This window comes from Neorhizobium descurainiae, from assembly GCF_051400715.1.
In the GTDB taxonomy this organism is placed as follows: domain Bacteria; phylum Pseudomonadota; class Alphaproteobacteria; order Rhizobiales; family Rhizobiaceae; genus Neorhizobium.
In genome coordinates this window covers 1-44,105 of the sequence record NZ_JBLFFK010000034.1, presented here as the reverse complement: position 1 = coordinate 44,105, position 44,105 = coordinate 1, and the positions used below count along the sequence as shown (strand labels likewise).

Sequence of the window (44,105 nt, the reverse complement as noted above, 5' to 3'; positions counted from 1 at the left end):
ATGTCCAAGCCCTCATTCGGGCTCAACATCGTCAATCACGCCGTGATCCGGAAGGTGGGTGCAAAACACCGCTTACTAGGAATCTGCAGAAACAGAGGTAACAACAAGGAGACGGGTCGTGTTGACATGAGAGTCAGTGATCTCGTCAAAACCGCCCAACAGGTTCATCAGTCGCGCGCGTTGCTGGTTGCCACCCCTCCTGTCGTCCTCATCGATCGAAACCTCCCCGGACGGAGGATAAAAGCGGTCGGAGGCGCCGGTCACTACTCCCGTATCGGAAACGATCCGCCAGGGGCATTGAATGTGAAGGGCAAAGGAACCGATAGTTCCTTTGCCAGAGGCATGGGCACGGATGCGGCCGAAATGGAAAACCTTCATATCGGAGGCATCACGCGCGATACTCAGTGACAAACCAACGAGTGCTTGTAGTTTATTTCCAATCAGAAGCTCGGTTGCGGGCTCGATCATTGGTCTTGGGACCTTTCATCCATCATCTCACGGTTGGCTGAAACCCGTCGCTTCCCTGCAAACCACGCCCGCAGTGGATCTTCGCGCTGAGGTGACTGAGGTTGTTCAGCGCTCGAACCGCTCCAGCACTCTCTTCAGTTGTGCATTTTGCAGCCTAAGCTTGCGTGCCAGCTGGTTCCGCAGCAGCCTGATCTTCTTCATCAAGGCGGATTGCATCGTCGGAAACGGCGGGAACGCTTGGAGAGGGTGGCGCAACGGCATCAATCGTTTCCGCTTTCTTGCCCCGCTTGCTGCGCTTTCGGGTTGCACCTTCGCCAGCCTGCAAGGGTTTCGGTGCGCCGTGCTCGACCGTACCTTCCTCATCGGATAAGGCCGGATCAGCCGCCTCCGCAGGCCCGGCGTTTTCGCTATTCACCTTGCCATGGAGATGGGTTGCCTCTGACGCCGCCTCCGATTGTTCGTCAGCGACCGGCTTTTCGTCGATCAGAGGATCGGCAGTGTTGAGTCCGTGGTCGGTAGCCGTTTCAGCCGGTTTGGCGATGGCCAATAGGGCCGGCTTCACATCATCGGACAAGCCGTGTTCTTGGCGCTGCTGACGTCGCGGCGACACCAGCCGGGCAAGAAGTTTCCATGGAGACGCCATTTTATTCGACCTCGTATTCAACCTCGCATGCAGGCAGCGGACAAAAGCGTTGGCGGCAGGATTAACCGCCGCCAATATGTTCGTCTCGATATAGCCTTGAGAATGCGGCCAGCGCTTGACCGGCTGCTGCCGATCAACCGAGGTTGAGCCGCTTTCGCAGATCGGCATTTTCAGCACGGAGCTTTTCCGCCAGCAGCTTGCGCAGTCTTTGGTTTTCCTCTTCCAGCTGGAGAAGATCCGCAAACTCGTCAACTGCCGCCACCGACGGTGCGGTCGCCGCCTGCACGGCCTTGGGAGCCCGTTTGACAGGCGCACGTTTGGCGCTTGTCGCACCTTCGTCAGACTTTGCCTTGCGTCCTCTCTTCGGTTTTCCAGCTACGGCATTCGAAGCCACTGCCGGTTGCGCCGAAACTGCTGCCGAGGCGGCTTCAGGTACCGCCTTCCTGGCGCGAGGTTTGCGCTCCTTCTTGGGGACATCGGGCGCCGCTGCGGCCGGCATCTCAGCATCAGTCATCGTATTGTTTTCGTCGGCCATTCTGGTCTCCTGTAAAGCCGGTACATTTGTCTCCCGCTCCATCGGCAGCGTCAACAACGCCGAGGCCTGTTCTTCGCCGGTGAAAGCCTTCTCGCTGCTGCTGACCTGAGACGTTCCTGTCAAGAACGGCATTGCCTCGTCCTGCAGACTTTGCGCAACGGACTTGAGATCCACGTCTCCCCAGATCGAATTCGGATTGGGATTGAGTTTTCGCCGGCCCGATCTATATTCGACGGCAAAGCTGCGCTGGACTTTTTTCACTATCAAAGGCCTTGGGTGGTGTGCGGTGATGTGTCGGCGACGCTTTCAGCATCGCGACAAGCCCCGCAAATAACCGCAATCGCCACGGCAGTCCATACCTGCGGGATACCCTGTCCGGACGCGGTTCGGATTGCCTCTGTTGACTTCCAAGAACCCCAAGTCCCGACGCGTGTCGACGTCGCATTCCGTCTGCTCCACCTCAGCGCGATTTGCTGGCGGCTGCCCCGTTCCCCGCGCTTCAGATCGCGATGGGGAACGGCAAGGCAGTCGGCAACGAGATCACCATCTACAGTCCGCGCCGTGACGAAGATGGCCGCGAGATGCGCCCGCTGGCGGATTTTTCGCTCCGGCCCCGTTGAGGCCCTCCACGACCCGTGCCAAATAGTTCTGATGACAGACGAACAACCGCCAGCGCCCGATGGTGTGCAGCTTCAGCTTTCTCCAGAGGAAGCCCTTGTCCTCTTTGGTTGCTCTCACGGTGGTGCGAACAAGGTAGCGCTCCTACGCCAGAAGCATCGTGTTTTGAAAGCACTGCTGAAGGGGCGGTGCTACACGGGTTATTAGCCGATCTAGAGACGCAGCTGGTTGCCCCATTCAAGGCAGATTACAGCGATCTGCTAGAGGAAGCTCGCAATCGCCTCCAAGCATCTTGGGACTATCCGACGTTGAGAGGCTAGCTTTTCGAAGCGTCCCGCGCCGTGGCTTCAATCCGTTGTTGGATCGGAGATCAGGCGTATCAGAGCTCCGTCATTTGCCGCGGCGCTGATTGCCGTTGCGATCAGCCGGAGCGGTCCGCGCGCGACAAGCGCCTCTGGCGGCGGGCGTTTTCCGGGGCCTGCATCGATAAAGGCTGAACAATCATGATCTAAGTTCAGCATTGCTATGAATGATGTCGCGACGATTGCTTCACCACAAGCGGCGCATCGGAGAATGTACGAGCCGAAATGGACGACAGATTCTGTTTTTATCCAATCCGCACGACGTGCAGGCGAGCAAATTGTTCATCTGGAATTATACCCGAACGGTCTGGTGGCGAGCTATGAAGCGGCAGCCAAAACGACCGCGATAACGAGCAGCAATGGCCCCATCCACTTGAAGTGACGAACCAACGGTAGCCGGCTTACCGGATTTTTCGACAACGGCAGATAACCAGAGCCCACGGACGTCATCCACAGGCCGGCGCAAAACATGATGAAATTCGTCTATATAGGCCGCGATCATGGCTCTCCTGCTTTCGACGCACTGCGAGAAGTTGGCCCGCCCGTCGATGGCTTCCTGCCGGTGGCAATGGGTATGGGCATCACCGTTTATGTCGGCGGAACACCGTCGCTTTGGGCGTTGTCGGGCTGCTCCAGAGGCTTGACGCGAGTGACACCCCAAAAGCCTTTCAGCAGAATACCGATCAAAACGACAACGCCAAAACTCATCAGCACATTATACAAGGTCATGGGCTCTTCCGCGCTTGCTCTACCCTAGGCAATATCTGCTTGCCTGGTCGCGTATGGCAAGCGGATAGTACGTCGCGAAATTTCGAGCCATCAGCGCCGACGGTGGCGACTTCGGTGGGCTAGGTTCGAGTGACGGAGATCGGCTTGGTTTCCTGAACCACATAACGTTCGTTTTCGTCGAGTTCGTTGGGGTCGACCAAGACAACCGATTGCAGCCCGCCGCTCGATACCTTTACGAATGAGTAGGGATTTGCAGTCTCATCATTTGCCAGCAGTAGCGATGTGTCGAGTCTTGCAGCAAGACGAGAGGCGCTCTCGAGGATGTCTGGATGTTGCAAAGGCTCGGACAGATAGATAGTGATGAGCTGAGAGTAGGGATCGGCGCTTGCCGGCTCGACCACGCAGGTAACCGGAAGAGTGCCAATCTCGCTGATGCTGTGGACGACGGCAACGCTTTCACAGGAAATCGCGAGCATCGCTGCGATTCCACGCTGCAGCCTTTCGTGCTCGATCGGTCTCTCTAAAACCGTGTCAAACCAGATCATTGCCGAGACCTACAATTGCGCTTTCGACGTTTCAACAGCACGTGGCGTCATCGGAACCAGGAAGCCAAGCGTCCTTCGACAGGTGCAGGCTGGGGCGAGAGCCGCTAGACGCACCTTCGCCGGCACGGACGGCGTGGCCCCCCGTCGAGAACGTCCGGTCTCGGGCAGGCGCGTCAACAGCCTCAGTGACCGGAACGAAGGCGAAAGGGGCCTGGTCCTATTGCTGTCATGCTAATGGCAAACCACCCTCCACGATCGCCTTGAAATACGCTACACCGAACGGAATAGCGGCGTCGTTGAAGTCGTAGCCAGAGTCATGCACGGAAGGCCCGTCTCCGTTTCCGATGAGCATGATGTTCCCCGGCCGAGCTTCGAGCATAAACGCGAAGTCTTCTGACCCCATCAGCGGCTCCATCGAGCCATTGGCGTTTTCCGTCCCGACCAATGACCTCGCTACGGTCACGGCGAAAGCCGTTTGACGCGGGTGGTTTACGGTCAGCGGAAACATCCGCTTGTACGCCACCGTTGCTTTCGCCCCGTAAGCCTCGGCAACATGCACCGCGATTTCTGTTACGCGTGTCTCTATAAGATCACGCGTGGCGGGCTCGAAGCTCCTCGTGGTGCCGCCCATCTCGGCGGCCTGCGGAATAACGTTTCCGGCTTGCCGCCCGCCATCCAGCCCACTGTGACGACGGCGCACTGACGCGGATGGACATTGCGGGAGACTATCGTGGAGCGCCAAAAGGATGTTTGCGCCGACAACAAGCGGATCAACGCTGACGTGGAGTGACGCACCATGCGCCCCTTTGCCTTATCTTTATCCGAAAGCCATCGGCAGATGCCGCGAGTGGTCCACTGGCGGTCGTAAACTGTCCGATCGGCAACCCCGGCTCCGTGTGCATGGCGTAAACTTCATCGATCTCGAAGCGCTCCATCAATCCGTCATCGACCATCGCCTTTCCGCCACCGCCACCTTCCTCTGCTGGCTGGAAGATAACCACCGCCTTCCCATCAAAGGCGCGGGTCCGTGCCAGGGAGCGAGCGGCACCTAAAAGCATCGCGGTATGTCCATCATGCCCGTACGCGTGCATCACGCCTTTGGTCGTCGATGCCAGGGCACCCCGGTCTCTTCTTCGATCGGTAGCGCATCCATGTCGGCTCTCAGTCCAATTACCTTCCCGCTGGTCTGCTTTTGGCCGTGAATGATGCCAACGACACCCGTCTTGCCGATGCCCCTGACGATTTCGTCACAGCCGAACTCGGTTAGCTTCGCCGCCACGAAGGCAGCTGTCCTGTGAACCTCGAATTGAAGCTCAGGGTGTGCATGAATGTCGCGCCGCCATTCGACGACATCGGCGTAATCGGTATCGGCCCAGTTCATAAGACACCTCAGCGGCCTGCCGGCGTTGAACCCTAGGTGATAGGGTCTATCGAACGAATAATGTCGAGTATCGGCGCAGTTGCCGTCAAGCCATCGCCAATGTGATGTCTGATTTCAGGGCAAGGCACGGATAGCCGCTACTACCGAGATTGGCGCGCGAAGCGGCCGTCGACCGAATAGGTGGCAAAGGCCTGAGCACTGCATCGATGCCCGACCGAGAGATAGGTGAGCCACTCTTTCGCCTTGAAGAGATCTGAACTGACGGCCCCGACTTAGCTGCCGCCCAGGTCTTGATGGGAGTAGAACCCGAGACCTGTCATTGGACGTCTGGCTGCAGTCGAAGGATTCGAACCAGTCCTCATAAGGACGACCCCCGTCACGAGACGCACTCATCGGCGCGCCCGCCCAATGATTTCGAAGGTGTCGTACAATAATGCCGCCTACGGGAGCTATAGCAAAGTCACAGAGACAGCGGCGTCCGAAGGGCGAACGAAAAGTAGAGCAGCCATCGTTCATCGCAGCATTGCGATTCGGCCCATCCGCTCGACCTTTTCCGCCAGCATCGTGGTTGCGGAATCCGTGCCCAGTTGCAGGCGATATAGGCCAGGAGCCACGGCCCAAACCTGATTTTCGACATCGAAATAAGCGAAGGCACGGGCATCGAGCGTCATAGTCAAACGTCGCGTCTCTCCTGGCGTGAGGCCAATCTTTGCGAGTGCCTTGAGTTCTTTCTCCGGGCGGGCGACGGGCGCGTTTTCCGGCGCGACGTAGAGCTGGACCACCGTCGATCCGGCGCGGGCGCCCATGTTTCGCACATCCAGGCTCACCGTAACTGTTCCATCGGCTTCGAACCGCGTATTGTCGACGGATAGCTCACCCAAGGAGAAATCGGTGTAGCTGAGACCGAAGCCGAACGGGAAGAGCGGTGAGATGCCATGGCGTTCGTAGTGACGATAGCCCACGAATACGCCTTCGCGATATTCGACCCCGCCATCCATGCCAGGATAAACCCGCGGGTCCTGACTGTAGGCTGGATTGTCCGACCACCGTACCGGAAAGGTTTGCGGCAAGCGCCCGCCAGGCTCGGCCTTTCCCAAAAGCACGTCGGCGATGGCATTGCCCGCTTCCTGCCCCGGATACCAGGCCTGGACGATGCCGGCGACTTCATCGATCCAAGGCATTTCGATCGGACCGCCGGTCTGGAGCACGACAACGGTATTGCGGTTGGCGCGGGCGATCGCGCTGACCAGTTCGTTTTGGCGACCGGGCAATTCGATGCCGGGCAGATCGCTGCCCTCCGTGTCCCATTCGCCGTTGCGGCCGACGAACACCAATGCGACATCGGCATTGGCGGCGGTTCCGACAGCCGCGGCAATGGCCGCGTCGCCCAGCGGCAGGCCAATCCCCACGCGGAGGGCTGCGAGGCCGAGAGCCGAATGATCCTTCGTGGCGAATTCGATAATGATCTCGGCCGGCTTGCCGGCATCGAGAGCGACCTCGCCGACAACCTCGTCGCACCCTTCCTCGAAGAAGGTCCGGCCTCTGGTCCAGTTGGTCCAGGCATCAGCGACCAGAGTACCGTTGACATAGACCTTCGAGAGACCCGCCGACGCCACCCCGAGCCGGTAAATGCCGGCTTCTTCCGGCACGAATTGCGCCTTGAGACGCGCCGAGAACCGATCGGATGAGATCTTGCCTTGCGCTATTCTGTCGAGCCAGAAGGCTTCGGCGGCTTCCATGGTTTCAACGTGAACGACATTCCCGGAAAGCGTCCGGTTGGCGAAATACTCGACCTGCAATTTGGCCTGCAGCAACGGTTGGAAACGGGAATTGCCGCAGCCGGGCGCATAGCCGAGCGCGTCTTCTCCGACCGCGGAAACCAGTCCCTCCCACGGGCTGACGCGATAGTGGGGGTTGAGCTGGGATGAGCCGCCACCCATGATCTGCGCCGTCTTGGCATTGGGGCCGATGACGGCGATGCGCTGTCCTGCCGTGAGTGGCAAAACGTTGTCGTTCTTCAGCAGCACCATGCCCTCGGCACCGGCGCGGCGGATCAATGCGCGGTGTTCCGGGCGATCGTTGGCGTGTTCTTCATGCGCACGACGATCGTGGAGCGCGCCGGTGCGTTCCATCACCGAAAGAACGGCGCGCACGCGGGCGCGAATGGTCTCGCGCGAAACCTCGCCGGCCTCGACAGCGGCCACCAGCTTGGCGCCGCGGTCGCGCGGCGGTCCTGGCATTTCGAGGTCCAGCCCTGCATTGACCGTTTCTGCCGTGGAATGCGAGCCGAACCAATCGGACATGACAAGACCGTCGAAGCCCCATTCGCCGCGCAACACATCGCTGATCAGCCAGTTGTGCTCGGAGGCATAGATGCCATTGACCCGGTTATAGGCGGTCATGACGCCCATCGCCCCCGCCTTTTTCACGGCCCATTCAAAGGGGACGAAGTAAACCTCCCGCAGAGTGCGTTCATCGATGATCGAGCTGATGGTGGTACGCTCGATTTCCGATTCGTTGCCGGCGAAGTGCTTTATGGTGGCGGCGATACCTTGGCCTTGCAGACCCACGATATAGGCCGACGCCAGCTCGGCGGTCAGCACCGGATCTTCCGAATAGCATTCGAAATTGCGGCCGTTGGTAACCGAGCGCTGAATGTTGACCGTCGGCGCGAGCAGCATATGCGCGCCCTTGGATTTGGCCTCATGGGCCAGGGCCGCGCCAATCTCTTCGAGCAACTCGACATTCCAGGTGGCGCCAAGGCCGATACCGACAGGAAAGCAGGCCGACTTGACACCGCCGAGGAGACTGCCGCCGCCGCGGGCCCCATTCGGGCCGTCGGTTACGCGCAGCTTGCCGATGTCCAGCCGTTCTATGGCGGGAAGCGACCAGAAGTCCTCGCCCGAAAGCAGAGATACCTGCTCTTTAAGGGTCATGGCGTCGATGAGATCGTCGATCGTTCGGGTCATTTCGTCCATATCCGTCACGCCGCCAGTTCGTTGAGCACCGAAGCGCTATCATGCTCCGGCACATCGCCGATCTCGGCCATCTTGGCATCCAGCTTGGTCAGCATGTGCCTGAAGATTGCCGTGTAGGCAGGATCGTTGGCGACATTGGTCAACTCGTGCGGATCCCTTTCGCAGTCGAAAAGTTCCCATTCCGGCGGTGCCCCGTGGGGGCGTGCTCCAAGCTGGCCGAGATCGTCATTGTACCAGTAGATCAACTTATAGCGCTGGTCGCGCACTCCATAATGCGCCCAGGCTTCATGGATATCATCATTGTGCATCCAGTAACGATGGTAGGTCAGTTGCTGCCAATCGCCAGGTGCCCGGCTCTCGAGTACCGGCCGCATGGAACGGCCCTGCATGTAGCTGGGGATGGGAAGCTCTGCGTAGTCGAGGAAAGTCGGCGCGAAATCTACATTGCAGGCGATGTCCTTGCTGGTCGAGCCGGGTTTGATGGCAACAGGATAACGCACGAGGAACGGCATCTGCAGCGATTCCTCGTACATGAACCGTTTGTCGAACCAGCCATGCTCGCCTAGGAAAAACCCTTGGTCGGAGGTGTAAATGACGATGGTATTCTCTGTCAGGCCCTTCTCGTCGAGATAGTCGAGCAGGCGGCCCACATTTTCGTCGATGGATTGCACCGTGCGCAGATAGCGCTTCATGTAGCGCTGGTACTTAAATTCCGCGAACTTCTGCGGATCGTTGAAGGTGAAGTTCTCGCCGGTTTCAGCGCAGATGACGGTTATGGTTTCGCCGGGCGCCAGATCCGGAACCTTGCGCATCCAGGGAATGAAATCGAGCATCAAGGCCCCCACCTCGGAGGCCGGTCCGGATGGCGTCACCAGCCCGAGATCTTCGTAGTTCATGTCCGAGCGGATGCGCATCTTGGCCGCCGCCGCCGCGGCAGCGCGATTGGAATAGTCGTCGTTGAAGGTCTCGGGCAGCGGTATGTCTTCGTGAGCCCAGAGATGGTTGTATTTTGGATGTGGTTCGAAATTGCGGTGGGGCGCCTTGTGGTGGCACATGAGGAAGAAAGGCTGGTCCCTCGATTCCTCGATGAACTTGAGGCTGAGATCGGTGATGATGTCGGTGGCGTAACCGGGAATGCGCCGCTTGCCGTTCGGGAAGATGAACTTTGGGTCCCAGTAATCCCCCTGCCCCGGCACAACGGCCCAGTCGTCGAAACCGGTCGGGTTGTGTGCAGGCCCCTCACCCATATGCCACTTGCCGACTATGCCGGTGCGGTAACCACCCCGCCTCAGGTGCTTGGCGACATTGGGCAAGCGGTTGTCGATCTCGGTATGGAGCGTGGTGACGCAGTTCACATGGTTGTAGGTTCCGGTGAGGATGGCGGCGCGGCTTGGCGTGCAGATGGAATTGGTGACATAGACGGCGTCATGGCGCATGCCCTCCTTGGCCAGACGGTCAAGGTTGGGCGTGTGGTTGAGGCCGGCGCCATAGGCAGAGATCGCGCGGGCGGCGTGATCGTCGCTCATGATGAAAATGATGTTCGGAAGCATTTTAAGCTCTTGAGATTTAAAGGCAATCAAGCGGGAACCGATGTCCGAAGCCGAGCCTCCAGCGCATCGAGGCGATCCTTGTCGAGATGGGGTACCATTCCGGCAATCTCGAGCAGCGTCTTGTCGTCGAAGATGGACGGAACCTTGCCGTCGCGCAGGGCGGGAAGCGCGCTGGCGACGATCTCGCGTGTGTTATCCTCCGCCAGCAGGGCGTTGACAGGGACCGTCGCAATCACGGCATCCGGCGCAAATTCCGCGACCGTCGGCGCCCGCCTCTGCCCCAGTTCGATCTGGGCCCATTGCCGCTCTACGAGAAGGTGGTCCTCTGTCACCAGATCTTCGGTCGGCAGCCCCAGACGCTCGAATTGGCTGGGCGGCGCCGCGTTTTCGCGCATGAGCCGGACGAGAAGGCGGGCCATGCGCAATTCCAGCGCCGAGTCCCGCAGCGGCGTGGTCTGGCCGGGGTCGGTTTCGAGATCGTAAAGCAGCGTTCCGTAATCGGCCGGGCTGCGCATAGTCCAGCCGGGCATACGCATCACGGGGGCGCCCTTCGTGAAGGAGAAGCCAAGCATCATTTCGGCCTGGACAAGCTCAGACGGCTCGAAGCGCGACCGCATATGGGTGGGCATCAGCGTGTGTTCCATGAGCGGCGTGTTGGCTGGATCGACACAGGCGCGCATATAGACGTAGCGCCCGTCGGTGACGCTGACATGACCGCCGAAATTGCCGAACAGTCCCGCCTCGCGCACTGGACGGTCGTTCGCGACCGTTTCGCGGAGAGGCTGGCCGAGCATATCCTTGGTCGGCTGGAGATCGAAGAAGTCGAGCAGTGTCGGCGCAATGTCGATGGTCTGGACCAGCGCCTGCCGCCGCTCACCGGCGACACGCGTACGCGGGTCCCAGACGAAGAAGGGAGTATGGATGGTTTCGTCATACCACGGCATGACGGATTTGCCCCACCAGCCCCGCTCCCCCAGCATATAGCCGTGGTCGGTGCAGACGATGAGCATCGTATCCTTCCACATGTCGTGCTCATCCATGAGGTCGAGGACACAGCCGAGATTGCGGTCGCACATGGAAAGGAGGGCGAGATAGCGACGCCGGGCATGATCCGCCACGGCCTTGGACTCCGTCACCCGCGCATAGGGCGGCCAGTCGAAATCGGTCGGGCTGTTGCCGGGTTCCCCTTCGGGATAGAGCCGGTGATATTGCTCGTAGCTGAAGAAAGGCTCGTGCGGATCGAAGGTCTCGATCTGGAGCATCCAGTTGTCCGCCCCGGCATTGGTGTTGATGAATTCCAACCCCGCATCAAACGTCCGGGTCTGCGAATGATCGGTCTCATCGGCCAGATAGGACCGGTTGATCCGGTCCTGGTTCCTCATGCGGTGGAAGATGTCGGTCAGCCGTCTGCTGTCATTTTCCGCGACCACACCCTTCCACAGATCGCCTTCCTGGCCGCGGAAAAATTCATGGCTGGAATAACGGGTATGATAGGTGGCCCCGCCATCTTCCCAATAATGCTGGTGATCGGTGACGAGGTGGGTATAGACGCCGTTTCTGGCGAGGATTTCCGGCATGGAGTCGTCGAAGGGCTCGATAGGCCCCCAGGAACGGTGCAGGAAATTGTGCCGCCCGGTATGCAGCTCCCGTCGTGCCGGCATGCAGGGCATGGAACCGGCGTAGCAGCGATCGAAGGTGGCCGTGTGCGCGGCCAGCCGGACGAAATTGGGAGCATGGGTTTGCGTGTCGCCATAAGGCGGCAGCATGCGCCGGTTGAGGCTGTCGAACATGACGATGATGGCGCGCATGAATCAGGCTCCCATGGCCAGAGCGCGGAACGCGGCGCGCCGTTCGGCCTGGCGGACGGGATCCGCGACGGGAGCGGCCAGCAGGAGCCGCCTGGTGTAGTTATGCTGCGGATTGGCGGTGACCTGATCGCAGTCGCCGAATTCGACGATCTCGCCGCCCCGCATCACCGCAACGCGATGAGAAATGTGACGGACGACCGCGAGGTCATGGCTGACGAAGAGATAGGCGACGCCGGTGCGCTGCTGGATCTCGATGAAGAGATCGAGAACACGCGCCTGGGTGGAGAGATCGAGCGCCGACACCGGCTCGTCGCAGACAATGAGATGCGGCGAGAGCGCCAGGGCCCGGGCTATGGCGATGCGCTGTCGCTGTCCGCCGGAAAACTCGCGCGGATAGCGGTAGGCGGCATCGCTCGGCAACGCCACTTGGTCGAGCAGAGTACGTACCTTGGCGGTGGCCTCGGCCTTGCCGGCCTGCCGACGCGCGATGATCGGCTCGGTCAGGATGTCTTCGATGGTCATCGAGGGATTGAGCGAGGTATAGGGATCCTGAAACACCGCCTGAATGGCGGCGGCATTGCCCTTGCGATCACGCGGGGGCACGCCGGCAATATCCTGCCCCTCGAACAGAATGCGTCCCGAACTGACCGGACCAATGCCGAGAATAGCGCGGCCCAAGGTGGTCTTGCCGGACCCGCTCTCCCCGACCAGACCCACCGTTTCACCGGCACGCACGGTCAGGTTGACGTTCTTGAGGATATGAAGCGCTCCGAAATGGGTGTTCACATCGATGCATTCGACGATGACGTCGTCAGTCATGCCGCAACTCCCCTACCGGAACGAGGCTGATAGACACGCGGCGTCACGTCGTCGAGGACGGCATCGAGCAACATTTTGGTGTAGTCGTGCTGAGGCGCTGCGAAGAGCCGCCGGACATCATTGGTCTCCACGACCTTGCCGTCCTTCATGACCGAGACTCGGTGGCAGATATCGGCCACTACCCCGAAATTGTGGGTAACGAGAATTACCGACATGTTGAGCTCCGCCTGGAGATCGCGCAGCAGGTCCAGCACTTCCGCCTGCACCGTCACGTCAAGCGCCGTGGTAGGCTCGTCGGCTATGAGCAGGTCCGGGCTGCAGGAAATGGCGCGGGCGATGAGCACGCGTTGCGCCATGCCGCCAGAGATCTGGTGCGGATAGGCATTGAAGGTGCACGAAGGATTGGGCATGCCGACGCGCGCGAGAAGTTTGAGTGCCCGCTCCTTGGCCTCGGCTTTGGAAATGCCCAGAACGGTGACCATGGGTTCGGCCAGCTGGTAGCCTATTCGGAAGGCCGGATCGAGATTGCTCATCGGCTCCTGCGGCACATAGGCGATGCGCTTGCCGCGCAGCGTACGCATGTCCTCTTCGGGCAGGTTCGCGATATCGCGGCCATCGAACCAGATCGAGCCCGAGAGGATGCGGCCGCCAGTGGAAAGCAGACCCAGCACGGCGAAGGCCGTCTGTGTTTTGCCCGAGCCGCTTTCTCCGACCAGACCAAGCACCTCGCCGCGCCGCAGCGTCAGCGATACGCCCGTGACGACTTCGGTCCAGCCGGACCTGTCGGGATAACCGACGATCAGATCGCGCACATCGAGTAGCACGTCCTTGTCAATCGGTGAGACTCCACTGGCCCGCTTGGCAACCACCTCCGGCAGGCGCGCAACGGCCACCGACCGATTGCCCTGCTGCAGCAGGTCGCGGATGGCGTTGGCAAGGAGCACCAGGGAGGCCACAGTCACCGAAATAGCAAGCCCCGGCCAGAAGATCGCCGTGGGCACCACGAACATGTTGGCGAACGCGTCCTGCAGCATGCCGCCCCAGGTCGGGATGGATGTATCGCCGAGACCCAGGAATTGCAGACCCGATTGGATGACAATCGAGATACCTGCGACGACAGAGATCTGAATGATGACCGGCGCGCGAATGACGAGAAGGATGTGTCGGACGATGATGCGCAGGTCTGAGAGACCCGAGACGCGTGCGGCATCGACATAAAGCTCGTGCTTGACGCCATTCACGAGGTTGCGCGTCAGTCGATAGAATCCCGGCGCCAGCATGACGCCGAAGACCAGCATGGAAATCTCGATGGACGAGCCGAGCGATTGATAGAAGGCGAGCAGGACGATGAGCGCCGGAAGGGACATGAGGCCATCCGAGATCCAGCTCATGACGATCTCGCGCCGGCCGCCGAAATAACCCGCAAAGAGACCCGACGTCACGCCCACAAAGGCAGCTACGGTGACCGTAATGAGTGCACCGATCAAGGTATTGCGTGACCCATAGACGAGACGGCTGAAGATATCGCGCCCCGACCCGTCACCGCCCAGGAGATAGCCGTCTCCCGGAACCGCGTTGACCTTGAAGATCTGCAGATCGTCCGGTGCGAACGGCGCAATCACTGGTGCGAAGATGGCGGTGATGACGACGATGGACAGAAGGATCGTGGCGACGAGCCCGAGCGGATTGGTCAGCACCGAGCGCAGCAGGCCGGAGCGGGCGGCGAGCGACGCCGGGGATTGTTGTTGAGTTGCAGAGGTCATCAGAGCCTCACCTTCGGATTGACCCAGGCATTGGCGAGGTCGATGGCGATATTCACGAACACGACGAGAATGATCATGGTGACCACCACGCCCATAAGCACGGGCACATCCCCGGAAAGCGCCGCCTGGACTGTGACGGAGCCAAGACCCGGAATGGCAAAGACCCGCTCGATGATGGCGGCACCGCCTAGCAGAGCGATGAACTGAACGGAGAGCACGGTAAGAGCCGCCGGCATGGCATTACGCAGCGCATGGCGGAACAGCACCGACGACGGCCTGATGCCACCGGCCCTCAGGGTGCGGACATAATCCTGGCGCAGCGCATCGATCATGGCGCCTCTCACCTGCTGGGAGGCGGAGGCGATGCCGGAGAGCACAAGCGCCGAGACCGGCAAGGTGAGCGCGGCCGCCCAGCCGATGGGCGAGGTCAAAAAGTCCACATAGCCCGTGGCCGGAAACCAGCGGAGATTGAGCGCAAAAACCACCACGAGGATGAGACCGAGCCAGAAATTCGGCAAAGAGAAACCGATGACGCTGAGAACCTGGATCACCCGATCCGCCCAGCCGCCTTTGACGGCGGCGGTAATCCCGAGGAGCGAGGAGATGATGCCGATCGTGAACACGGCCACGGTCACCATGGACAAGGTCACCGTCAGACGCCCCGACACGATCCGGGAGACGCTCTCTCCCATGGTCCAGGATTGGCCCAGATCTCCTATGAGCGCATTGGCGACCCAGCCGCCGTATTGTTCGTAAAGCGGCCGGTCGATTCCCAGCTTGGCCTCGAGAGCCGCGATCTGTGCGTCGGTGGCGTTCTCCCCCAGGATGTTCTGGGCCACGTTGTCGGCTCCGCCGAATACCATCACGAATGTCAGCGTCGTAACCAGCACAAGGAGAACAAGACTCGAGAGGATGCGCTTTGAAACATACCTCAGCATCGCGATCCGCCCCCCTTCCGGGGGTGATGCATCACCCGTCCTGGCGGATGCGGCCTTTGGGCAAATCTCATCATCTGTCTCCTCCTCACGTCCCTGCCCCGCGGATTTCTTTCGGGCTTCTTTTGAGTGAATTGATAACAGTTGAACCGATGCACCGATAATGCAAAAAGCATCAGCAGTGATAACGCGGATGCATATCCATCATGCTTGACCAGATCACCCATCTCTTCCGTCTTCGCACGATCCTTCAGGAAGGCAGCCTTCGGCGCGCCTCGGAAAAGCTCAACATCACTCAGCCGGCGCTTTCCCGCTCGCTCGCGCAGCTGGAGAGTTACTTCGGGCAACGGCTCGTGGAACGGCATGCACGTGGTGTGAAAGCGACCCCTTTCGGTGAGCGGGTTTTGTCCGTTTCCAGCCGCATCGAGCGCTATTGGGAGATAGCCGAGCATGAGTTGCGCGCAGAAGCGATGGACGAAAAGAGCGTGATGCGGATAGGTGGCGGGCCGGTATGGCGCTCGGGCATTCTTTCCGGCGTGCTTAGCCAGTTGCAAACACGCTTTCCCCGTCTGTTGATCGAATTTACAACCCTCACATTCGGCAAGACGCTGCAGGATCTGCATGAGGGCCGGTTGGATGTCGCCTTCGGCGGTGTCTTCAACGATGGAGGAACCAGTCAGCGCTTTGCCCGCGTCAAGCTCACGGAGGTATCCAACCATGTCATGGCGCGGGAGGATCATCCCCTCTTCGCCACCTCCCGGAAGGATGGCGGCCTTGTGGCCTCCGGTCTTCTCGACTACCCATGGATCGTCTACTCCGAACTGCCGGCCTATCGAGAGATCACGCAGCATACGATAGCGGAACACATCGGCGGCCCGCCGGACATTCGTTTTGTCTGCCAGAACCTGCTTTCAGCGCTCACGATCCTGCAGCAAAGCGACTGCCTTTGCGTGCTCCCGGCGCTGTCGGTGCATGCCGTTGCCGCGCCGCGCATTGTCCCTGTACCTTTACCCCTGAAACGGAACACGGCCGAGATCGGTATGATCTTCCGCACAGAATTGCAGGATTGGGAGCCGATGAAGGCTCTGGTCGAGCTGTGCAGGGTTAAATTCGGCATTGTCTAGCTACGCGCGAGCTTAACCACGGCAATGAGGAAAAAGAAAATGGGCAGCCTTTGGTGGCTGCCCATTCGATGAAGGTTACTTGGCCCGGGAGGATGACCTATTTCGCCTTCGAGAAATCTCGGATGTGCGGAACCGCGTTGGTAGGATGCAATTTCACGCCAGTCTGCTTGTTCGTCAGATAAATGGTATCGCGCCTGTACCACGGGGCAAAGAAGGCATTTTCCACCATATAGCGGTTGAGATCCCGGTAACCCTTGATCTGCTCGTCGCCGATCGCACGCTGGGTCGCATCGAGCATCTTGAGGAATTGCGGATCGGCAACCTTTGACGTATTCCATGCGGAATTCGGATAGCCGAATTTCTGGTACTCCGCCCAGGAGCCCTGATAGCCGAACTGGAAAACGTAGGCGGGAAAACGGCCGGACCGTAGCTCGGGAATGGTAGCATTCGGAGCAACCTTCTCCCACTGCACCGTTATGCCGATATCCTTGAGCTGCTTTTCGACGATCGGATTGAAGCTCGCGAAATTGGCGAGTTCCGGCAAAACTAGAGTAAAGCCCTTGCCGTATCCGGCTTCCTCAAGAAGAGCGCGAGCGGCCTTCGGATCGAAGGGGTAGACCTTGTCGAGTTCCGGCACATAGGCGCTGCTGCCGGCGGGGAAAATCTGATCGCTCAGACGGCCGAAGCCCAATTCGACGAATTTGAGTATCGAGGCCTTGTCGAAAGCCATGTTGAGCGCCTTGCGGACGCGCACGTCGGCAAGCGCCGGCGTAATCTTGCCTTCGCGGTCGGCGATGATGAAGCCGAGCCAGTTCACGTCATTGCGCTGTACGGCGAGACCGTTGGCCTCGGCGTCCGCAACCGTGCGCGCCTCCCCGAGGCCCGCATCGACCTGACCGGATTTGAGAGCATTGAGGCGAGCAACCTGATCGTTGATCGGCGTGATGGTCACGCGTTCGAACGGAAAGGCCTGCGCATTCCAATAGTTCGGATTGCGGTTATAGACATATTGACGGCCCGGGACGGAAGCCGCGACATCATAGATATAAGGACCCGAACCGATCGGATTGTTGGCGAAGCTCTTCACGCCCAGGGTTGCCGGCGAAGCCATCGCACCGCCGACCACAGTCAGATTGTCGATCAGGCTGGGATCGGGCTCGCTGAGATGCAGGCGCACTTCGGTGGGCGAGACCACTTCCACCTTGGAGATGAGTGCGGCCATGAAACTGTTCTGGCCGGCGCCATTCTTGAGATATTCGAGATTGGCCTTGACCGCATTGCCGTCGAAAGGCGTGCCGTCGGTAAAGCTCACTCCCTGACGCAGGGTGAGTGTCAATACGCTGTGATCGTGATTGTAGGACCAGGCGGTAGCCAGGTTGGGGACAACCTTGCCCTCGGGCTGCATGACCAGAAGCGTATCGAGCACTGGCTGCCAATACTGCATCTGGTTAGCGATCATCAGCTGCGCGCGGTCAAAGCTGTTGTTGTCGAGTATGGCCGCGATGGCCAGCGTCTGGTCGTCGTTTGCGACCTGCGCCATGACCGACGGCACAAAAGCAACCGAACTCATTGCCGCGACAGCCGCCGCGAACACGATGTTACGCATTTTTCCTCCCTTGGCGTCCTGCTCGATTGCGACCTCCATCAGCCTCGCAACCAAGCTTTCTCATCTTCGCATACCATCCAGCGCGATTAACGAGAAATGCAAAGACCCGCTAGAGCGATAGACCAAACTCATACGTCGCCTTGTCGCGGCTTATGCATTCCGCTTATCACTCGCGCGTCTTTTGTCAGTCCTCCCAGCGGCGCGACGATGTTATCGAGATAGCAACGGCATGCGGAGGGAGAGGTATGGGCGATCGGCCGAACATATTGTGCATCGTGAGCGAAGATTGTCCGCCCAGGCTTGGCGCCTATGGCGACACCCTGGCGCGCTCGCCCAATCTCGACAGGCTGGCCAGCAACGGGGTCGTCTACGAAACGGCCAACTGCACCTCGCCGGTCTGCGCGCCGTCGCGCTTTGCAATCCTGACCGGTCGCTACGCGGAAAGCTGCCCCAGGGCCCAGCATATGCAGGCTTTGGTCCACCTCCCCGCCGAATTCCTGGCCTACCCCGCTGAAATGCGAAACGCCGGCTATTACTGCACCAACAATGCCAAGACCCACTATAATTGCGACGTCGACCCGGCAGAAATCTGGGACGAATCCAGCAGATCGGCCCATTGGCGAAACCGGCCCGAGGGCAAGCCCTTCCTCGCCGTCTTCAACTGCATGACGACGCATGAGTCCTGTACCTTCAAGGAGCAGCCCGGCATCGTACGCCCCGAGGATGTCACCCTGCCGTTCCATCTGCCCGACACGCCCGGCATGCGGCAAAGCCTGGCGCGGCAGTATAATGCCATCGCTCGCATGGATGCCGAGCTGGGCCAGCATCTGGCCGACCTGGAGGCGGACGGGCTCGCCGACGACACCATCGTTTTCTATTTCTCCGACCACGGCTCGGCCTTGCCCCGCTCCAAGCGCTATCTCTATGACGAGGGGCTGCGCGTACCTCTGATCATCCGCGTCCCGCCCAGGTGGCGCCATCTCATGCCGCACGACCCCGGCACGCATGTCAGCGCTCCGGTGTCGCTCGTGGATCTGCTCCCGAGCTTCCTTGCCATTGCCGGCGTCGCTAATCCGGAGGAGCTGCACGGCACGCCGTTGTTGGGGCCGAGGGCCGCGCCGCGCCAATATGTCTTCGGCGGTCGCGACCGTATGGGCGAACGCTACGATCTCAGCCGCACGGCGCGTTCGGAGCGGTATCGTTATATCCGCAATTACTCGCCACACCGTATGCTCGGGCAATATGTCGCCTTCGAATGGCTTGGCGCGCACTATCAGGACTATGAGGCGGCGCATCTGGCCGGTACGCTCAACTCCACGCAGGAGCAGTTCTGGCGTCAGAAGCCGGCGGAGGAGTTCTACGACCTTCATTCCGATCCCGACGCCACGGTCAATCTGATCGATGATCCAGCATACGAGGCCCTCATCCTAGACCACCGCGCTGCGCTGGACGAGCATATGCTCGCAATACGCGACACCGGCTTCATTCCCGAGCACAGCCCGGTGGAAACCTGGGAAGCGAGCCGAGACGAAGCGCTCTACCCGCTCTCGGATGTTATGGACCTTGCCTTCGTCGCCGCTGCCCGAAGCGTGAAGAACGCACCGACCTTCTTGAGCAGGCTCTCTCATCCCTCGCCGGTCATGCGCCATTGGGCCGCCAAGGCGCTACTCATGCTTTCTTCCGCTGGAGAGCCCCTGCCCGACGGCCTTGCGGCCGCCTATGCGACAGAAACAGACCCACAAGTCCGCATCCCGCTGGCGGAGGCACTTGGTCATGCGGAGGACGCCCGTCATTGGGTGAACGAAATAACGCGAATTCTCCGCGCGGAACCCGACCCGCGCATCAAGCTCCAAGCTCTCGACGCGCTCACTTGGCTGCCGCTATTCCCCGACATCTCGCTTGCCGCAGTGTGCGCGCTGCATGATGATGAAGACACCTATCTGCGCCAATCCTCCGATTATCTGGCCCAGCGGTTGGATGGCACCTACAGGCCAACCAACATGATCTTCGACTGGAGCAGGCTCGATGCCGAAGGGCAGATGGGCAAGCAGAAGGCCGGTACGACCCGGCAATAGCTGCAAAGAACTGTCGGACGACGCCCTACTTTCCATATGACTGGACATAGCCATGACGCTCACTTTGGATCACCTAACGAAAGCTCCCTTCAACCTCGATCGCGAGGCGGTCGACTGGGTGGAGCGCACGTTCCAGACGCTCGATGAAACGGCCCGTGCTGCGCAGCTTTTCAACCTCAACTCCAGGGGCGACGACCGGCAAACGGAGATAGCCCGCCTTCGGCACCTGAAGCCGGGTGGTATCACCCGCTTCTTCGGCTCTGACGGCAAGGCGGAACGCGAGCATATGGCTGCCATTCAGGCCGAGGCAGACCTTCCGCTTCTGGTGTCCGCCGATCTCGAAGGTTCCCGCATGAGCCTTCCCTTCGGCACGGCTGTTCCCAATCCGCTGGCGCTTGCCGCAGTGGACGATGTCTCGCTGACCGAAGCGATCTCCGACCTGATGGCACGCGAGGCCCGGTCTGTCGGCATCAACTGGTCCTTCACCCCGGTCCTCGACATCAATGCGGCATTCCGCAGCCCGATCGTCGCGACCCGCGGATACGGCTCCGACCCGGCACTGATAGAGCGTCATGCGCTGGCGCAGATGCGTGTCTTTCAGCGGCTGGGCCTCGCCACGACCGTCAAACATTGGCCGGGCGAAGGTTATGACGAGCGCGACCAGCACCTCGTCACGACGATCAACCCGCTCTCCATGGAAGACTGGCGCGCGACCTTCGGAAAGCTCTACAAGGCCGCCATCGACCAGGGCGCCAAGTCGGTCATGTCGGCGCATATCGCGCTGCCGGGCTATGTTTTCGAGCGCAATGCACAGGCAGGCGAAGAAGCCTATCTGCCGGCTTCGGTTTCTTCGGCACTCAATCTCGATTTGCTTCGCGGCGAACTCGGCTTCAACGGCCTCATCGTCTCGGATGCGAGCGAGATGGCGGGCCTGTCAGGCGTCATGCCGCCGCGCGAGGCGAAGATCGAGATCATCTCGGGCGGCTGCGACATGGTGCTCTTTTCCTCCGATCCGGAGACGGAAATCGCGGCGGTGCGCGACGCCGTCCATTCCGGGCGCATCACCGCCGAGCGCTTTGCCGATGCGGCGACCCGGGTCCTGGCGCTCAAGGCCTCGCTCGGACTACACCGAAACGTCGAGATGCCGGCGCGTGTCACCGATGCGGCTGCGAAGAAGCAGGCTGAAGATGCTTTCGCCCGCGCCCCGACGCTGGTGAAGGACCGCGCCGGCACCCTGCCGCTGCACCCTGCAAAGCACCGGCGCATCCTCGTCGTGTCGGGCGGGATCGTCGAACCGATGCAGAACGCCCGGCTGAACTTCAAGCTGCCGGAGATGCTGGCCGCCGAGGGTTTTGAAATCACCCTCCATCGCTACGGCACGCCGCTCGATGCGGAAGGACAGGATCTCGTGCTCAATCTCTTCGGCGAGGAGACGCTCCTGACACGCGGGCGCATCTTCCTCGACTGGCTCTCGCTCCATGGGGATTTCCGGGCAGCCATGAAGCGGCCCTGGACGCGGCTGCCGACGGTGATGATCTCCTTCGGCTTTCCCTATTATCTCTACGACGCCCCGAGGGTGCCGACCTATATCAACGCCTATTCGACCCACGAAGCGATGCAGAAGGCTGTCTTGGAAGCGCTGATGGGCCGGCGGCCCTGGAACCGGAAGAGCCCTGTCGACCCCTTTGCAGGCGCGCCGGATGCCAGGTTCTAGGCAGGCTTCCGCTCCCCGAGGGACAATCGGGCGGGGAGCGGATAAAGTTTACGCGCTGGTGAACAGGTCAGCCGTATAGAACTGTTCGGGCGGCAGCGGGTCCTTCACTGTTCCGAATTCCTGGAACATCTTGTTGAAGTCCGTCAGCCATTTGTTGACCGTGCCGTCCTTCGTGAAGTCGTCGAGTTCCTTGCCGGTCAGCATCCTGCGGCTGCGGGCGACCTTGTCGGTCGCATCTGCCGGCGCGTTGAGGAAGGCCGTGGTGATCTGGATGGACCGGTCGAGGTTCGCGACGCGATAGTCCATCGCCTTCTTCATGACGCGCAGGAATGTCTTCACGAGATCCGGGTTCTGCTGGACGATCTCGTTGCGGGCGACGAATGTGTTGATGAACGAGGTCTGCGGATAGAAATCCTGATTGGAGGCCAGCTCCTTCATGTCAGGCACGCGCGGCTTGATCGTGTCGATCAGCGGATACCAGATGCCGGCGCCGTCGATCTGTTTGGACGTGAAAGCTGAAACCACCGTCGCCGGATCCATCGGCACGACCTGGATGTCGCCAATCGTCATGCCGGCCTTGGTCAGCGCCATGCGCAGGATCATGTCCCCTGAAGTGCCCTGCGGTACGCCGACCTTCTTGCCCTTCAAATCCGTAATCGAAGCGATGTTGCCCTGAACGATGACACGGTCGGAGAAGCCGATATCGTTGACGCCGACCACCTTGGCGCGGCCGCTGGCAGGCAGCCACAACGCTCCGGGGCCGATCGTGCCGAAGTTCAGGCTGCCGGCGCCCATCGCCTGGATCTGGATCGGCCCGTTGGTGAACACCTTGATCGAAGGGTCGATGCCTTCGGCTTCCCACAACTTCTGATCCTGAGCGATCGCGAGCACGCTGGCATTCGGAAAATCGGCAATGTAGCCGATGGTCATGTCGGCGGATTGGGCACGCGCCCTTCCGCCGATGGAAAACGCGCTCGCGGCGGCCATGGCCGCTGTCGTCTTCATCAGGTTTCGTCTCGTCAGCATGTTCATTCCTCCTTGTGACAGCCGATCGTGAAGGCAGGGTCAGGCTGCGGCCAGGTGATAGACCGACCGCCAGACCTCGTTGCGCAATGTCGAAAATTCCGGCGAAAGGCGCATCTCCTCGGTGCGCGGATAGGGCAGATCGACCGTGATGATCCGGTGAAGTCGGCCCGGACGGGCGGCCATGACGACGACGCGGCTTGCCAGATAAACCGCCTCGTCGACATCGTGGGTGATGAACATGACCGTGCGCCGCTCCGCTTCCCAAGTGGCGAGCAACTGATCCTGAAGCTGGACGCGGGTCAAAGCATCCAGTGCTCCGAAAGGCTCGTCCATGAGCAAGATCTTCGGGTTGACGGCATAGGCACGCGCGATCGCGCAGCGCTGCTTCATGCCGCCGGAGAGCGTCTTCGGCAGCGAATCCGCAAAATCGCTCAGACCCACGAGGCCGATGAAGTGATCGGCGATCCTGCGGCGCTCCGCCTTCGGGTGGCCGGCGATCTGTAAGCCGAATTCCACATTCTCGCGGACCGTCAGCCAGGGAAAGAGCGCGTATTGCTGGAAGATCACGCCGCGTTCAGGGCCTGGCCCCTTGACCGGCACGTTGTCGACCAGGACCTGGCCCGACGACGGATCGGTGAGACCTGCGGCGATGTTCATGGCCGTCGACTTGCCGCACCCGGACGGGCCGACCACCGTGATGAATTCGCCGTCCTCGATATCGAGGTTGAGACCCTGCAACGCGCTGAAGGACGTCTGCCCCGCAATGTTGAATATCTTGGTGACGTTCTGGAACGAGATCTTGATGCTCATAGCTTTTCCTGCCAGGCGGTCAGCACGTTATCGAGCGCCATGACGATCCGGTCCATGATGAGGCCGAGAACGCCGATTGCGACAAGGCTGACGAATATGGTCGGTAGATCGTAGTAGAGCTGCGCCTGCTGCATCCGGAAGCCGAGGCCGGACTGCGCCGCGATGAGTTCGGCCGCCACCACGGTCGCCCAGGACGAGCCGAGACCGATGCGCACCCCGACCATGATATAAGGCAGCGATGCCGGCACGATGACACGCCGAAAGATGGTGAAGTCGTTGGCGCCGAGAACACGAGCGGCGTTGATCAGCGTCTTGTCCACATTGACGACACCCTGATAAGTCGCGACGACGCTCGACAGGAAGGACGCCAGGAAGATGACGAAGATCTTCGGGGTCTCGTCGATGCCCATGGTGACGATCGCCAGCGGGATGATGGCGAGTGGCGGGATCGTGCGGAAGAACTGCACATAAGGTTCGATGATGCCGCGGGCGATGCGATACCAGCCCATCAGGAAACCGATGGGGATCGCCACGGCGATCCCGAGTGCGAAGCCCGTGAAGACGCGGCCGAGGCTTGCCAGCGCATCGGACCAGAGAAGTCCGTTTTGCGCTTGGATGACGGCCTGGTTGGCAACGGCGAGCGGCGTCGGCAGACCGACGACGCCCTGTGCGGTGACGACAGCCCAAAGAAAGATGCCGACGACAACAGCGGCGATGTTGATCGCCAGCATGCCCATCGGACGCGACAGCAGGGACGGCCGCGGCGCGGGTCCCGGCTTTTCCCCGGTCGTTGAAATTGACAAGGTCATGCCTCCCTCACAAAAGCTTGTCCGGCTTGCGGATATTGATGGATCATCGGGCACCGGCCATGACATCGCGCGTCTTGAAGTTCGACTCGATCAGCCAGTCGCGCATCACATCCAGAAGCTCCTGCTTCTTTTCGGCATGGGCCGGATCGCTCCAGAGGTTCTTCACCTCCTTCGGATCATTTTCGAGATCGAAAAGCTGGCCGTCGGTCGAGCCCTTGAAGTGGACGAGCTTCCACCGGTCGCTTCTGACCCCGGTCATGAATTCCACGCCGCCGGCCATCGCCACATCGCCGATCTGCTCGCAGAACACATGGGCGCGCGGCGTCCAGTCCTTGCCCTCCAGCGCCGGCTTGAGGCTCTTCGCTTCGAAGGATTTTGGCGGGGTGATGCCGGCATATTCAAGGATGGTCGGGCCAAGGTCGAAGAGCTGGCATAGCCCCTCTATCGAGCGGCCGCCCTCGAACCGGTTTGCCGTCGACCAGATGACCGTCGGCACGTGTGTGACGACGTCGTACATCGACCACTTCTGGATCAGGCCGTGTTCTCCGAGGCACTCGCCATGGTCGGAGGTGAAGATGACGATCGCATCGTCGAGATAACCGCGGGCCTTGAGCGCCTCGAGCAGTTCGCCGACCTTCTCGTCGATCAGTGTAACATTGCCGAGGTAGTGCGCCCAGAGCCGTTGCATCTGGTCGGGCGTCGGATCGAGGCTCCAGACGACGGAGTCATGATCGACCTCGACGTCGTGCCGGCGCTTGTCCTTCAGCTCTTGGTGAAGCGAATCCAGCTCCCCCTTCGTCGGCCTCGGCAGCGGCAGGTCGTTGCGCCTGAGATAAGGCTCCGTATAACGGGCCGGCGGATCGAACGGCGGGTGCGGCCCCGGGAAACCGACCTGCAGGAACAGCGGTTCGGTCGGCGGATAGGTGTCCACCCACCACTTCGCCATGTTGCCGACGAAAGCGTCGGAATGCAGCTCTTCGGGCAGTTCCCAGTCGAAGCAGCCGAGCCGGTCGCGGTAGTCGTCGAGCTTGCGGTAGAGTTCGCGCTGCTGCTTGACGAGGCCATTGGCGGCGAGCGCCTTGTCCCACTCGTCGAAATACCAGCGGCCCTCCATGTAGCGGTCCTTGTTTTCCACGACGTAACGCTCGTGGAAACCGGAATCTGAATTGTAGGGAATGGTGTGCATCTTGCCGACATTGACGCAGCGATAGCCCGCATCCCGAAGCTGTTCGACCCAGGTCCGCTGCCATTTCTGGCCGTTCGCCAGAACGCCCGTCGTATGCGGATAATAGCCGGTGAAGAGGCTTGCACGGGAAGGAACGCAGCTCGGCGCCGTGATGTGGCAATTGGTCAGCGTCACACCCTTCTCGACGAGCGCATCGATATTGGGCGTCACCCCGTAGGGAAACCCAAGCGCCGCGATCGAATCGTAGCGCTGCTGGTCCGTCATGATCAGAATGATGTTTGGCCTTTCAGCCATATGTCCTGCTCCTCCACGCCGCCGATTCCGGCTTGTGTCAATTCATCCCCCAAGCGAAGGAAATTGGCTTTTGCCTCTCTTCCGCTTGCCTCACCCTCAAAACGATGGCACAAAGTTAACGGTAACGCAACGATCACTTGAGCGCTTTTTTGACTTCGGAGTGAACATGGGCATGGCTGACAAAGAAGCACGCAACGTCCCCACCCTCGCCTCGATCGCGGAACGGGTAGGCGTTTCGGTCAATACGGTTTCGCGTGCGCTACGCGCGCCGAACACGGTCCGGATCGAGCTTCGCCGCCGGATCAATGCCGCCATGGAAGAGCTGAACTACGTTCCGAACCGGCTCGCCGGAGGGCTTTCCGGCACACGGTCCGACATTGTCGGCGTTGTCGTGACGTCGCTCTATTATTCGGAATTCGCCAGCATCATCGATTCTCTGCAGTCGGCGCTTCTGGAACATGACCTCCAGGTCATGTTGGCCAACACCCGATATGATGCCGACCAGGAACTGCGGCTTGTCCGTTCGCTCCTGAGCTGGCGCCCGGCAGCAGTCGCCATCATCGGCGTCGACCATCCCCCGAAAGTGGTGGAGCTCCTGAAAGCCTCAGGCATCCCGATCATCGAAATGTGGGACACGGGCGGCGCGATAATCGATACCGCTGTGGGCTTCGATCATACACGCGTTGGCGCCGCACAGGCCGACCACCTGATAGCCCAGGGTTATCGGCGGCTCGCCTTCGTCGGCAGCGTCCGCGAGAATGACAAGCGCGCCCAGAAGCGCCTGAGCGGGCTCGAAGCAGCGGCTGCCGCGGCAGGCCTACCTGAAATCGTCAAGTATACGGCGCAGCAGGGCGGCAGCCCTGAACTCGGGGAGGGCCTGACCATCGAGCTCATGGAACGGAACTCTGAGATCGATGCCATCGCCTGCAACAGCGACGTGGTGGCGTTCGGCGTTCTCCGCGCGCTGAACAAACTCGGCAAACGCGTGCCAGAGGATATCGGCGTGATGGCCTTCGGAGACAACGAAGCGGCTGCGTGTGTCAGCCCCTCCCTTTCAACGATCCGCCCGGACCGGGAAAGGATCGGCAAGCTGACCGCCGAAGCGATCGTCGCCCGGATCAACGATGCGAAGCCGAACACGACAGTTGTCGATTGGCAGCTTATCGTCCGCGAAAGCACCCGGCGGGGGATCATTTAAGGCCCGTAAGAACACCACCGGGCAGGAATGCAGTCTGGAATCAGTTTTAAGACGCGCCTGCCCGGCTTCTAAAGCTATTCTCCGCCCTGGCGGGCATTGCTGACCGGTGTGCGCCCGGAATTGGCGCCGAGCCTGACGCTTGCGAGAGTCCATTCCTGGGTCTTGAGCGCGCTTCTGATCCGCCATTTCAGGATTTCCGTGATCAGTTCCTGTTTGGTCGACTGGTGTGCAGGATCATTCCAGAGGTTGTTGATCTCCTTCGGATCGCTATCCATGTCGAACAGCTGCCCTTCGTCACTATCGACGAAATGGACGAGCTTGTAACGCTGGCTGCGGATCATCGTCATGAACTCGGTGCCGCTGAATATCCGGTCGCCGGCATGTTCCGAAAAGATGAATTTCCGCGGCTCGCATTCCTCGCCACTAAGATAAGGCAGCAGCGATTGAGCCTCCATCCAGGCCGGAACCGGCAGGCCGGCGAGCTCCAGGATGGTCGGCGCAAAATCGAAGAGCGAGACAAGATCGTCGACCACCCTGCCCTCCGCCACACGTCCGGGCGCCCAGACGATCGCCGGCACGCGGACGCTCTGCTCGTACATCGACCATTTCTGGCTGTGGCCGTGGTCGTTGAGGCTGTCGCCGTGGTCGGAGGTGAAGATGATGATCGTATCATCGAGCACGCCGCGCCGCTCGACCGCTTCGATGAGCTTCGCCATCTGGGCGTCGATCATCGAGACGTTCGCGAAATAGTGCTGCCGTTGGCGCCGCAACTGCTCTTTCGTCGGGTGAGGCAGATGCACGACCGCGTCGTGATCGATGGCGAGATGCTGCTCGCGCAGCTTCCGAAGCGCGGCCGGTTGCCCGGCTATGTCCTCATCGCTCAGGATTGGCTCGGGCAGGTCGGCATCGGCGTAGAGCTCGAGATATTCCTGGGTCGGATCGTAGGGCGGATGCGGTCCCGGAATGCCGACCTGCAGGAAGAACGGCTCGTTTCCGGTGTATGAATCCAGCCACAACCGAGCAAGCTGGGAAACGAAATTGTCCGAGTGGAGATCGTCGGGAAGGTCCCAGACGAAGGCGCCGAGCGAAGACCGATAATCCTCACGTCGGCGATAGGTCACACGGCTTGGCTTTTCAAAACCACGGGCCCAGATCGCCTTGTCCCAATTGTCCAAAAAATACGGCAGGCGGACCGTCGCGCGATCCTTGTTCTCCACCACGTGCCGCTCGTGGAAGCCGAAGGAATCCTCGAACGGCGCGGTGTGCATCTTGCCCACGTTGACGCAGCGGTATCCGGCTTCCGCCAATTGCTGCACCCAGCTGAAGGCCCACGGCTCGTCATTCCGGAAAACACCATTGGTGTGTGGATAAACGCCGGTGAAGAGGCTCGCTCGCGACGGCGCGCAAGACGGCGACGTTACATATGTCTGCCGGAAATACGTGCCCTCCCGGACCATCCGGTCGAGTGTCGGCGTCTTCATGTAGGGAAAACCGCCGGCAGCGATCGTGTCAAAGCGCTGCTGATCCGTGATGACGAAAATAATGTTGGGCCGTTGTTGAGTCTTGGTCATCTGATCCTCCGCCTTGTGGGGCTGCAGCATCGCTCTTTGACACCGCATGCCGCCTCCCTTCCGTCCTGCTCCCAGGAGGCGCACCGTTTTCTGGAACTCGACAATGGCTAACCCGATCCCCGGACGATGTGTTCGAAACCGAGATCTATCGAAACAGCCTCGCCACGGCCGCCGAACCTCATCAGCAGCAGCTCTCCCGCACGCCGGCCGATCTCGCGATCCGGCGGGCGAACGGAGCTCAACGGCGGAGACGTCGTTGCGGCAAAATCGAAATCTCCATAACCGCAGAGCTTCACGTCGTCGGGCACTCGAATTCCGAGCCGACCCGCTTCAAAGAGCGCGCCGAGACAGAGGATGTCATTGGAAAAGAAGATCGCCTGCGGCCGGTCGGCACGCGTCATCAGATCGGCGAATGCGGCAGCGCCTCCTTTGGATGAAGCGCGCTGGGCCAGCGAAAACTCTTCCAGATGGGCTTCTTCTCCGATCACGATATCCTTGAAGCCGTTCCCGCGGTCGGCCGCACGATAGTCACCGGGAAGCGCGACGACGACCAGGCCAAAGCGACGAATTCCAAGACCTGCGAAATGCCGCGCTACACGTCGGCCGACGTCCCGATGGGAAAAGCCGATATTGCTGTCAATAGCACCTTCCAGATATTCACCGACCTCCACGACAGGCAGGCCGTCTTCGACGAGCAGCCGCAATGTGCCGCGCGTATGATGACGGCCGGTCAAGACAATGCCTGCAGGCGCCCAGGAAAGGAGCGACTTAACCAGCTCCTCCTCCCGTTCGATGGAATAGTCGCTCGAGGCGACCATCACCTGATAGCCGTGCTCGTTGAGCACCTTGGTCATTTCCTCCAACATCAGCGCGAATGCTGAATTGTTGAGGGTCGGCACAACCACGGCAACCGTCTTGCTGCGGGCCGCAGCCAGGCTTCCCGCCATCACGTTCGGCACATAGGCGAGCGAGCGCGCGGCATCGACAATCCGCAATCTTATCTTCTCGGAAACGGCATCCGGCTCGTTATAGGAACGCGAAACCGTCGTCACCGACACGCCCGCCAGACGCGCGACATCAGCCATTTTAGGGCGACGGGAAAGGGGCTTTTTCAAGACGATTCACAAATTTCCGGTAACGTTTACATTTCCTATTTTTCCAGCAATCCACTGGTATGTCAAGTGAATTTACAACTTGACAGAAAGTATGAAAACGCTACCAATTGCTCGCATCGCCGACTCCATGTCCGTTGGAACGACCGGCTGAAAGCTATGTTTTGCACTTTGGTTAACCGCTATGGAAGAAGGGATGCCCACCGTCTTGATCACCGGCTGCGACAGCGGCCTTGGGGAAGAATTCGCGATCCAATATGCGGCGCGAGGTTATCGGGTGATAGCAACCTGCCTTGATCCTGAGAAGCTCTCGGCAAGGCATGCGTTCGGCTCAAATGTGGAGCTGACAAGGCTCGACGTGACGGATCACGCAGCAGTCGAGACGCTGGCGAAGAGACTTGAGAACTCGCCGATCGATATTCTTATCAACAACGCGGGTATTCCCGGACCGCATCCTTCGCTGCAAGAGACGGATGCCCATCTTTGGCGGAAGATGCTGGAGGTCAACCTGATCGCGCCGTTGATCGTGTCGCGAGCGTTTGTCGAGCATGTCGCGCGAAGCGATCAGAAGGTTATCGCGTTCATCTCCAGTCGGATGGGTTCCCTAAGCCTCAACAACACGGGCATGTCCTATGCATATCGGTCGAGCAAGGCAGGCCTCAACATGATCATGAAAAGCCTGGCGATAGATCTCATCCCCCGACAGATATGCGTGCTTAGCATCCACCCCGGAAATGTCGTTCCCGACTGCTCAGGCGGCCTGTCGATCGCTGCGAGCGTCGAACGGATGCGCGAGGTCATCAATGAGGCAGGCCCGCATCAGACGGGGACGTTCTACAACTATAACGGCCAGATACTTCCATGGTAGGGAGGCGGGTTGCCGCAAGCGATCCTTCTTCCCCCGATCCGATCAAATGCCCCCACGCTCCCCTGACCGAATATCATAGGCGACGCGGAAGCCGGTATTGCTGGAGGCGCTATCGGGTGACAGTCCCATGCGGGCGGCAATCCGATAGCGATAGCAATAGCTCTTGTGGCAGAGGAACGAGCCGCCCTTGAGCAGTTTGTCCGCATTCTTCCTGGCCTGTTCGTTGCGGATCTTCGCCTGGCGTGAGAGTGAGCGCACGCGGAACGGATCACTCGTCCATTCCCAGACGTTGCCCGCGAGATTGTAGAAGCCGTCATCGGTCGGAGCGAAGCTACGCGCCGGCGCCGTCCCGAAAAATCCGTCCACCAGCGTATTCTGCTGCGGAAACCGGCCCTGCCAGATATTGCAGAAAACCTTCGTGTCCGTCGGCTCTTCGTCGCCCCAAGGATAGCGGCGGCGGCGATTGCCGCCCCGCGCCGCATGCTCCCATTCCGCTTCCGTGGGAAGGCGTCCGCCGACCCACTGCGCAAACGCCATGGCGTCATTCCAGGAGACTTGCGTCACCGGATGATCCATCCTGTCCTCGACAGAACTGCCTGGCCCTTCCGGTGCGTTCCAGATGGCCCCGTCAACCCGCCCCCACCATGGAGTGCCTGCAACGTTATTGGCTGCGAGTTCCCTATCTTTCAGCAATCCCACGAATACAGCGGCGCAGCCGAATTTCTCCGCTTCCGTGACATAGCCTGTCGCCTCGACGAACTCCGCGAAGCGCGCGACGGTCACGGTTTCGGCCTCGAGGAGGAAATCGTTGACGGTGATCTTGCGCTCGGGTCCTTCGCCGTCAACGAGTATGACCGGGTCGTTGGTGCCGACAAACGTCTCGCCGCCCTTGACCGCGATCACTTCGCCAGTCTTGCCCCGCGACGAAATCCTCGCCGCTTCGCCCGGTCTTTCATTCCCATTGTTTCGGCTGACGGCCGAACAGCATCCGCTCATCGTATTTTCCCGAACTTTTCCATCTCGGCGAACTGCACCTTGAAAAAAACTACCTGCCGCTGTCGAAAAGCATTTCGAGAAGGAACATGTGCGAGCCGCCACGCGGCGTTGGCACCAGCGCTCCCGTCTCGCGCAACTCCTTTCGCGGCAGGCGGTCGTGGGTCGCAGGTTCGATGCAGAACACGTTTATCCCTTCGCGGGCATTGCGCAAGGTCTGCAGGAAAGGCAATTTCCGCCCGTCATATTTCAGGCGGAAGCATGCACCGCCATCGGCTGCCGCCGTAAGCTCGACTTCCGATACGGCCGCGCCGGACGATCGGGTCTGGATATTGTTCTCCGCCAGACAATCCTGGGAAATATCCTCGCCGTTTAGGCTCGCCGTGCTCGCCAGCGTCACGGCCGGAAAGCCAAGGTTGATGTGGTACATCGCCATGACCGGCAGATTACCGGATAGCACCGTCACACGGTCGGAAACGACCAGAGAACGGCCGCCAAGGGGCACGTAGATATGCCGCTGCAGCCGGATCGCGCCATGGTTCAGGTTGAACTGGGTCATTTCCGCCTTGACCCGGAAGAGGCATTCATCGCCATCCCAGACGGTATCGGTGGCGATGATCGTCGCGGGCATATGCACCATGTTGCCGTGCAGGGGAAAGCGGCGGCCCTCGTCGGTCTCCGGCTGGCGGATATGGTCGAAGCCACATGTCGCCATCAGGCCAGAGAGAGCGTTATTCTCACCGATCGCATGGGGTGCGGATGTTCCCATCGGGCTGATCCAGCCGAAGGGGATGTTGTCGCACCAGACCTGGCCGATATCGCAGCAGCGATCCGGCAGGAGGTCGATGCGCAGCCCGCCGCCACTGTCGATCTGCAGGAGCCGCATGCCGCGGCCGGAGCCGTCATCGATCGTCAGCCTCTTGAAACCCGCCACATGCATGAGATCGGGAAAGACCCGCCCGAGCTCCTGCTTCGTAAAAATCTGGCCGAACAACATTACCATCTGAGCACCTCGCGTTTTGCCGGCCCGTTGTTCATTCGGCCAGGAGGTTGTCGCCGCTTGCGGCATCGAACACATGCCAGCGGTCCGAAACCGGCCTGATACTCAGGACGTCTTTGGCTGAAGGCGCCACCGCCATGCCTTCAGGCACCCGGACACCTATCGCTCCGAACGAGGACTGGCCGAAGATGAAGATCTCATGGCCCAGCCATTCCACCACATTGACCTTGATCTCCAGTGCCCCCTTCGTGCCCGCCGGAACGATCTCGAAATGCTCCGGCCGGATGCCGACCTTCACCGGCATGCCGGGCTTCATCGCGGCAGTAAGCCTGGACTGCCGTTCCTGAGAGGCCGGCAACTGCATGCCGCCGAATTGGAACACACCCTCGACCGTCTCGATCTGGCCAGGCATGAGGTTCATTTCCGGCGTGCCGATGAAGGTCGCGACGAAGGTATTCTTCGGCCGGAGATAGAGGTCCTGCGGCGAGCCGATCTGCTGCAGCTTGCCGTCCTTCAGGAGCGCGATGCGGTCCGCCATGGTCATCGCCTCCACCTGGTCGTGGGTCACGAAGATCGAGGTCGCGTTCAACCTTTCGTGCAAACGCCGGATTTCGATGCGGGTCTGGGCGCGCAATTTGGCGTCGAGGTTGGAGAGCGGCTCATCGAACAGGAAGAGCTTCGGATTGCGCACCACGCAGCGTCCCATGGCGACGCGCTGGCGCTGACCGCCGGAAAGCTGCCCTGGTTTCCGGCCTTCCAGCCCGCCGAGGTCGAGCATGACGACTGCTTCCTTGACGCGCCGGTCGATCTCTGCCGGGTCCTCGCCGCGCATTCTCAGCGCGAAGGACATGTTGTCCCTCACCGTCATGTGCGGATAGAGCGCATAGGACTGGAACACCATGGCGAGGTCGCGCGCCGACGGGTCGAGATGGGTGATGTCCTCCCCATCGACGAGGATCTTGCCGGACGTGGTTTCCTCAAGCCCCGCGATCATCTTGAGAAGGGTCGATTTCCCGCTGCCGGACGGACCGACCAAGACCAGGAATTCGCCGGAATTGATCTCGAAGTCGATGCCGGGGATGACCTCGACCGCGCCGTAGGATTTGCCGACTTTCTGAAGCTGCAAGTGTGCCATGGGTGTTCCTATTTGACGGCGCCGGCGAGCAGTCCGCGCACGACGAAACGCTGCCCGAACATGATGAATGCCAGTGCCGGGATCATTGAGAGCATGGATGCCGCCGCCATCTGGCCGTAGAGGATCTGGTGCTCCTGGGCAAAGGTCGCGATCGCGACCGGGGCGGTCATCGTATCCTTGCTGGAAAGATTGAGCGCGATGGCGAAATCGCTCCATGCGGAGATGAAGGTGAGCGCGCCGGCAGCCGCCATGCCGCCGAGCGACAAGGGCAGGATGAGATGGCGGAATACCTGAGCGTATGTGCAGCCGTCGAGCCGTGCCGCCTGCACGAGCTCCTTCGGGATGTTCATGACGAAGCCTATCATCAGGAACAGCGCCATCGGCAGTCCCTGCACGATCTGCGCGAGGATAAGCGCCGTATAGGTGCCGTGCAGGCCGGCCTCGGTGAACATCACGTACCAGGAGCCGACGAAGGTGAGCGTCGGCAGCATGTGGAAGATCAGCGCCCAGCCGAGAAGGATGAAGCTCACCCAGCGCGGCGGTTGCAGCCGCGCCACCGTGAAGGCGGCAAGCGTCGCGATGATCAGCACCAGGAGCGTCGAGGTCACCGAGACGACGGCGCTGTTCCACAGGTTCCAGAGGAAATGGGACTGCCTGGAGTTGATGATCTGCTGGTAGTTGATGAGCGTTACTGGCGCGATGGTCGTGCCCATCAGGATGTCGATCTGCCGCTTGAACGAGTTGGACAGGATCCACACCATCGGGCCGAGAATGATCAGGGCATAGCCCCAGGCGATCAGGTTCCCGCCAATGCTGCCGAGGTTTCTTCTGGCATTCATGCGGCTGCCCTCTGCTGGCGTCGACGACGGACGGTGTTGGCGAGCACGATCAAGACGGCGACGCCAAAGATCGTCACGAGCGACATGGCCGATCCCATGCCTACTCGGTCCTGCGCGAAGAAGACGCGGTTGATGGAGAAGTTGATCACCTCGGTCGCCGTGCCGGGACCGCCGCCCGTCAGGAGAAAGATTTCGTCGAAGACCTTGAAGGAGAGGATCATGCGGAATGCCAGCGTGATGAGAATGGTCGGCATCATCAGCGGGATCGTCACATAGCGCAGCTCTTGCCAGCGGCTTTTGACATCCAGTTTCGCTGCCTCGAATACTTCCCGATCGAGAGATTCCAAGCCGGCCAGCGTCAGCAGGAAGACGAATGGCGTCCAATGCCAGACATCCACGACGATGACGGACATCAATGCGAACCTGGGATCACCCAGCCAGTCGACCTGCGGCAGGCCGAGGAAGGTGAGCAGTGTGTTGATGATGCCGAAATCGCGGCCGAGCAGAAGTCGCCACATGGCACCGATGACGATCGGAGGGATGACGATCGGCAGCAGGAAGATCGCAGTCAGGACGCTTCTGCCGATCTTCGAGGCGCGGCGTACCGCAAGCGCCATCGTGAAGCCGAAGATCATCTGCAACGTCACGGCGCAGATCGCAAAGATGATCGTGTTTCTCACACCCGCCCAGTAGACGGCCTCCCCGGTGAACAGCTCGTGGAAGTTTCGCAGCCCGACGAAGTCCACGACCGCCGTGCCGGATACCCACTTGACGTCTGACAGACTGAGATAGCCGAGATTGAAGACCGGCCAGATGGACAGAAGGGCCAGGACGATGATTGCTGGCGCAAGGGAACCGATCCTCCACCAGAGATTAGCGCGTTCGATTCTCGCCGCGTCTAAGGAACGTGTCGCCATCGTGAAAGATTACTCCATGGATGGGATGTCCGGGACGGGTATCCCGGACATCCGGCTGCTCACAGCATCTTGGGAGGAGTGAGCTTATAGCCAGCCGCCGTCAGAATCTGGTTCACCTCGGTTGCGGCTCCGTTCAAGGCATCCTTGGGAGAGATCTCGCCGATGAGAGCGCGATTGAGATAGAGCGAAATCGCTTCCTTTATTCGCACGCCTTCCTTGAGAGGCGTGTTCATCTTGGCAACATCCGCATTTTGCGAGAACGCCTTGATAAAGCGGTATGCCGGATCTTCTGCCAGCTTCGTGTCGCCGAGATCTTTCCGGATCGGGATGCCACCCGCTTCCGTATAGGCGACCTGCGTGTCCTTCTGGAGGAACCATTTCAGGAAGTCCACCGCAGCCTTCTGGTTGGCTTCCGGGATATTCTTGGGGATGCCAGCCATCCACTGGCCGGCGACGGATGCATGCTTGCCGTTCGGTCCTGCCGGCAGCAGTGCAGTCTCGATCGTATCAGTGACGATCGACTTATTCGGGTCCTGCAGGTCGGCGACAGCGGCAATGACCGCCGTGCCCTGCGCCGCTTTGCCTGTCGACAGAAGCTGGATCAATTCAGCCTGTTCAAGAGCCCCCGCATTTCCAGTGCCAACTTCCTTGTTGAGCTTGATGAACATCTCCAGCGCCTGCAGGCTCTGCGGGCTGTTTAATGTCACTGAATGGTCGCCATTCTCCGGATCCGCGAAAAAGCTTCCGCCATAGCTCCAAAGAACCGGCGAGAAATCGAAGAGGATGGATTCGCGGGTCCCGCGAGATACGAATCCGTATTGGCTGGAGGGTTTATGGAGCGCCTTGGCGTTCTCCACGAGCTCGTCCCAAGTCTGAGGCACCTTCAGCCCGGCCTCTTTGTAGAGGTCACTGCGGTAGTAAAGGACCAGGACATTGCCGTTGGTGGGTACGCCGTAAAGGGTGCCCTTGGGGTCAAAGCTGTTGGTCTGGGCGTTCCAATAGGCCGAGCCGCCGAAATCCACCACCCCGTCCGGCAGTGTGAAGCCGGAATCGATCTCCTTGAGCGGCTTCAGGAAACCGCCGGCATAGATCTCGGCCAGGCTCTGGGCGTTGATATTGATGATATCGTAGGAGCCCTGCTGCGCCCGCACAGAATTGCGCATCTTGTCGACCATGCCGCCGAAGGGCGTCACGTCGAGCTGGAACTTGGTGCCGGTTTCCTTTTGATACTCATCGACCAGAGACACGAACGAGTTCAGCCAGGGCGACTGGCTGATCAAGATCCTGATTGTCGGAGCATCCTGCGCGAATGCCGGCGAAGTCAGATACGCCGCCAGAGACAGGCCGGCCAGCAATTTACCCACCATCCTTCTGGTATATCTGCCATCTTTTCTTTCGAACATGTCGATTTCTCCTCCCTGAATCGAAGTCTGGCTCACGATTTTTCCAAACCCATCCATTCGAAAAATTCCCGCGTTGCGGAATGCTGCGCGAGGATGGTGGCTATGACGCTTTTCAGGCGTTCTTCCACATCGGGCGCATCGAGCGGGTTCTGCTGATACGGATCCGCCACATTGTCATAAAGCGCCGTCTTGAAGCTCTTGAAATGCTTGCGATCGCCGCCGGGCGGTCGGCGCGCGTCATTCAGAGCCCGGATGCTCAGTACCGGCAGGCCCTTGGTGAAATCCATCGGCTCGTGCAGCTCTGCAGTCTTCAGCTCATTGAGCGCAAAGAAGCTGTGCAGATGCGTCGGCATCAGGGTGTATTCCCTGAGGTTCTCGTCGTCGAGATCGGGCGGATAGAGAAAGCAGGTATGCCTGCCGTCCGTGACGCCGATCGCGCCGCCAAACATGCCGAAGATGACCGATCTCTCCTGGTCTTCCCTTTCGACGAGTTCGAGAACCGACATTCCCTGCACTTCTGAGGGAATCTCCTGGCCGAAGAGCTTCATGATCGTCGGCATCAGATCCGGCGTCTGCGTCACCACTTTCGTGCGTGTGCCCTTGCGTGCGCCGAGGTCGGGATGATGCACGATCAAGGGGATATGCGAGATCTCCTCGTAGTAAGGCATCACGTTCTTTGCCCACCAGTTATGCTCGGAGAGGAGATAACCGTGGTCGGTCGTGAGGATGAGGCAAGTATCGTCCCACAGGTTGTGTTCGTCGAAATAGTCGAGCAGCTTGCCGAAATATTCGTCGCACATGGCAACCAGCGCGGCATAGTTGGCGCGGATCTCGGCGACCTCGTCCTCGTTCTCCGTCACCGGCGCATATTTCGGCCAGTCGATAATCGGACCGTCGTAATTCGTCTCCAGGCCTTCGCGGAAGCGCTTCGGTGTATAGAAGGGTTCATGCGGGTCGAAGCATTCGAGATGCAGCATCCAGTTGTCGGCGCCGCGATTGCTGTCGAGGAATTCGAAAGCCCGGTCGAAGCATTGAACGGCGGGAAAATCCTTCTCTTGCCTGATGAATTCCCGGTTGATCTGATGCTGCAGGCGATTTGCCTGGTTTGGACCGTTGTAGTGCTTGTTCGAATATTCCTTGCCGAACCGCTCCAGCGGCGGCTCCACCAGCGCCTTCCAGGTGTCGTATTCCTGCCCGCGGACGAAATCCCAGGTCGAATAACGGGAGTGATAAGTAGCCCCGCCGTCCTCGAAATAATGGAAATGGTCGGTCACCAGATGCGTATGAACGCCCCCCTTCTTCAGGAGCTCCGGCATGGAGTTGTCGAAGGGCTCCAAAGGCCCCCAGGACCGATGCATGAAATTGAGACGGCCCGTATGCAGGTCGCGCCGCGCCGGCATGCAGGGCAGGCTGCCGACATAATGATTGTCGCAGGTCAGAGCACGGGCGGCGAACCGATCGAAATTCGGCGTCGGGACCACCTTCCCTCCGTAACATCCCAAAGCAAGCCTGTTCAACGAGTCGAACAGCACAAAAACTGCGCGCATCAACAATCCTCCATGAGCGGAAACTAGCGGTAGCCCAGGGCTTGCGCTAATACCTCTCACATCGATGTCGATAACCTGGGGATATCGCTCATGACGATGCATCATATCTGGCGGCTGCATCATTTCCTGAGTGTTTCGGAACACGGCAGCTTCCATGCGGCGGCGCGGGCGATCAATGTCAGTCAGCCGGCGCTGACCAAATCGATCCGCCTGCTGGAACAGGACCTCGGCTGCGTGCTGTTCCTGCGGATGCCCGGCGGGGTGCGCCTGACCGAGGCCGGAGAACTCTTCCGGCATCGGGCGAGGGAGATAGAGGCCGCATGGAATGCCTCGCTCGTCGAGTTGAAGGTGCAGACGAGAGGCCTCGGCGGTGAGATGCGCATCGGCGGCGGACCGGTCTATTCGGCAGTCTATTTTCCGAACATGCTGGCAGACCTGCGCTCCAATTTCCCGAACCTGCGGGTCGCAGTATCGACAGGCGTTGGAGCCGATCTGCTGCCGTTCCTGCAGCGAGGCGACCTCAGGGCCTATGCGGGCGGGGTTCCGAGCGAGGTCGATGGCCTCGGGCGCGACTTCATCACCGACATCCTGTATGACCAGGAGAACTCGCTCTTCGCCTCGCACCAGCATCCGCTGTTCAAGGGGGGCGGGATCACGCCGCAGAAGCTCCTGGATTTTCCATGGCTAAGCCTGTTCAGCGGTGGATTGGCGAACGGCAAGATCGATCGCTTCTTCGCAGGCCACGGACTTCCCGCTCCTCAGCTCGCGCTTGAATCCCATTCGCTTCAGATTGCCCTGAAGATGCTGGTCGAGCACAATTTCATCGCCTGCATGCCGGTGCCGCTGGCGAGGAGCTATTCCGCTTTGCAGCTTCGCGAAATCGATCTGCCCGATTTCCGTTGGAGCATTCCGACCGGCATCACCTATCATAAGTCATCGAAGGACTTCCCGCCGATCAAGGTGATGCTGAAATTCCTCAGGGAAGCGACCAAACTTGCCGCGGCGTCCCAGGCAATTCTCACGGCACCGGAAGCCACCTAGGTGACAGGGCGCGTCTTTGCCTCTGGTCCGGTCGGCCAGCCTCCTGCTCCAAGCGTCTAACTTTCCTCCGCGAATATCTCCTCCCGCCTCCTGCGCACGATTGAAAGAGCCGGCGCGATCAGCAACAGCGCGGCGATGAGCAACATCCCTGCGCTGATCGGCCGTTCGATCAATACCATCGCGTTGCCACGCGACAGCAGCAGCGCGCGACGAAGATGCTCCTCCATCATCGGTCCCAGGATGAAACCGAGCAACATCGGTGCAGGCTCACATCGCAATTTCGTAAAGCAATAGCCTGCCGCTCCGAAGATGATCAGCATCCATACGTCGAACATAGAATTGGAGAAGCTGAACACGCCAATACAGGTGATGACGACGATCGCGGGGAAAAGCAGATGATAGGGAAACGTCAGAAGCCTCACCCAGAGCCCGACCAGCGGGAGATTGAGCACCACGAGCATCGCGTTGCCGATCCACATCGAAACGATGAGGCCCCAGAACAGCGCCGGCTGTTCCGAGATCACGTTCGGACCCGGCTGGATGCCGTGGATCATCAGGGCGCCGATCATCAGGGCCATGACGGGATTGGACGGCAGGCCAAGCGTGAGCATCGGGATGAAGGAGGTCTGCGCACCAGCATTGTTGGCGGATTCAGGCCCTGCAAGCCCCTGGAGAACTCCGCTGCCGAACTTTTCCGGCTCTCGGGAAATCTTCTTCTCGATCGCGTAGGAGGCAAACGACGACAACGTGGCCCCTCCCCCCGGTAGAATGCCGAGTACCGAACCGATCGCCGTGCCGCGCAGGATGGATCCCAGAGCTTCGCGAAACCGGGCGAGCCCCGCCGCCAAACCGGTAATCTGCACCACCGCCACATCCTGTTCGGCAGGATTGTCGAGATTGCGCAGGACTTCGGCGATGGAGAACAGGCCCATGGCCAGTGCAACGATCGCGATGCCGTCATAGAGATCCAGCATTCCGAACGTATACCGCCGCACGCCGGAAGTGACGTCCGTGCCGACGAGCCCGAACAGCAGACCGAGGATCGCCATGGCGATCGCCTTGACAATGGAGCCGTGGGCAAGGGCGATAGCCGCGATCATGCCAAGAACCATCAGCGAGAAATATTCCGCCGGTCCGAAGAGCAGTGCAGCCCTCGCCAGAGGCGGGGCAAGCAGGGCGATGATGAAAGTGGCAATGGTCCCGGCGACGAACGATCCCAAGGCCGCCATAGCAAGGGCTTCCCCTGCTCGCCCCTTGCGAGCCATCTGATAACCGTCGAGCGCCGTGACAACGGATGAGGACTCGCCAGGCGTGTTGATGAGGATTGCGGTGGTCGATCCGCCATACTGCGCGCCGTAGAAGATGCCGGACAGCATGATGAAGCCGGAGACCGGTGGCAGGCCGAATGACAGCGGCAGCAGCATGGCGACGGTCGGCGCCGGCCCCAGCCCGGGCAGGACACCTATCAGGGTCCCGATCAGCACGCCGGCAAAGCAATAGAAAAGATTGAGCGGCGTCAGCGCCGTTTCGAAACCCAATGCAAGATGGGAGAGCAGTTCCATGTCTCAGCCTCCGATCCAGGTGCCGACGGCATGAAGCGGCAGGCCAAGGGCCACGCGGAAGATCAGGTCGGAACAAAGCGTCAAGCCAGCTGCCAGGAAGAGCGTGGGCTTCCAGCGAAAGGCCGGGCTTGCGGACGCGGCCAAGACAACGACCCCCGGCAATGTCAGATAGCTGCCCAGGGGCTGCATGAAAGCGGCGAAAACGACCATGGCACCAAGCACTCGCGCCATCGGGCCGAACCGCGGCATCTTGACTGGCTCGTCAGCCACGAAACTTCTTACCAAGACCACGAGACCGGCCACGATCAGCAAACCGGAAAGGATGACGGGAAAGAAGCCCGGTCCCATGCGCAGCATGGATCCGAAGCCGAAACCAAGACCGAGCCAGAGGAAGATCGCACCCAGCAGAATGAAGACCAGTCCCGCCAAACGGTCGATGCCCATGAATACGTGCATGATCAAACGCCTCCGACCACCTTTGAGGGATCCTGCAGAGGCGGCGCCGGAAAATGGAGGCCGCGCTGTCCCGAGAGGCCGCGGTTCGGCTCCACGTCATGGCTTGGGACGGGCACGCCCGGGAATTCCTGTCCGTCGATTGCGAGCAGGTCCTCACCGTAGAGCTCTTCCCGTAGACGCTGCTGCAGAGCTGAAACGACTTCCGCATAGGATGCGTCCTCGAACACATCGTGCATTTCCTGCGGATCGGTTTCGAGGTCGAAGAGCTGGAAGTGCGAACCTGCGGGATACCAGATCAGCTTGTGACGACCGTCATGGACCATCCGCATGGCCTTCGCCCCTGAGAGGGCCTCGGCGTAAAGAAAGTCGCGCCGTTTGTCGCCGACCATGGAGCGCCCTTCGCAGGTGCCAGGTATCGCCAGACCACAGAGCGAGAGCAGGGTCGGCATGACGTCCTGCAGTCCGACGAGACGGGTATCCACCGCAGCTCTGCCGACCCGTCTGTCGGAAGCAGTTCCGACCAGGATCATCGGAACGTTAGCCGAACCTTCGTACATCAGGCGCTTCGCGTAGAAACCGTGATGGCCCAGCATGTCTCCATGGTCACTGGTGATCAGGATTACCGTGTTGTCGAGAATATGCTCCTCGCGCAGCGTCCCGATGAGGATGCGGATCTGATGATCGATATGCGTGCAAAGCGCGTAAAATGCCCTGCGCATATCGGCAAGCTGAGCCCGTGGCAGCTTTGCCCAGTAATCGCGCGTCAGCTTCAGCGGATGCGGCAGCGCCTCCGTATCTTCCGCCCAGGCGCCGACGAAAGGCTCGTCCATTTCGCGCGCTCTGTAGCGCTCGAAATAGCTCGCGAGCGGTATCAGCGGCGGATGCGGCGGCGTGTAGGAAACATGCCAGAGAGCGGGGCGCGTCGGGTCGCGCCGCTTGATGCTGCGAGCCGCCGCCCACGTGGTCCAGTTGGTGACATGCAACTCTTCAGGCAGATGCCAGGTACGCCAACTGTATTCATTGTTGCTCATCCCGTGCATGAATTGCTGGCCGGCATATCCCTTGTCGGCCAGAAACATCTCGTAGTCGTCCGTTCCGCCAAGCGCCCCTCGCCCTTCTTCCGCCAGCAGGACGTCATCGAATCCGATGCGGTCTCTCTGGGGAAAGACATGAAGCTTGCCGATCGCCTGAGTCTGATATCCGTTGCTGCCGAAGGTAGCGGCAAGCGTCGGCAGGTCGGACGGCATCCGCAGCGACGGCTGAAACACGCGATCCCCATGACGGCGCGGGCTCGTCCCTGTCATGATCGAGCGTCTGGCAGGAATGCAGATGGGGCATTCCGCATAAGCGCGCGAGAACCGTGTACCGATCGAGGCGAGATGATCGAGCGTCGGCGTCTCGATCACCGGGTGGCCCGCGCAGCCGAGCAGATTGCCCGGCCACTGGTCGACGGTCACGAAGAGGACGTTGGGCCGAACCGGCCCATCCTCTGGATGAGTATGTTTCATGATATTTTGAGACCTGTCAGTCTTTCGCCGCGCCAGAGGCTTCGACGAGCTGTTTCATCTTGTCGTTTTCTGTGGCCACGAAGTCCGCGAACTGCTTTGAAGAGCCGCCGGCAATACCGATGTTCAGCTCTGCGAAGCGATTCTTGACGTCATCCTGCTTGATGGCTTCATCGAGGGCCGCGTTCACGCGGGTGACGATCTCTGCCGGCACGCCGGCTGGGTAAAAGACCCCGTGCCAGGAGGCGAAGGCGTAGTCCTTGACGCCTGCTTCGGCCATGGTTGGGACATCCGGCAAGGCCTGCGACCGTTCGGTACCCGTCACCGCAAGTGCCCGAAGTGCACCGCTCTTCACGTGAGGCACGGCCGTCCCGTCGATCATCATCTGCACATGGCCGGCAATTACGTCCGTCAATGCGGGCGCGGAGCCGTTATAGGGGATATGAACCGGATTGATCCCGGCAAGGCTCTTGAAATATTCGAAGGCCAGATGCTGAGGCGATCCGTTCCCGGAAGAAGCGTAGGAGAAACTATCGGGCTCTTTCTTCACCAGGGCGATCAGTTCCTCAACCGTGTTTGCCTTGATCTGAGGATTGACGACGAGAAGCAGGGGAACGGATGTGATCTGGATGATCGGCTGGAAATCCTTGATCGGATCATAGGTGAGGTTCTTGTAGACATGCGGGCTGATCGCATGTGTGCTGATGTCTCCGATCGCCATTGTATAACCGTCCGGCGCGGCGGACTTGAGCGCGGTGGTGGCGATTGTGCCGCCGGCCCCGGGTTGATTTTCGACGATGACCGATTGCCCCAGCTTCTCGCTCAGCTTCGGCGCGATCGTTCTTGCGATAAGATCCGTATTTCCGCCCGGAGCGAAAGGAACGATCAGGGTGATCGGCTTGGTTGGCCACTTATCCTGGCCCGATGCCGCCGGAGCCTGAAATCCCAGCGCGATCGCGGCGGCGATTGCTGTTGCAAATAGAGCTTTCATGATACCTCCCTTGGTGTGCGGCGGCGCTCCTCAAGAACCGCATGCCTTGGCGATAGCCAAAGCGTGAAATATAAGCTATCCGATCCCTCACTGATTTAGAAATTAGAAACTCTAGAGCGTTTCATGTTTTATTTGAAGCGTATCCGGCATTGACAAGATAATTGGTGCACTCGTCTGGACCGATGGTCT

34 protein-coding genes and 4 pseudogenes are annotated in these 44,105 nt (G+C 60.2%); 7 read left to right on the top strand and 31 right to left on the bottom strand.

Annotated features, from left to right (window positions below; genetic code table 11):
* Positions 1–408, top strand: a 408-nt coding sequence (locus tag ACMGE0_RS31565) for a hypothetical protein (protein WP_436819825.1), incomplete at its 5' end; no start/stop codon positions are given.
* A 165-nt stretch (positions 409–573) separates the two neighbouring features.
* Here the strand turns inward: ACMGE0_RS31565 and ACMGE0_RS31560 are convergent.
* The 13 genes and pseudogenes from ACMGE0_RS31560 to ACMGE0_RS31500 all read right to left on the bottom strand — a co-directional run bounded on the left by ACMGE0_RS31560 (position 574) and on the right by ACMGE0_RS31500 (position 15,137).
* Positions 574–1,111: pseudogene (locus tag ACMGE0_RS31560) on the bottom strand (hypothetical protein).
* Between the two features lie 133 nt (positions 1,112–1,244).
* Positions 1,245–1,907, bottom strand: coding sequence for a transcriptional regulator (locus ACMGE0_RS31555; protein ID WP_436819824.1), 663 nt, complete (start codon positions 1,905–1,907; stop codon positions 1,245–1,247).
* 704 nt (positions 1,908–2,611) lie between these two features.
* Positions 2,612–2,912, bottom strand: a pseudogene (locus ACMGE0_RS31550) (hypothetical protein).
* 32 nt (positions 2,913–2,944) lie between these two features.
* Positions 2,945–3,128: pseudogene (locus ACMGE0_RS31545) on the bottom strand (hypothetical protein).
* 86 nt (positions 3,129–3,214) lie between these two features.
* Positions 3,215–3,355 carry a hypothetical protein gene (locus ACMGE0_RS31540; RefSeq protein WP_436819823.1) on the bottom strand — a complete coding sequence of 47 codons (141 nt, stop codon included), beginning with the start codon at positions 3,353–3,355 and terminating at the stop codon, positions 3,215–3,217.
* 119 nt (positions 3,356–3,474) lie between these two features.
* A complete protein-coding gene (locus ACMGE0_RS31535) occupies positions 3,475–3,900 on the bottom strand; it encodes a hypothetical protein (protein WP_436819822.1) in 426 nt (141 codons plus the stop codon).
* A 226-nt stretch (positions 3,901–4,126) separates the two neighbouring features.
* A pseudogene (locus ACMGE0_RS31530) lies at positions 4,127–5,281 on the bottom strand (M20 aminoacylase family protein).
* Between the two features lie 512 nt (positions 5,282–5,793).
* The gene (locus tag ACMGE0_RS31525) at positions 5,794–8,250 is read right to left on the bottom strand and encodes a beta-glucosidase (protein WP_436819821.1); all 2,457 of its coding nucleotides are present in this window, start codon (positions 8,248–8,250) and stop codon (positions 5,794–5,796) included.
* A 14-nt stretch (positions 8,251–8,264) separates the two neighbouring features.
* Positions 8,265–9,809, bottom strand: coding sequence for a sulfatase family protein (locus tag ACMGE0_RS31520; protein ID WP_436819820.1), 1,545 nt, complete (start codon positions 9,807–9,809; stop codon positions 8,265–8,267).
* A 26-nt stretch (positions 9,810–9,835) separates the two neighbouring features.
* Positions 9,836–11,617 (bottom strand): sulfatase, encoded by a 1,782-nt coding sequence (locus ACMGE0_RS31515; protein ID WP_436819819.1) that lies wholly within the window; start codon positions 11,615–11,617, stop codon positions 9,836–9,838.
* Between the two features lie 3 nt (positions 11,618–11,620).
* Entirely contained in the window at positions 11,621–12,436 is an 816-nt protein-coding gene (locus ACMGE0_RS31510) for an ATP-binding cassette domain-containing protein (protein ID WP_436819818.1), read from the bottom strand.
* Positions 12,433–14,199: a dipeptide/oligopeptide/nickel ABC transporter permease/ATP-binding protein gene (locus ACMGE0_RS31505; protein WP_436819817.1), complete on the bottom strand. Its 1,767-nt coding sequence runs from the start codon at positions 14,197–14,199 to the stop codon at positions 12,433–12,435. Before ACMGE0_RS31505 ends, ACMGE0_RS31510 begins: the two co-directional genes overlap by 4 nt.
* A complete protein-coding gene (locus ACMGE0_RS31500; RefSeq protein WP_436819816.1) occupies positions 14,199–15,137 on the bottom strand; it encodes an ABC transporter permease in 939 nt (312 codons plus the stop codon). Before ACMGE0_RS31500 ends, ACMGE0_RS31505 begins: the two co-directional genes overlap by 1 nt.
* Before the next feature lie 203 nt (positions 15,138–15,340).
* On the opposite strand from ACMGE0_RS31500, the gene ACMGE0_RS31495 reads away from it, so the two are divergent.
* Entirely contained in the window at positions 15,341–16,258 is a 918-nt protein-coding gene (locus tag ACMGE0_RS31495; protein WP_436819815.1) for a LysR family transcriptional regulator, read from the top strand.
* A gap of 97 nt (positions 16,259–16,355) precedes the next feature.
* Here the strand turns inward: ACMGE0_RS31495 and ACMGE0_RS31490 are convergent, their stop codons facing one another.
* A complete protein-coding gene (locus ACMGE0_RS31490; RefSeq protein ID WP_436819814.1) occupies positions 16,356–17,864 on the bottom strand; it encodes an ABC transporter substrate-binding protein in 1,509 nt (502 codons plus the stop codon).
* 245 nt (positions 17,865–18,109) lie between these two features.
* Between ACMGE0_RS31490 and ACMGE0_RS31485 the strand changes: the two genes are divergently transcribed.
* A complete protein-coding gene (locus ACMGE0_RS31485) occupies positions 18,110–19,939 on the top strand; it encodes a sulfatase family protein (protein ID WP_436819813.1) in 1,830 nt (609 codons plus the stop codon).
* Between the two features lie 52 nt (positions 19,940–19,991).
* The gene (locus tag ACMGE0_RS31480) at positions 19,992–21,653 is read left to right on the top strand and encodes a glycoside hydrolase family 3 protein (RefSeq protein ID WP_436819812.1); all 1,662 of its coding nucleotides are present in this window, start codon (positions 19,992–19,994) and stop codon (positions 21,651–21,653) included.
* 48 nt (positions 21,654–21,701) lie between these two features.
* Here the strand turns inward: ACMGE0_RS31480 and ACMGE0_RS31475 are convergent, their stop codons facing one another.
* The 4 genes from ACMGE0_RS31475 to ACMGE0_RS31460 all read right to left on the bottom strand — a co-directional run bounded on the left by ACMGE0_RS31475 (position 21,702) and on the right by ACMGE0_RS31460 (position 25,778).
* Positions 21,702–22,679, bottom strand: coding sequence for an aliphatic sulfonate ABC transporter substrate-binding protein (locus tag ACMGE0_RS31475; protein WP_436819811.1), 978 nt, complete (start codon positions 22,677–22,679; stop codon positions 21,702–21,704).
* 39 nt (positions 22,680–22,718) lie between these two features.
* Complete coding sequence (locus ACMGE0_RS31470) at positions 22,719–23,489, bottom strand: ABC transporter ATP-binding protein (protein WP_436819810.1); 771 nt, start codon at positions 23,487–23,489, stop codon at positions 22,719–22,721.
* Entirely contained in the window at positions 23,486–24,226 is a 741-nt protein-coding gene (locus tag ACMGE0_RS31465; protein WP_436819826.1) for an ABC transporter permease, read from the bottom strand. The genes ACMGE0_RS31470 and ACMGE0_RS31465 overlap by 4 nt, the downstream gene beginning before the upstream one ends.
* 115 nt (positions 24,227–24,341) lie before the next feature.
* Positions 24,342–25,778, bottom strand: a complete 1,437-nt coding sequence (locus ACMGE0_RS31460) for a sulfatase family protein (RefSeq protein WP_436819809.1) — start codon at positions 25,776–25,778, stop codon at positions 24,342–24,344.
* A gap of 172 nt (positions 25,779–25,950) precedes the next feature.
* Here ACMGE0_RS31460 and ACMGE0_RS31455 point away from each other — a divergent pair, with 172 nt between their 5' ends.
* Complete coding sequence (locus ACMGE0_RS31455; RefSeq protein WP_436819808.1) at positions 25,951–26,976, top strand: LacI family DNA-binding transcriptional regulator; 1,026 nt, start codon at positions 25,951–25,953, stop codon at positions 26,974–26,976.
* A gap of 74 nt (positions 26,977–27,050) precedes the next feature.
* Here the strand turns inward: ACMGE0_RS31455 and ACMGE0_RS31450 are convergent, their stop codons facing one another.
* Together ACMGE0_RS31450 and ACMGE0_RS31445 are read right to left on the bottom strand one after the other, a co-directional pair.
* Positions 27,051–28,547: a sulfatase family protein gene (locus ACMGE0_RS31450; protein WP_436819807.1), complete on the bottom strand. Its 1,497-nt coding sequence runs from the start codon at positions 28,545–28,547 to the stop codon at positions 27,051–27,053.
* Between the two features lie 107 nt (positions 28,548–28,654).
* Positions 28,655–29,632 (bottom strand): LacI family DNA-binding transcriptional regulator, encoded by a 978-nt coding sequence (locus tag ACMGE0_RS31445; RefSeq protein ID WP_436819806.1) that lies wholly within the window; start codon positions 29,630–29,632, stop codon positions 28,655–28,657.
* 211 nt (positions 29,633–29,843) lie between these two features.
* Here ACMGE0_RS31445 and ACMGE0_RS31440 point away from each other — a divergent pair, with 211 nt between their 5' ends.
* On the top strand, positions 29,844–30,527 hold the full coding sequence (locus ACMGE0_RS31440) for an SDR family oxidoreductase (protein WP_436819805.1): 684 nt from the start codon (positions 29,844–29,846) through the stop codon (positions 30,525–30,527).
* Between the two features lie 42 nt (positions 30,528–30,569).
* Here ACMGE0_RS31440 and ACMGE0_RS31435 read toward each other — a convergent pair whose 3' ends face one another.
* The 7 genes from ACMGE0_RS31435 to ACMGE0_RS31405 are packed head-to-tail and all read right to left on the bottom strand — an operon-like array spanning position 30,570 to position 38,361.
* Positions 30,570–31,523 (bottom strand): formylglycine-generating enzyme family protein, encoded by a 954-nt coding sequence (locus ACMGE0_RS31435; protein WP_436819804.1) that lies wholly within the window; start codon positions 31,521–31,523, stop codon positions 30,570–30,572.
* A gap of 49 nt (positions 31,524–31,572) precedes the next feature.
* The gene (locus ACMGE0_RS31430) at positions 31,573–32,523 is read right to left on the bottom strand and encodes a DUF4432 family protein (RefSeq protein ID WP_436819803.1); all 951 of its coding nucleotides are present in this window, start codon (positions 32,521–32,523) and stop codon (positions 31,573–31,575) included.
* A gap of 31 nt (positions 32,524–32,554) precedes the next feature.
* The gene (locus tag ACMGE0_RS31425; RefSeq protein WP_436819802.1) at positions 32,555–33,655 is read right to left on the bottom strand and encodes an ABC transporter ATP-binding protein; all 1,101 of its coding nucleotides are present in this window, start codon (positions 33,653–33,655) and stop codon (positions 32,555–32,557) included.
* 8 nt (positions 33,656–33,663) lie between these two features.
* Positions 33,664–34,494, bottom strand: coding sequence for a carbohydrate ABC transporter permease (locus ACMGE0_RS31420; RefSeq protein WP_436819801.1), 831 nt, complete (start codon positions 34,492–34,494; stop codon positions 33,664–33,666).
* Positions 34,491–35,411 (bottom strand): carbohydrate ABC transporter permease, encoded by a 921-nt coding sequence (locus tag ACMGE0_RS31415; RefSeq protein ID WP_436819800.1) that lies wholly within the window; start codon positions 35,409–35,411, stop codon positions 34,491–34,493. Before ACMGE0_RS31415 ends, ACMGE0_RS31420 begins: the two co-directional genes overlap by 4 nt.
* A 59-nt stretch (positions 35,412–35,470) precedes the next feature.
* The gene (locus tag ACMGE0_RS31410; RefSeq protein WP_436819799.1) at positions 35,471–36,871 is read right to left on the bottom strand and encodes an ABC transporter substrate-binding protein; all 1,401 of its coding nucleotides are present in this window, start codon (positions 36,869–36,871) and stop codon (positions 35,471–35,473) included.
* Positions 36,847–38,361: a sulfatase gene (locus ACMGE0_RS31405; protein ID WP_436819798.1), complete on the bottom strand. Its 1,515-nt coding sequence runs from the start codon at positions 38,359–38,361 to the stop codon at positions 36,847–36,849. The genes ACMGE0_RS31410 and ACMGE0_RS31405 overlap by 25 nt, the downstream gene beginning before the upstream one ends.
* Positions 38,362–38,451: 90 nt before the next feature.
* Here ACMGE0_RS31405 and ACMGE0_RS31400 point away from each other — a divergent pair, with 90 nt between their 5' ends.
* On the top strand, positions 38,452–39,402 hold the full coding sequence (locus ACMGE0_RS31400; protein ID WP_436819797.1) for a LysR family transcriptional regulator: 951 nt from the start codon (positions 38,452–38,454) through the stop codon (positions 39,400–39,402).
* A gap of 56 nt (positions 39,403–39,458) precedes the next feature.
* On the opposite strand, the gene ACMGE0_RS31395 is transcribed toward ACMGE0_RS31400, so the two are convergent.
* Genes ACMGE0_RS31395 through ACMGE0_RS31380 form a run of 4 tightly spaced genes read right to left on the bottom strand, consistent with a single transcriptional unit; the run spans position 39,459 to position 43,916 of the window.
* On the bottom strand, positions 39,459–40,964 hold the full coding sequence (locus tag ACMGE0_RS31395; RefSeq protein ID WP_436819796.1) for a tripartite tricarboxylate transporter permease: 1,506 nt from the start codon (positions 40,962–40,964) through the stop codon (positions 39,459–39,461).
* A gap of 3 nt (positions 40,965–40,967) precedes the next feature.
* Complete coding sequence (locus ACMGE0_RS31390) at positions 40,968–41,420, bottom strand: tripartite tricarboxylate transporter TctB family protein (protein WP_436819795.1); 453 nt, start codon at positions 41,418–41,420, stop codon at positions 40,968–40,970.
* A gap of 2 nt (positions 41,421–41,422) precedes the next feature.
* On the bottom strand, positions 41,423–42,928 hold the full coding sequence (locus ACMGE0_RS31385; RefSeq protein ID WP_436819794.1) for a sulfatase-like hydrolase/transferase: 1,506 nt from the start codon (positions 42,926–42,928) through the stop codon (positions 41,423–41,425).
* Between the two features lie 16 nt (positions 42,929–42,944).
* Positions 42,945–43,916: a Bug family tripartite tricarboxylate transporter substrate binding protein gene (locus tag ACMGE0_RS31380; RefSeq protein ID WP_436819793.1), complete on the bottom strand. Its 972-nt coding sequence runs from the start codon at positions 43,914–43,916 to the stop codon at positions 42,945–42,947.
* Positions 43,917–44,105: the final 189 nt, after the last annotated feature.

Coding starts and splice junctions, on each gene's coding strand:
- ACMGE0_RS31510 (WP_436819818.1), bottom strand. CDS start 12,436: ATGACTGACGACGTCATCGTCGAATGCATCGATGTGAACACCCATTTC.
- ACMGE0_RS31425 (WP_436819802.1), bottom strand. CDS start 33,655: ATGGCACACTTGCAGCTTCAGAAAGTCGGCAAATCCTACGGCGCGGTC.
- ACMGE0_RS31540 (WP_436819823.1), bottom strand. CDS start 3,355: ATGACCTTGTATAATGTGCTGATGAGTTTTGGCGTTGTCGTTTTGATC.
- ACMGE0_RS31405 (WP_436819798.1), bottom strand. CDS start 38,361: ATGCGCGCAGTTTTTGTGCTGTTCGACTCGTTGAACAGGCTTGCTTTG.
- ACMGE0_RS31490 (WP_436819814.1), bottom strand. CDS start 17,864: ATGCGTAACATCGTGTTCGCGGCGGCTGTCGCGGCAATGAGTTCGGTT.
- ACMGE0_RS31505 (WP_436819817.1), bottom strand. CDS start 14,199: ATGACCTCTGCAACTCAACAACAATCCCCGGCGTCGCTCGCCGCCCGC.
- ACMGE0_RS31515 (WP_436819819.1), bottom strand. CDS start 11,617: ATGCGCGCCATCATCGTCATGTTCGACAGCCTCAACCGGCGCATGCTG.
- ACMGE0_RS31520 (WP_436819820.1), bottom strand. CDS start 9,809: ATGCTTCCGAACATCATTTTCATCATGAGCGACGATCACGCCGCCCGC.
- ACMGE0_RS31380 (WP_436819793.1), bottom strand. CDS start 43,916: ATGAAAGCTCTATTTGCAACAGCAATCGCCGCCGCGATCGCGCTGGGA.
- ACMGE0_RS31450 (WP_436819807.1), bottom strand. CDS start 28,547: ATGACCAAGACTCAACAACGGCCCAACATTATTTTCGTCATCACGGAT.
- ACMGE0_RS31480 (WP_436819812.1), top strand. CDS start 19,992: ATGACGCTCACTTTGGATCACCTAACGAAAGCTCCCTTCAACCTCGAT.
- ACMGE0_RS31465 (WP_436819826.1), bottom strand. CDS start 24,226: ATGGGCATGCTGGCGATCAACATCGCCGCTGTTGTCGTCGGCATCTTT.
- ACMGE0_RS31400 (WP_436819797.1), top strand. CDS start 38,452: ATGACGATGCATCATATCTGGCGGCTGCATCATTTCCTGAGTGTTTCG.
- ACMGE0_RS31390 (WP_436819795.1), bottom strand. CDS start 41,420: ATGCACGTATTCATGGGCATCGACCGTTTGGCGGGACTGGTCTTCATT.
- ACMGE0_RS31500 (WP_436819816.1), bottom strand. CDS start 15,137: ATGCTGAGGTATGTTTCAAAGCGCATCCTCTCGAGTCTTGTTCTCCTT.
- ACMGE0_RS31385 (WP_436819794.1), bottom strand. CDS start 42,928: ATGAAACATACTCATCCAGAGGATGGGCCGGTTCGGCCCAACGTCCTC.
- ACMGE0_RS31525 (WP_436819821.1), bottom strand. CDS start 8,250: ATGACCCGAACGATCGACGATCTCATCGACGCCATGACCCTTAAAGAG.
- ACMGE0_RS31475 (WP_436819811.1), bottom strand. CDS start 22,679: ATGCTGACGAGACGAAACCTGATGAAGACGACAGCGGCCATGGCCGCC.
- ACMGE0_RS31485 (WP_436819813.1), top strand. CDS start 18,110: ATGGGCGATCGGCCGAACATATTGTGCATCGTGAGCGAAGATTGTCCG.
- ACMGE0_RS31460 (WP_436819809.1), bottom strand. CDS start 25,778: ATGGCTGAAAGGCCAAACATCATTCTGATCATGACGGACCAGCAGCGC.
- ACMGE0_RS31455 (WP_436819808.1), top strand. CDS start 25,951: ATGGCTGACAAAGAAGCACGCAACGTCCCCACCCTCGCCTCGATCGCG.
- ACMGE0_RS31440 (WP_436819805.1), top strand. CDS start 29,844: ATGGAAGAAGGGATGCCCACCGTCTTGATCACCGGCTGCGACAGCGGC.
- ACMGE0_RS31420 (WP_436819801.1), bottom strand. CDS start 34,494: ATGAATGCCAGAAGAAACCTCGGCAGCATTGGCGGGAACCTGATCGCC.
- ACMGE0_RS31395 (WP_436819796.1), bottom strand. CDS start 40,964: ATGGAACTGCTCTCCCATCTTGCATTGGGTTTCGAAACGGCGCTGACG.
- ACMGE0_RS31410 (WP_436819799.1), bottom strand. CDS start 36,871: ATGGATGGGTTTGGAAAAATCGTGAGCCAGACTTCGATTCAGGGAGGA.
- ACMGE0_RS31435 (WP_436819804.1), bottom strand. CDS start 31,523: ATGAGCGGATGCTGTTCGGCCGTCAGCCGAAACAATGGGAATGAAAGA.
- ACMGE0_RS31445 (WP_436819806.1), bottom strand. CDS start 29,632: ATGGCTGATGTCGCGCGTCTGGCGGGCGTGTCGGTGACGACGGTTTCG.
- ACMGE0_RS31470 (WP_436819810.1), bottom strand. CDS start 23,489: ATGAGCATCAAGATCTCGTTCCAGAACGTCACCAAGATATTCAACATT.
- ACMGE0_RS31535 (WP_436819822.1), bottom strand. CDS start 3,900: ATGATCTGGTTTGACACGGTTTTAGAGAGACCGATCGAGCACGAAAGG.
- ACMGE0_RS31430 (WP_436819803.1), bottom strand. CDS start 32,523: ATGGTAATGTTGTTCGGCCAGATTTTTACGAAGCAGGAGCTCGGGCGG.
- ACMGE0_RS31495 (WP_436819815.1), top strand. CDS start 15,341: ATGCTTGACCAGATCACCCATCTCTTCCGTCTTCGCACGATCCTTCAG.
- ACMGE0_RS31415 (WP_436819800.1), bottom strand. CDS start 35,411: ATGGCGACACGTTCCTTAGACGCGGCGAGAATCGAACGCGCTAATCTC.